Source organism: Bacteroides sp. ET489, assembly GCF_030518095.1.
GTDB classification, from domain to species: Bacteria; Bacteroidota; Bacteroidia; order Bacteroidales; family Bacteroidaceae; genus Bacteroides; species Bacteroides ndongoniae.
Genome location: NZ_JAULLJ010000001.1, coordinates 1 through 57,671, shown reverse-complemented (window position 1 = coordinate 57,671; position 57,671 = coordinate 1). Strand labels below are relative to the sequence as shown.

Annotated in this window: 44 protein-coding genes (1 of these 44 running past the window's edge); 27 read left to right on the top strand and 17 right to left on the bottom strand. The window is 49.6% G+C overall.

The window, feature by feature from the left end:
* The 8 genes from Q3C19_RS00220 to Q3C19_RS00185 all read left to right on the top strand — a co-directional run.
* On the top strand, positions 1-2,239 hold the 3' portion of the coding sequence (locus Q3C19_RS00220) for an SLBB domain-containing protein (RefSeq protein ID WP_302726336.1). It extends 155 nt beyond the left edge of the window; only the last 2,239 of its 2,394 coding nucleotides appear in the window; its start codon lies beyond the left edge, outside the window; the stop codon is at positions 2,237-2,239.
* Positions 2,240-2,415: 176 nt separating this feature from the next.
* Positions 2,416-3,204: a YjbH domain-containing protein gene (locus Q3C19_RS00215; RefSeq protein ID WP_302726334.1), complete on the top strand. Its 789-nt coding sequence runs from the start codon at positions 2,416-2,418 to the stop codon at positions 3,202-3,204.
* A 178-nt stretch (positions 3,205-3,382) separates the two neighbouring features.
* The gene (locus tag Q3C19_RS00210) at positions 3,383-5,710 is read left to right on the top strand and encodes a transglycosylase domain-containing protein (protein ID WP_302726332.1); all 2,328 of its coding nucleotides are present in this window, start codon (positions 3,383-3,385) and stop codon (positions 5,708-5,710) included.
* A gap of 95 nt (positions 5,711-5,805) precedes the next feature.
* Positions 5,806-6,174: a 2-amino-4-hydroxy-6-hydroxymethyldihydropteridine diphosphokinase gene (locus tag Q3C19_RS00205; RefSeq protein ID WP_302726714.1), complete on the top strand. Its 369-nt coding sequence runs from the start codon at positions 5,806-5,808 to the stop codon at positions 6,172-6,174.
* Positions 6,175-6,607: 433 nt separating this feature from the next.
* On the top strand, positions 6,608-7,360 hold the full coding sequence (kdsB, locus tag Q3C19_RS00200) for a 3-deoxy-manno-octulosonate cytidylyltransferase (protein ID WP_302726330.1): 753 nt from the start codon (positions 6,608-6,610) through the stop codon (positions 7,358-7,360).
* Positions 7,354-8,643, top strand: coding sequence for a pitrilysin family protein (locus tag Q3C19_RS00195; protein WP_302726328.1), 1,290 nt, complete (start codon positions 7,354-7,356; stop codon positions 8,641-8,643). The genes kdsB and Q3C19_RS00195 overlap by 7 nt, the downstream gene beginning before the upstream one ends.
* Positions 8,644-8,783: 140 nt before the next feature.
* The gene (locus Q3C19_RS00190) at positions 8,784-9,947 is read left to right on the top strand and encodes a phosphatidylinositol-4-phosphate 5-kinase (protein ID WP_302726326.1); all 1,164 of its coding nucleotides are present in this window, start codon (positions 8,784-8,786) and stop codon (positions 9,945-9,947) included.
* A 134-nt stretch (positions 9,948-10,081) separates the two neighbouring features.
* Positions 10,082-12,613 carry an alpha-L-arabinofuranosidase C-terminal domain-containing protein gene (locus Q3C19_RS00185; protein ID WP_302726324.1) on the top strand — a complete coding sequence of 844 codons (2,532 nt, stop codon included), beginning with the start codon at positions 10,082-10,084 and terminating at the stop codon, positions 12,611-12,613.
* Positions 12,614-12,722: 109 nt separating this feature from the next.
* Here the strand turns inward: Q3C19_RS00185 and Q3C19_RS00180 are convergent, their stop codons facing one another.
* Together Q3C19_RS00180 and Q3C19_RS00175 are read right to left on the bottom strand one after the other, a co-directional pair.
* Positions 12,723-14,639, bottom strand: coding sequence for a heparinase II/III family protein (locus tag Q3C19_RS00180; RefSeq protein WP_302726322.1), 1,917 nt, complete (start codon positions 14,637-14,639; stop codon positions 12,723-12,725).
* Positions 14,640-14,837: 198 nt separating this feature from the next.
* Positions 14,838-15,776 (bottom strand): ribose-phosphate pyrophosphokinase, encoded by a 939-nt coding sequence (locus Q3C19_RS00175; RefSeq protein WP_022161738.1) that lies wholly within the window; start codon positions 15,774-15,776, stop codon positions 14,838-14,840.
* A 251-nt stretch (positions 15,777-16,027) separates the two neighbouring features.
* On the opposite strand from Q3C19_RS00175, the gene Q3C19_RS00170 reads away from it, so the two are divergent.
* The 3 genes from Q3C19_RS00170 (at position 16,028) to Q3C19_RS00160 (ending at position 22,783) form a co-directional block, all read left to right on the top strand.
* Positions 16,028-20,404, top strand: coding sequence for a DUF5113 domain-containing protein (locus Q3C19_RS00170; protein ID WP_302726320.1), 4,377 nt, complete (start codon positions 16,028-16,030; stop codon positions 20,402-20,404).
* A 180-nt stretch (positions 20,405-20,584) separates the two neighbouring features.
* Entirely contained in the window at positions 20,585-21,313 is a 729-nt protein-coding gene (locus Q3C19_RS00165; RefSeq protein WP_302726712.1) for a DUF5932 domain-containing protein, read from the top strand.
* Positions 21,314-21,328: 15 nt separating this feature from the next.
* The gene (locus tag Q3C19_RS00160) at positions 21,329-22,783 is read left to right on the top strand and encodes an AbgT family transporter (protein WP_205410654.1); all 1,455 of its coding nucleotides are present in this window, start codon (positions 21,329-21,331) and stop codon (positions 22,781-22,783) included.
* A gap of 189 nt (positions 22,784-22,972) precedes the next feature.
* Here Q3C19_RS00160 and Q3C19_RS00155 read toward each other — a convergent pair whose 3' ends face one another.
* Positions 22,973-23,569, bottom strand: a complete 597-nt coding sequence (locus Q3C19_RS00155) for a DUF4923 family protein (protein ID WP_022161744.1) — start codon at positions 23,567-23,569, stop codon at positions 22,973-22,975.
* A 23-nt stretch (positions 23,570-23,592) separates the two neighbouring features.
* Positions 23,593-24,195: a ribosome biogenesis GTP-binding protein YihA/YsxC gene (yihA, locus tag Q3C19_RS00150; protein WP_022161745.1), complete on the bottom strand. Its 603-nt coding sequence runs from the start codon at positions 24,193-24,195 to the stop codon at positions 23,593-23,595.
* A gap of 262 nt (positions 24,196-24,457) precedes the next feature.
* Here yihA and recR point away from each other — a divergent pair, with 262 nt between their 5' ends.
* From recR to Q3C19_RS00135, 3 genes are read left to right on the top strand one after another with little or no spacing between them, the layout of a single operon-like run.
* Complete coding sequence (recR, locus tag Q3C19_RS00145; protein WP_022161746.1) at positions 24,458-25,078, top strand: recombination mediator RecR; 621 nt, start codon at positions 24,458-24,460, stop codon at positions 25,076-25,078.
* A gap of 31 nt (positions 25,079-25,109) precedes the next feature.
* Positions 25,110-25,568, top strand: coding sequence for a hypothetical protein (locus Q3C19_RS00140; protein WP_071149697.1), 459 nt, complete (start codon positions 25,110-25,112; stop codon positions 25,566-25,568).
* Positions 25,565-26,119 carry a GNAT family N-acetyltransferase gene (locus tag Q3C19_RS00135; protein ID WP_302726316.1) on the top strand — a complete coding sequence of 185 codons (555 nt, stop codon included), beginning with the start codon at positions 25,565-25,567 and terminating at the stop codon, positions 26,117-26,119. Before Q3C19_RS00140 ends, Q3C19_RS00135 begins: the two co-directional genes overlap by 4 nt.
* A 25-nt stretch (positions 26,120-26,144) precedes the next feature.
* Here Q3C19_RS00135 and Q3C19_RS00130 read toward each other — a convergent pair whose 3' ends face one another.
* Complete coding sequence (locus Q3C19_RS00130) at positions 26,145-26,738, bottom strand: YqgE/AlgH family protein (protein WP_277120144.1); 594 nt, start codon at positions 26,736-26,738, stop codon at positions 26,145-26,147.
* Between the two features lie 175 nt (positions 26,739-26,913).
* Positions 26,914-28,227 (bottom strand): pyridoxal phosphate-dependent aminotransferase, encoded by a 1,314-nt coding sequence (locus Q3C19_RS00125; protein ID WP_302726312.1) that lies wholly within the window; start codon positions 28,225-28,227, stop codon positions 26,914-26,916.
* Between the two features lie 252 nt (positions 28,228-28,479).
* On the opposite strand from Q3C19_RS00125, the gene Q3C19_RS00120 reads away from it, so the two are divergent.
* From Q3C19_RS00120 to Q3C19_RS00070, 11 genes are all read left to right on the top strand, one after another.
* Positions 28,480-30,786, top strand: coding sequence for an ABC transporter permease (locus tag Q3C19_RS00120; RefSeq protein ID WP_302726310.1), 2,307 nt, complete (start codon positions 28,480-28,482; stop codon positions 30,784-30,786).
* A gap of 126 nt (positions 30,787-30,912) precedes the next feature.
* Positions 30,913-31,590 (top strand): ABC transporter ATP-binding protein, encoded by a 678-nt coding sequence (locus Q3C19_RS00115; protein WP_022163804.1) that lies wholly within the window; start codon positions 30,913-30,915, stop codon positions 31,588-31,590.
* Between the two features lie 98 nt (positions 31,591-31,688).
* Positions 31,689-34,010: an FtsX-like permease family protein gene (locus Q3C19_RS00110; protein WP_302726306.1), complete on the top strand. Its 2,322-nt coding sequence runs from the start codon at positions 31,689-31,691 to the stop codon at positions 34,008-34,010.
* Between the two features lie 163 nt (positions 34,011-34,173).
* Positions 34,174-35,301 carry a TlpA disulfide reductase family protein gene (locus tag Q3C19_RS00105; protein ID WP_071149691.1) on the top strand — a complete coding sequence of 376 codons (1,128 nt, stop codon included), beginning with the start codon at positions 34,174-34,176 and terminating at the stop codon, positions 35,299-35,301.
* Positions 35,302-35,361: 60 nt separating this feature from the next.
* Entirely contained in the window at positions 35,362-36,627 is a 1,266-nt protein-coding gene (locus tag Q3C19_RS00100) for an Nramp family divalent metal transporter (protein WP_071149690.1), read from the top strand.
* Between the two features lie 45 nt (positions 36,628-36,672).
* Positions 36,673-37,128, top strand: coding sequence for a C-GCAxxG-C-C family protein (locus Q3C19_RS00095; RefSeq protein ID WP_302726303.1), 456 nt, complete (start codon positions 36,673-36,675; stop codon positions 37,126-37,128).
* 192 nt (positions 37,129-37,320) lie between these two features.
* Entirely contained in the window at positions 37,321-37,521 is a 201-nt protein-coding gene (locus Q3C19_RS00090; RefSeq protein WP_022161699.1) for a winged helix-turn-helix domain-containing protein, read from the top strand.
* 858 nt (positions 37,522-38,379) lie between these two features.
* On the top strand, positions 38,380-40,161 hold the full coding sequence (gene lepA, locus Q3C19_RS00085; RefSeq protein ID WP_022161698.1) for a translation elongation factor 4: 1,782 nt from the start codon (positions 38,380-38,382) through the stop codon (positions 40,159-40,161).
* Between the two features lie 85 nt (positions 40,162-40,246).
* On the top strand, positions 40,247-41,422 hold the full coding sequence (locus tag Q3C19_RS00080; RefSeq protein WP_302726296.1) for a sodium:proton antiporter: 1,176 nt from the start codon (positions 40,247-40,249) through the stop codon (positions 41,420-41,422).
* Between the two features lie 272 nt (positions 41,423-41,694).
* The gene (locus tag Q3C19_RS00075; RefSeq protein ID WP_302726294.1) at positions 41,695-42,060 is read left to right on the top strand and encodes a BlaI/MecI/CopY family transcriptional regulator; all 366 of its coding nucleotides are present in this window, start codon (positions 41,695-41,697) and stop codon (positions 42,058-42,060) included.
* An 8-nt stretch (positions 42,061-42,068) separates the two neighbouring features.
* On the top strand, positions 42,069-43,781 hold the full coding sequence (locus Q3C19_RS00070; protein ID WP_302726292.1) for a M56 family metallopeptidase: 1,713 nt from the start codon (positions 42,069-42,071) through the stop codon (positions 43,779-43,781).
* A gap of 26 nt (positions 43,782-43,807) precedes the next feature.
* Here Q3C19_RS00070 and Q3C19_RS00065 read toward each other — a convergent pair whose 3' ends face one another.
* The 5 genes from Q3C19_RS00065 to map are packed head-to-tail and all read right to left on the bottom strand — an operon-like array spanning position 43,808 to position 49,125.
* Positions 43,808-45,127, bottom strand: coding sequence for a nucleobase:cation symporter-2 family protein (locus tag Q3C19_RS00065; RefSeq protein ID WP_071149685.1), 1,320 nt, complete (start codon positions 45,125-45,127; stop codon positions 43,808-43,810).
* Between the two features lie 27 nt (positions 45,128-45,154).
* On the bottom strand, positions 45,155-45,721 hold the full coding sequence (xpt, locus tag Q3C19_RS00060) for a xanthine phosphoribosyltransferase (protein ID WP_302726287.1): 567 nt from the start codon (positions 45,719-45,721) through the stop codon (positions 45,155-45,157).
* Positions 45,722-45,772: 51 nt separating this feature from the next.
* Complete coding sequence (gene rmuC, locus Q3C19_RS00055; protein WP_302726285.1) at positions 45,773-47,272, bottom strand: DNA recombination protein RmuC; 1,500 nt, start codon at positions 47,270-47,272, stop codon at positions 45,773-45,775.
* Positions 47,273-47,304: 32 nt separating this feature from the next.
* Entirely contained in the window at positions 47,305-48,255 is a 951-nt protein-coding gene (locus Q3C19_RS00050) for a hypothetical protein (protein WP_302726283.1), read from the bottom strand.
* A gap of 15 nt (positions 48,256-48,270) precedes the next feature.
* Complete coding sequence (gene map, locus Q3C19_RS00045) at positions 48,271-49,125, bottom strand: type I methionyl aminopeptidase (RefSeq protein ID WP_071149682.1); 855 nt, start codon at positions 49,123-49,125, stop codon at positions 48,271-48,273.
* 211 nt (positions 49,126-49,336) lie between these two features.
* Between map and araJ the strand changes: the two genes are divergently transcribed.
* Positions 49,337-50,479, top strand: coding sequence for an MFS transporter AraJ (araJ, locus tag Q3C19_RS00040; protein WP_302726278.1), 1,143 nt, complete (start codon positions 49,337-49,339; stop codon positions 50,477-50,479).
* A 60-nt stretch (positions 50,480-50,539) separates the two neighbouring features.
* Here the strand turns inward: araJ and Q3C19_RS00035 are convergent, their stop codons facing one another.
* Positions 50,540-51,439 carry an AraC family transcriptional regulator gene (locus Q3C19_RS00035; protein WP_302726276.1) on the bottom strand — a complete coding sequence of 300 codons (900 nt, stop codon included), beginning with the start codon at positions 51,437-51,439 and terminating at the stop codon, positions 50,540-50,542.
* Positions 51,440-51,611: 172 nt separating this feature from the next.
* On the opposite strand from Q3C19_RS00035, the gene Q3C19_RS00030 reads away from it, so the two are divergent.
* Positions 51,612-52,493, top strand: coding sequence for a radical SAM mobile pair protein B (locus tag Q3C19_RS00030; RefSeq protein WP_302726274.1), 882 nt, complete (start codon positions 51,612-51,614; stop codon positions 52,491-52,493).
* A gap of 398 nt (positions 52,494-52,891) precedes the next feature.
* Here Q3C19_RS00030 and Q3C19_RS00025 read toward each other — a convergent pair whose 3' ends face one another.
* The 5 genes from Q3C19_RS00025 to Q3C19_RS00005 form a co-directional block, all read right to left on the bottom strand.
* Positions 52,892-53,581, bottom strand: coding sequence for an SIMPL domain-containing protein (locus Q3C19_RS00025; protein ID WP_302726272.1), 690 nt, complete (start codon positions 53,579-53,581; stop codon positions 52,892-52,894).
* A 4-nt stretch (positions 53,582-53,585) separates the two neighbouring features.
* The gene (locus tag Q3C19_RS00020; RefSeq protein ID WP_302726270.1) at positions 53,586-54,155 is read right to left on the bottom strand and encodes an immunoglobulin-like domain-containing protein; all 570 of its coding nucleotides are present in this window, start codon (positions 54,153-54,155) and stop codon (positions 53,586-53,588) included.
* Positions 54,152-55,777 carry an energy transducer TonB gene (locus Q3C19_RS00015; protein WP_302726268.1) on the bottom strand — a complete coding sequence of 542 codons (1,626 nt, stop codon included), beginning with the start codon at positions 55,775-55,777 and terminating at the stop codon, positions 54,152-54,154. The genes Q3C19_RS00020 and Q3C19_RS00015 overlap by 4 nt, the downstream gene beginning before the upstream one ends.
* A 97-nt stretch (positions 55,778-55,874) precedes the next feature.
* Positions 55,875-57,245, bottom strand: coding sequence for a MobV family relaxase (mobV, locus tag Q3C19_RS00010; protein ID WP_302726266.1), 1,371 nt, complete (start codon positions 57,243-57,245; stop codon positions 55,875-55,877).
* A 159-nt stretch (positions 57,246-57,404) separates the two neighbouring features.
* Entirely contained in the window at positions 57,405-57,662 is a 258-nt protein-coding gene (locus Q3C19_RS00005) for a hypothetical protein (RefSeq protein WP_302726264.1), read from the bottom strand.
* Between the last annotated feature and the right edge of the window lie 9 nt (positions 57,663-57,671).

Below are 57,671 nucleotides of genomic sequence, written 5' to 3'. Positions count from 1 at the left end.
ACTAGCTCGGAAAGGAGTAACCCGTAAGCAGGCGGAACGGATCAAAAAACAGTATGAACAGCAGATGGGAACGGATGCATCTAACATGCAGGGGACGGAACTGAACGAAGCACGTCTGCGGGAGGAAACTCAGGATGAGACAACCGCCCTGACGGGCAATCAGCCGACCACGAAGGAGCTGGCACAGGAGGATCAGGTATTTGGAAGAAATATTTTCAATACCCGGAACCTGACGTTTGAGCCGAACAGCAACATGGCAACACCGCCCAACTATCAGCTGGGACCGGGCGATGAGGTAATCATCGACATCTGGGGAGCCAGCCAGACCAGCATCCGGCAGACCATTACGCCGGACGGGACAATCAACATGCAGGAACTGGGACCGATCTACCTGAGTGGCATGACGGTGGAAGAAGCGAACCGATTCCTGAAGAACAAGCTGGGAACGGTGTTTTCGAATGAAAATAATCAGATACAGGTGACGCTGGGAAATACACGGACCATTCAGATCAACATCATGGGCGAAGTGGTGCAGCCGGGAACGTATGCGTTGTCGGCATTCTCGACGGTATTTCATGCACTGTATCGGGCTGGTGGTGTGAACGACATCGGTAGTTTGCGTAACGTGCAGCTGGTGAGAAACGGAAAGAAGATTGCAGCGGTGGATGTGTACGACTTCATCATGCAGGGAAAGATAAAGGATGATGTCCGCTTGCAGGAGGGGGACGTAATCATTGTGCCGGCATACGACATGCTGGTGAAGATGAGCGGAAACGTGAAGCGTCCTATGAGATTCGAGATGAAGAAGGACGAGACTTTGGCGGCGCTGATCAAGTATGCCGGAGGATTCAACGCGGACGCTTACAGTAAGAGTGTGCGCATGGTACGCCAGAACGGAATGGAATATGAGGTGAAGACGGTGGACGAAATGGACTACAGCGTGTGTCAGCTGCGCGACGGAGACGTGGTGACGGTAGGTGCCATCCTGAACCGCTTTACGAACAAGGTGGAGATAAAAGGTGCGGTGTATCGCCCGGACATCTATGCACTGGACGGTAAGGTGAACACGGTGCGCGCCCTGATAGAAAAGGCACAGGGCCTGATGGACGATGCCTTTACCAACCGGGCTGTGCTGCAACGCCAGCGGGACGACCTGACGAGCGAGATTGTGTCGGTGGACGTGAGAGCGCTGATGAACGGAACAATACCGGACATACCGCTGCGCAAGAATGACATTCTGTACATACCCAGCATACACGATCTGCAGGATCTGGGCAGTGTGACCATCTACGGAGAGGTAACGAAGCCGGATGAGTATCCGTATGCGGACAACATGACACTGGAAGATCTGATTATCCAGGCAGGCGGACTGAAAGAAGCGGCCTCGACGGTGCGGGTGGACGTGTCGAGACGCATCAAGGACACGAAGAGTGTGAACAGCACGGACAGCATCGGACAGATGTTCAGCTTCGCACTGAAGGACGGATTTGTGATTGACGGACAGCCGGGTTTTGTGCTGCAACCGTATGACCAGGTGTTTGTGCGCCGCAGCCCGGGGTATCAGACCCAGCAGAACGTAAGCATACAGGGAGAGGTGATATTCGGAGGAACGTATACGCTGACTTCGAAGGCGGAACGCCTGAGTGACCTGGTGAAGAAAGCGGGAGGAGTGACCAACTCGGCATACGTACGGGGCGCAAAACTGATTCGGGTAGCGAATGACGAGGAAAAGAAACGGATGCAGGACGTGGTGAAACTGATGGGGCGTGAGCTGGGAGAAAATGCCATTGACTCATTGGGACTGCAAGTAGACAGCCTGTTCTCGGTCGGCATTGACCTGGAGGCGGCTTTGGCCAATCCCGGAGGGGATGCGGACCTGGTGTTGAGAGAAGGGGACGTGCTGAATATTCCGGAATATGTAAACACAGTGAAGATAAACGGGGCTGTGATGATGCCCAATACGGTGTCGTACCGGAAGGGGGAGAAAGTCAGTTATTATTTGAGTCAGGCAGGAGGATACAGCCAGCATGCCAAGAAGAGTAAGAAGTTCATCATCTACATGAACGGACAGGTAGCGAAGGTGAAAGGTAATGGTAGCAAGCAGATAGAACCGGGATGCGAGATCATAGTGCCGAACAAGAAGCAGAGCAAGGCAAATATCGGAAACATTTTGGGCTATGCCACTTCGTTCTCGTCGTTAGCAACCATGGCAGCAACAATTGTTACCTTGTTTAAGTAGGGTTCACCATAAACGGGAAACGTGAAGAAACGCAGATTTTCGCAAAATCTTGTAATCGGCAGGGATCGGTTTATGGAGATTTTCGAAAATCTGCGTTCATTTGTATTTTATAAATAGCTGGAACACTTAAGCGGAAAAAGATGGTTGGAAAGAAAAACTGTATACGGAAAAAGAGAATGGCAGCCGTATGGGTATGTCTGCTGTTCGGGGTATTGACCTGCAAGGCACAACTTACCAACGGAGTGACCGGACTGCTGCACATGCCCAGCGCAGACATGCAACGGGACGGTACTTTAATGATCGGAGGAAATTTCCTGAACAGGCATAATCTGCCTAATAACTTTTGGTGGGGATATGACAGTTACAATTACTTTCTGAATGTGACTTTTTTCAAACGTCTGGAATTGGCATATGTATGTACTTTATTTAAAGGGAAAAAGGAGAACAGTTATTGGCCGGAAATTACTTGGGGAAAGTTTGTGAATCAGGACCGCCATTTTGCAGCCCGGCTTCAGGTGCTAAGGGAAGGAGAATGGTGGAAGCACATGCCAGCTCTAGTATTAGGCGTTAACGATCCGACAACGGGAAGTGGGGGAGACTATACAAACATGGCGGTTGAAGGCAATGGTAACGGCTACTTCAACCGCATGTACCTCGCCATGACCAAGCACTTCGATGTCCGTGTAGGGGAGCTGGGTGTTCATGCTGCCTGGCTGTACAACAGGCGGACGGACTATCCGCTGAACGGGCCTGCCGTGGGGGTGAACTTCAAACCGGCGTTTCATAAGGAACTGAACCTGATAGCCGAATATGACTCGAAAACGGTGAATGTGGGATTCACGTACTCGATGTGGAGCGACCACTTCAACCTGCTGTTCGAACTGCAGGACGGGAAGTACGTATCGGCGGGACTGGTGTACAAGGTGAACCTGATAGGGGGGAACCGGTGGAAACACTGGAGATAGATTTTATTTTCTCCATATTATTGCGTAACTTTGTCCCATTGAGTTGGTGAGTTTGTGAGTTGGTGAGTTTTTGAGTTTTTAAGTTGAAGTAATACAGTGATTTAAAAATCCGCAAACTCACAAACTAAAAAACTAAAGGACTAAATATTGGTGTTTATTGGAAAGATTGTAATCCGTCATGATAAGGAAAATCGTAAAAATTCTCTGGATATTGCTGGCATTGGGCATAATGGCTTGTGCCGCTGTGTTTTTCGCCATTGCCAAGGGCTGGATAGGATATATGCCTCCGGTGGAAGACCTGGAAAATCCGAACTATAAATTTGCCACCGAAGTGCTGTCGGAGGACGGGGTGGTATTGGGTACTTACTCGTACAGCAAGGAGAACCGTGTGTACGTGGGGTATCAGGACTTGTCGCCACACATCATCAACGCGCTGATTGCGACCGAGGACGTGCGCTTTGCCGAACACTCGGGAATTGATGCCAAAGCGCTGTTTCGCGCGATATTGAAGCGTGGTGTGCTGATGCAGAAGAATGCGGGTGGCGGAAGTACGATTACGCAACAGCTGTCGAAACAGCTTTATTCGCCCAGCGCGGACAACGTGATGGAGCGTCTGTTCCAGAAACCGATAGAGTGGGTGATCGCTGTGAAACTGGAACGTTACTACACGAAAGAGGAAATCCTGACGATGTATCTGAACAAGTTTGACTTCCTGAACAATGCGGTGGGTGTGAAAACGGCTGCTTATACGTACTTCGGGTGTGAACCTAAAAACCTGAAAATAGAAGAGGCGGCTACGCTGGTGGGTATGTGCAAGAACCCGTCGCTGTATAACCCGGTGCGGTATAACGAACGGACACGCGGACGCCGGAATGTGGTACTGGACCAGATGCGCAAGGCGGGATACATCACGCAGGAAGAATGTGACTCGCTGCAGGCATTGCCTCTGAAGCTGACGTATCACCGGGTGGACCATAACGAGGGATTGGCTACTTATTTCCGGGAATATCTGCGTGGTGTACTGAATGCCAAGAAGCCGGTGCGTTCGGAATATCGCGGCTGGCAGATGCAGAAGTATTACGAGGATTCGCTGGACTGGGAAAACAATCCGCTTTTCGGCTGGTGTGAGAAGAACCGGAAGAAAGACGGATCGAAATACAACCTCTATACGGACGGTCTGAAGATTTATACCACCATCGACTCGCGTATGCAGAAGTATGCGGAAGAGGCGGTGACGGAACATCTGAAAGAGTTGCAGTATTACTTCTTCAAGGAGAAGAAGGGACAGAAGACGGCTCCTTATACGCGGGAACTGACTCAGGAGCAGGTAAACTCTATTCTGGACAGAGCCATGAAGCAGTCGGACCGCTACCGGAAGATGAAAGAGGGGGGCGCGTCGGAAAAGGAAATCAGAGCGGCTTTTGACAGACCGGAAGAGATGACCGTCTTCAGCTGGGAAGGGGAAAAGGATACGGTGATGACGCCGATGGACTCGATACGCTATTACAAATTCTTCCTGAGAGCCGGATTCATGTCGATGGATCCGAGAAACGGACATGTGAAGGCGTATGTGGGCGGACCGAACCATCACTACTTCAAGTATGACATGGGCATGGTGGGACGCAGACAGATCGGATCGACCATGAAGCCTTATGTGTATGCGCTGGCTATGGAGAACGGATTCTCGCCCTGCGACCAGATGAGACACGTAGAGTTCCACGGGTTTGACGAGAACGGAACACCGTGGTCGCCGAGAAATGCCAACAACAAACGATATGGCGAGATGGTGACCCTGAAATGGGGACTTGCCAACTCGGACAACTGGATTACCGCCAACCTGATGAGCAAGCTGAATCCGTACGAACTGAAGAGACTGGTGCACAGCTTCGGCGTACGCAACAGGGAAATTGTGCCTTCGATTGCACTTTGCCTGGGTCCGTGCGAAATCTCGGTGGGCGAGATGGTGAGTGCTTATACGGCGTTCCCGAACAGAGGTATCCGCGTGGCACCGCTCTTTGTGACCCGCATCGAGGATAATGAAGGCAACGTGCTGGCTACCTTTGCGCCGGAAATGCAGGAGGTGATCAGTGTGTCGAGTGCTTACAAGATGCTGGTGATGCTGCGTGCCGTGATCAATGAAGGTACGGGCGGACGGGTACGCCGCTTGGGCGTGAAAGCCGATATGGGTGGTAAGACGGGTACGACGAACAACAACTCGGACGGATGGTTCATGGGATTCACGCCGTCGCTGGTTTCGGGTTGCTGGGTAGGCGGTGAGGACCGTGACATCCACTTCGACCGCATGTTCTACGGACAGGGTGCTTCGATGGCATTGCCTATCTGGGCCAAATATATGGTGAAGGTGTATGCCGACAAGACGTTGGGATATGACGAAACGGAGACATTCCAACTGCCGGAAGGTTATGATCCCTGCAAGGATTCGGAGGCGACGGACAGCACTGTAACGGACGAACCGATACAGGGACTGGATGACTTGTTTAATTGATGAATCCGGTTTCGGAAGTCTTCGCGTTTTTCCGTGTAGTCCGTGCCTGAATGAAAAGGAATATGTCAGTTGCTTTTAAATGATACGTGGCAGCCTTGGTTTATACGATTTGCATAGGGAGTAATGAGCAGCGAAGGGACAATCTGGCCTTGGCACGCAGGCGGCTGAAAGAACTGTTTCCGGACATCTGCTTTGCGGAAGAGGAGGAGACGAAACCGCTGTGCTGCAAGCGGACGGCGCCTTTTGCCAATCAGGTGGCACGTTTCCGGTCGGACTGTCCGGCAGAGGAGGTGAATGCCTTGCTGAAGGCGATAGAGCGGGAGGCGGGACGGAAACCGGAAGAAAAGGCTCGGGAGATCATCCGGCTGGATATAGACTTGCTGGCATGCGATAAGACAGTCTTCAAACCGGAAGATATGCAAAGGGAATATGTGCGAAGAGGGCTGTCGCAACTGGAGCGTTGAGCGACGATACGAAATAAAATGGGAATGATGATAAATGGTTAATGATTAATGATTAATGATAAATGGTTAATGATTAATGGTAAATGATTAATGGTAAATGGTTAATGGTTAGTGTTATTCTTCATTCTTCATTCTTCATTAAATTCCTTCCCACTTCATAGTTGACGAGTAAACAAGTTGACGAGTTGACAAGGCGTTTGTGGCGAACTGTTCCAAACGGCACTCTGTCAATGAGGGCATTCCGGCCTTGTGGACTTGTTGACTGAAGCCTTGTCAACTGACAAGTTGAGTATTTCGAAACTTGTAGGAATTAAAGGAGTTAAAAGCCAATAGAAAAGCAAACAGCTCACAATGTATCGGCTTAACTCCTTAACTTCTTAATTCCTTAACTACCAGCAAAATGTTAACTGCGAGACTTAAATATTTTTTGTTTATGAAGTTTTTAGGAATTATACCGGCGCGTTATGCGTCGACACGTTTTCCGGCCAAGCCATTGGCAATGCTGGGTGGGAAAACCGTTATACAGCGTGTTTACGAACAGGTAGCAGGTGTATTGGATGACGCCTGGGTGGCTACGGATGACGAACGGATTGAAGCTGTGGTAAAGGCTTTTGGCGGCAAGGTAGTGATGACTTCGGTCAACCATAAGAGTGGCACCGACCGTTGCTTCGAAGCCTATACCAAGATAGGCGGAGACTTTGACGTGGTAGTGAACATTCAGGGTGACGAACCGTTCATCCAGCCTTCGCAACTGGAAACGGTGAAAGCCTGTTTTGACGATCCGAAGACGCAGATTGCTACATTGGTAAAGCCCTTTACGGTGGAAGACGGCTGGGAGGCACTGGAGAATGTCAATTCGCCGAAAGTGGTACTTGGAAAGAATATGAATGCGTTGTACTTCAGCCGTTCGATTATACCTTATCAGCGGAATGCGGAGAAGAAGGACTGGCTGAAGAATCATGTCTACTACAAACATATCGGCCTGTATGCCTACCGGGCAGAAGTGCTGAAAGAGATTACGGCTTTGCCGCAGTCGCTGCTGGAAGTGGCCGAGTCGCTGGAACAGCTTCGGTGGCTGGAAAACGGCTATACCATCAAGGCGGGTATTACGAATGTGGAAACAATAGGTATTGATACGCCACAGGATCTGGAAAGGGCGGAAGAGTTCTTGAAGAAACAATGCTGAACAGAAACGTACAACCTCCGATATGCCGTCCGGAACACTTGAACATTCAGGAACCGGTATGCAGAATAATGCCCAACGGCGTAGAACTGAATGTGCTGGATGCCGGTGACAACGAAGTGATACGCATTGACGTGATGGTGGCAGGAGGACTGTGGCGACAGACACAGCCTTTGCAGGCGCTGTTTACCAACAGGATGCTGCGTGAAGGAACGAAGCGGATGACAACGGCCGAAATAGCAGAAAAGCTGGACTATTACGGCGCGTGGCTGGAGCTGTCGAATGGCATGGAGTATTCTTATGTAACCCTTTATTCGCTGAACAAATATCTGCCGCAGACCCTGGAGGTGATGGAGGCAATCATCAAAGAGCCTGCGTTTCCGGAAAAGGAACTGGGTATTGTGGTGGAAAACAACTTGCGCCAGTTTCTGGTGAATATGTCGAAAGTGGACTTCCTGGCTCACCGCTCGCTGATGAAAGCAGTGCTGGGCACACGCGACGTGCTGGGACAGGTGGTGGAGGAAGAGGACTACCGCCATATTTCGCCGGAGGTGCTGCGTGCTTTCTATAACCGCTATTATCATTCGCGCAACTGTACGATATACTTGTCGGGCAAAGTGACGGATGAGTGCCTGGACAGAATAGAACAGGTTTTCGGCAGCGCACCTTTCGGAGAAGGATTTGTGGTGCCGGAGAAAAAGTTTTTTGCACCGGAAAGCTGTGAAGGGAAACGCTTTTTCACGGAACGGACAGACGCTTTGCAGAGTGCCGTGCGGATGGGAATGCTTACGCTGGAACACAAACATCCGGACTTCTTGAAGACCAGGGTACTGGTGACGCTGTTGGGCGGATATTTCGGAAGCAGACTGATGTCGAATATCCGGGAGGAAAAGGGATATACATACAACATTTCGGCATACACTGTGCCGTATCCGGGATGTGGCATGCTGGTGATCAGTGCCGAAACTGCCAATGAGACGGTAGAACCTCTGATACAGGAAGTATATCACGAGATTGACCGGCTGCAGAACGAGCTGGTGGCGGAAGAAGAACTGACGATGGTGAAGAACTATATGCTGGGAGAAATGTGCCGCAGCTACGAATCGGCATTCTCGCTGGCCGACGCATGGATATATGCCCGGGTGGCAGGTATGGAGAACGATTATTACAGCCGGATGCTGGAGGAGACAAAGGAGGTGACACCGGCAGAAATTCGCGAACTGGCCCGGAAATACTTGTGCAAAGAGAATTTAAAAGAAGTGGTTGTGGGCAAAAAAAAATCATAAAACCGAAAGACACTGCCCTGCTTTGAAAGATAAATTGTATCTTTGTCCGAGATAGAAGCGCGCCTGCAGGTTGCGTAAGCAGGCAAATGACGCACGGCATACTGAGCCGGCCATAATATAAACTAATATAGAATTTGTCAATGAAATATTTGTATACAGCATTGTTCCTGCTATGTCTGTCGCAAGGAACGGTATGGGCACAGGAAAAAGAAAGTTTCTTCGATAAGATAAAAAATACCTTCTCCTCGGAAATCAGAATCGGTACTTATACGTTTAAGGACGGATCGGTATATACGGGCGAAATGAAAGGCCGGAAACCGAACGGAAGAGGAAAGACCGTGTTCAAGAACGGGGATGTCTATGAAGGGGAATACGTAAAAGGGAAACGGGAAGGATATGGTGTCTATGTATTTCCGGACGGAGAAAAGTATGAAGGACAATGGTATCAGGACCAGCAGCACGGAAAGGGAATCTACTATTTTATGAACAATAACCGTTACGACGGTATGTGGTACCAGGATTACCAGCACGGAAAGGGTACGATGTATTACTATACCGGCGATGTGTACGAAGGTGACTGGGTGAACGACAAACGGGAAGGTCAGGGAACATATACCTGGAAGAACGGTTCGAAATACACCGGTTCGTGGAAGAATGACAAGAAAGACGGTGAAGGCACTTTTGTGTGGAACGACGGCAGCAAATACGAAGGACAGTGGAAAAACGATGTCCGTCAGGGAACGGGAACATTCGAATATACCAACGGAGACAAATACGTAGGTGACTGGTCGGAAGACATGCAGGACGGAAAAGGTATTTACTTCTTCCATACCGGTGACAGATACGAAGGTACCTATGTAGAAGGTGAACGTACGGGATCGGGCATTTACTATTACGCCAACGGTAACAAGTACGTGGGCAACTTTAAAAACGGTATGCAGGACGGACAGGGAACATTTACCTGGGCCAACGGAGCCGTGTACGAAGGGGAATGGAAAAACAACGAACGAAACGGACGCGGTACATACAAGTGGAACGTGGGTGACTCGTACGAGGGCGAATGGAAAAACAATAAATTCGACGGACAGGGAACGCTGATTCAGACCGACGGAACGGTGTATAAAGGCGGTTTCGTGAACGGACTGGAGGAAGGAAGCGGAGTACAGACAGACAAGAACGGTGTACGCTTTGAAGGCTTCTTCAAACAGGGAAAAAAGGACGGTCCCTTTGTGGAAACGGACAAGGACGGAAAGATAATCCGGAAAGGTACTTACTCAATGGGAAGACTGGAGGCTCAGAAATAAAGGAGCCTCCTATGAAAAACACGTTGCCGCAAATGCCGATTTGCGGATATGCGACGACATCTACTGAACAGATATATAGCTGAAAACACACATCTATTATTTATATCTATCACAAACAACTTAAATTATTTATCATGAAAAAGCAATTTCTGTATGCTGCGGTTCTGGCCCTTGGCATTTCATCGTGCCAGTCGCCTGATCCGCAAATGGTGCTTGAAGTAGACATGAACACCCGGGGAGCGGATGTGCCGGCTTCCATGTACGGTATCTTTTTTGAAGAGATCAACCATGCCGGAGACGGTGGACTCTATGGCGAAATGCTGATGAACCGCAGTTTTGAAGAACGGGTTATTCCAGAAGGTTACAAGGTAGAAAACAATGAACTGGTGTCACCGACCCTGATCCATCATTCGAACGGACAGACTACGTCCGGACGGTACCGGTGGGGAAGCGATCCTTATCCGGGATGGGAATTGAGTGTGGGCGAAGCCGCCCGTGCCGAAATGGGGCTGACGACAGAGCAGCCGAACTTTGCTGCTGCTCCCAATTCGATGAAGGTGAACGTCTCGGAGAAAGGAAACGGAGTGGCCCTGATAAACAAAGGATACTGGGGACTGGCTTTGCAGAAAGACGCAACTTACCGGTTGCGCATGTTCATGCGCAGCAACAGCGATGCGAAAGAGATGACGGTACGTCTGCTGGGACCGGCCGACAAAGAGCTGGGTAAGACTGTACTGACACTGAAGAACGACAACAAATGGCAGGAATACAAAGCCGAAATACAGGCTATGGATACAACTACTGCCGGCCGGTTGGCCATCGAACTGCCGGAGAATGGCGTGTACTACTTTGACTATGTCTCACTGTTCCCGAAAGACACCTATAAAGGTCGGGAGAACGGCATGCGTAAGGATGTGGCAGAAGTGATAGAAGGGCTGAAGCCTGCCTTTATACGCTGGCCGGGCGGCTGCATCGTAGAAGGCATCACGCTGAACAATCGCGTGCAGTGGAAAAAGACGTTGGGCGATCCGGCAGCACGTCCGGGTGAGTATGATACATGGGGGTATCATAACAGCTATGGTTTCGGTTACAAGGAATTCCTGGATTTCTGTGAGGATGTAGGAGCCAAAGGCATGTATGTGTGCAATGTCGGACTGGCCTGTCAATACCGTTCGGGAGAAGCCTGCTCGGACAAGGAGGCTGAGGGCTATCTACAGGATGCATTGGATGCCATTGAGTATGCGATAGGTGGTACGGACACCGAATGGGGAGCCCTGCGTGCCAAGGAAGGGCATCCGGAACCATATCCGCTGGCTTATGTAGAAATAGGTAACGAGAACTGGGGAAGCCTGTATGACAGCCGTTTCAACATGTTCTACGATGCCATAAAGGCCAAATATCCGGAGCTGACACTGATCTCGAATCACGGACTGGGTGGTCTGGGCCAGGCTCGTAAGACCGATATGATAGACCCGCACTGGTATGTGGCTCCTGACTTTTTCTTCAACAACACGCATATCTTCGACAATCATGAGCGTGGAAAATATAAGGTGTATGTGGGAGAATATGCCTGCAACCAGGGTGTAGGTGGCGGTAACATGCTGGCAGCACTGAGCGAAGCTGCCTTTATCACGGGCATGGAACGGAACAGCGACCTGGTGACCATGGCTTCGTATGCTCCGTTGTTCGAGAACAAGAACGACCGCTGCTGGGCTACCAATCTGATCTGGATAAGCAACAGTCAGGTAGTGGGACGTTCGTCGTACTATGTACAGAAGATGTTTGCCGATAATAAACCTACATATAATCTGCCGACCAAGTCGGAACTGTTGTGGGAAGTGACCGAACCGATGATCCGTGAAAAAGGATATGTAGGTTTTGGTAGCTGGAGCACGCAGGTACAGTTCCGTAATCTTTCTGTGACTGACAGTACCGGTGTGAAAACCGAAGCTGATATGAACGACGCTTCTCAATGGACAGTAGTAAGCGGAGAATGGAAAGCTGAACAGGGTGTATATGCACAGAGCAGCAATGAAACACGCACGGCCCTGTTCTGGAACAAGGCAAAGGCCGGAGCCGGTGATGTGATAGAGTTTGAAGTAAACAAACTGTCGGGCGATGAAGGATTCTTTGCTTACTTCGGCATGAAAGAACCGAATCTGAAAGACGGCTATATGCTGAACGCCGGCGGATGGGGCAATACTTCGACTGCCATCGAAACTGTGAAGAACAATGGTAGCAGTGTACTGTCGGACAAGGTGAACGATAAGGTGGAAAATGATAAGTGGTATCAGGTGAAGATTGTGCTGAAGGAAATGGGGGCCGACTACTATGTAGACGGTAAACTGATGCTGGCACATGTCAACAAGCCGGTGAACCGCAAGTTCCACGTAGCCGGATACGACGAACAGGCCGGTGAGGTGATTGTAAAGGTAGTCAATGCTTCGGAAACTCCTTGCGTAACCCGCATCGATCTGAAAGGCGGTGAGGTAGCTTCGAAAGGACGTGTCATCACATTGAGCAGTACTTCGCTTGAAGAGGAAAACAGCTTTGAAGAACCGTTGAAGATCTCGCCGGTTGAGACAGAGTATAACGGCTTCTCGTCATCGTTCGTATACGAGTTCAAGCCTAATTCATTCACAATACTCCGGATGAAGAAAAAATAAATATGTGCTGTAGGCGCTATACAGAATAATAAAGAGGGTGTGCAATTAAGGAAATGAATTCTTTATTTTGCACACCCTTTTTTATCTGTATCGGAGATGATAGTTGGCTTTACATCTTTTCAAGGTAGACTTGGGCCTTTCCCTGAAGTGCCGGATGGGTAATTGTCAGTCTGATGCGGTATAACTGTTCTACATTCCAGTTGTTGAGGAGTTGTTTGTCCGTCAGAGGAATGGTTTCGATGGATGGTTGCAGAAGGCCGCTGTCGAACTTCATCTTCAGTGTAAAGTCTTTGTTTTTCAGTAACAGATAGCCATCTTTGATTTCCGGTGTACACACCGTCATAAAGTTCAGAATCTGTTCTCCGTTCCGGTTGTTCAGTTTCCACTGGTCGGCAATGGTAAACCGGTGTCCGCGCTTCAGGGTATACGAACGGATCCATTGGGCGACTCCGGTTTCTTCCGGATAAGCGGCTGCAATGTCGGCACTGAATGAAACTGTTTTGCCACGATCCGTAAACCGGACGTTACGGGCATGATATTTCTTCCCGGCATGCTGGTCTGTGCCATTGATAGTCGGAAGGTTGTGATAGCCGGACTGCATGGTCCAGATGGTATAGCGTTCGCTGCTGAAAGTCTTTTTAGTGTATACGCCTACTCCTACATCGATCAGAACAGGTTTTCCGTTATAGTACAGCATGAAGCTGCCGACATCGTTGTGATTGTGAGAAACACCGTTGTTGCTGCCATGGGCTGCAAAACAGAATCCTTCGTCGGAACGGTGCGAATCACGAGCTACGGCAAGCTGTCCGTCTTCGAAATAGAAGGAGGTTTCCTCAATGGAAGCACTGTCTCCTTCCAGTATTTCCCGGGCATCCAGTACGTCGTCGAGCAGACGGGCAAACAAACTGCCGGTATGCAATTTGTCTTTCCATCCGTTGCGGCGGGCAAAGTCGGAAGCAAAGCCCATCAGCTGGCGGTCACCTATCTTTTTACCATACAGATAGACAGCACCCGGACTGACGAAACACTTGGCGGCTGCATCCGAGAAATTCACAAAATACTGGTTGTGGATGTTGGCCCGGCGGATGTAGCGTCCTATGTTCTTGATTTTTTCGTTAGAGAAGATATTGACGTGCCCGTCCGTAGCCCGGTCTAGCAGGTCGAGAAATTTAATCAGATTGGCACCGGCATGTCCGAAATACGAAGGTCCTTCTTCGCAAGTGCCATCCGGATGCTGGACATCGATATAGCGGTCGACAGAACGCATCAGCTGATAAACGTAGGTTGCCTTTTGGGCTGTATCTTTCTCCAGCAGCAGGACTGCCTGCAGCACATTATAATTGATCCAGATGTTCCAGTTGTTTACTTCCTGAGGGGTAAATCCCATCCACCAATAATCTGTACGCGCAAAATAAGGGTCAATCAATCGCTGGTAAACAGTATTCCTGATTCGTTTGGCAATCAGTGGGCTGACTTTATCCAGTTCGTCGTGGAAGAAGTAATAAATCCATGACATCTGTGCACCAATATCCGCCACAACCAGTTCGACGGTCGGCTCGTCCGGATCGGGAAGTCCGGACTGGTCCTTTTGAAAATAAGCATGGGCAGAGTGTACCCAGGAAACTTCGCACAGGAACCAGGTTCCATTGATGATGGCATCCATGAAGCGCCCTTTTCCTTCCACCAGTTCTGCCAGTACCAGTGTATTGAGCGTCGTCTGATTTTTGCGTCCTGTCAGAATCTCGCCACGGCGTTTGTATGCCAGATAGTCGGTTGCCAAATCTGGCTTCCATTCATATGCCAGTGCTTTTTCGCCGGCTTTTATGATATTTTCCCGTATTTCAGCAGGTATTCGGGTGGTCCATGCCGAACGGTCGGTGTAGGCAGGATAGGTGACCCACTTTTCTGTAGGCTGTAACACTTCCTGAAGTTGTTGGGGAGTAATGCTATTCTCCAGCAACCGATCTTGTGCGGTGATGGAGCAAAGAAAGCATAAACATCCGATGAATAAGATGATTCGTTTCATAATATCAGTCAGTTTAAAACGTTATTTGAAATTACAGTTCTGTATGGTCTTGTCTGAAGTTGTAGGCTGGTACGAGGCAGAAAACAGAAAGCCGGAGAATCCGTCCTAAGCATCGGCTAGGAGATTCCTCGACTTTCGATAGATCTATTTCAAACGGAGGCAAAGGTTCTGACTCCGCTTACGTTTGTTGTTTTATCCTTAAATAAGGTATTGCGAACTGATAGATTCGTTGTTTACCACGCGTTTGATGGTTTCGGCAAACATATCGGCAATGCTCAGCTGCTTAACCTTGGCGCATTTCTTGGAATAAGGAATACTGTCGGTAAATACCATTTCGGTCAGACCGGACTCCTGAATGCGGAAAGAAGCAGGATCGGACATGACACAGTGACTGGCGATGGCACGTACAGACTTGGCACCTGCATCCAGCATGATGTTGGCAGCCTTGGTGATAGTTCCGGCTGTGTCTACGATATCGTCGATCAGAACCACATTCTTATCCTTTACGTCACCAATAATCTGCATAGATGCTACTACGTTGGCTTTTTCGCGTGTCTTGTTGCACAGTACCAGAGGCACACCCAGGTATTTGGAGAAAGTGCTGGCACGTTTGGAACCGCCCACGTCGGGAGTAGCAATAACCAGATTTTCCAATTTCAGCGACTCGATGTAGGGGAGGAACACAGCCGAAGCATAAAGGTGATCCACCGGAATGTCGAAGAAACCTTGTATCTGGTCGGCATGGAGGTCCATTGTGATCAGACGGTCGATACCTGCAACCGAAAGCAGATCGGCTACTAACTTGGCGCCGATAGATACACGGGGCTTATCCTTTCTGTCCTGACGTGCCCAGCCGAAGTAAGGGATAACGGCTACAATGCTTTTGGCCGACGCACGTTTGGCTGCGTCAATCATCAGCAGGAGTTCCATCAGGTTGTCGGAATTGGGGAAGGTTGACTGAACCAGAAATACGTGTGAACCACGGATCGATTCTTCATAGGAAACGGCAAACTCGCCATCGGCAAAATGGGTGATGTTCATGTTTCCAAGAGGACAACCAAGGCTTGCGCAGATTTTCTCTGCCAGGTATCTGGAGTTTGTTCCAGAGAATACCATAAAGGGTGCTTTTTCGCTCATTTCTATAATAATAGATTTACCTATTTGTTAATTTACCTGCAAAGGTATGAAATTCTCCCTACATAACCCAAGAGTTATTGTATAAAATCTGCTCAAAGTATAAAGAAAACTCCGGGCTGTATCGGCAACTGTTGTTTTTCCAGTTTTCAAGAAGCTGTAAATTAGTTACTGTGGGCATCAGATAAGGAAAATATTTCATAAATTCTTCATTCATCATTCTTCATTCTTCATTTAATTTGTAGATTTGCTTTATGAAACCTATTTCTGCCATAAGGCTTGTTGCGTTGCTTTGCGCCAGTGTAGCAGTGGGGGCGTGTGTCGGTACTGCGCCCAGCAAGGAACTTAGACTGATTGATTCGCTCAACCAGCAGGCTTATGCTTTCCGCTATAAAAACATCGATTCTTCGTGTCATGCAGCCATGCAGGCTTATAAGTCGGTCAATCTGTATCGTGCCGGTGAAGCCGAAGCCTGCAATAATCTGGGCTTTTGTGCCTTTATGAGGATGGATTTTGAAGAAGCCGAAAGATACTTCCGGAAAGTCTACAGCCTGACCAAAAACGAACTGGAGCTGCTGATTGCCGACATCGGATTTATGAAGATTTACCAACGTACGGCTCTTAACAAGGAGTTTTACGATTATCGCAACAGTGCGTTGCGGCGTATGAGGCGCATTGGCGAAGACAACAATCTGTTTGTCGACCGCCACGAACGGGCCAGACTGGAATATGCCCGTTCCGAATTTTATATTGTGTCGGCCGTCTATTACTACTACTTGCAACAGCGTTCCGAAGCGCTGGACAATATAGGACAGTTGAAGGAGGCAGAATTGGCTTCCGATACCAGCCAACTGCTCTATTACTATTATATAAAAGGTGCAGCTTCGCTGTGCGAAGCCGATACCCTCGATTCACAGCGATTGCTGGAATTTGATGCTCTGTATAAAACGTGGCGGATCGCCTCGCGGAAAGGTTATGTTTATTTTGAAGGCAACGGCATACAGGGACTGGTCAACCTGATGGCTTCTCCCACCGATTACGAGCTTTTCAAGTTACGTCGGGGGCATGCCTTGAAGCAGTTTGGATATCCGGTAGACAGCTTGCTGCCTTTACGGCTCGGACAGTTGGCCTTGCAGAAGTTCCGCCAGTATAACGACTTGTATCAGATTGCAGGTGCTTATGTATCCATCGGGAAATACCTGAATGCGCATGGCCGTTATACCGAGGCGTTGGATACTTTGAAAATGGCGTTGGAGTGTGTCAACCGGCATCATCGGTTGTTCTACAACTGTCACGACAGTCTGGACTGGATGAAAGCGGCCGATTATCGCGACAATACCTATGCCGAACATGCCTGGATGGAACAAAAGTTACGGACTGTGCCCGAATGGATTTCGCGAATACGGGAACAGCTGAGTGTATCGTATTCAGGACTGGGCATGAAAGAGTATTCCGACTACAACCGGAACATTTATCTGGATATTCTGGAAAATACCCGTCAGGACAAAGAATTGGAAAGCCGTTATCAGGCGTTGGCAACGGAATCGCGTCAGCTCAATCTGATACTGGTAAGTGTCATTCTGGGCTTGGTCGGAGTAGTGATATTCTTCTGGTTCTTCAACAGTAATTCGAAAAGGAGGAACAAACAGCACCTGTATCGGCTGCGACAGATGCTGGACATCTGCCAGAAAATAACGGCAGCCATTCCGGCCGATGCGCAAACCGAACAGGATATTATCGATGCCATCCTGAATGCCGTACGTCCGCAAATGGAAAGTTTATTCGGTGTGACGGAAATCGGCATTGAGAACGGACAGTTTGTGTTGTCCGGCCGGGTGGGGAAAGACGAACAAGCCATGCTCCGGGTCATCAACCCGTATGTGCAATGGGCGTTGGATAACGGTATGACGACTATCTCGTTGGGCGACGAATGCCGCAGGCTGGAGAAGCAGCGCTACATTTACGAGCAACACATTGCAGGCAACAAGCGGCAGAATCTGGTGAAGAAAGCCTGCCTTGCCATTGTCAACGGTATTCATCCTTATATCGACCGCATCATCAACGAAGTGCACAAGATTGTCCGCAACGGATCGGAGATGGACCGCCGTGTCAGAAGAGAAAAATACGAATACCTGGACGAACTGGTTACCGCCATCAACGAGTACAATGATATTCTGGCTCTGTGGATCAAGATGCGTCAGGGAACGTTGAGCCTGAACATCGAGAACTTTGCACTGGACGACTTGTTTCAACTGATACGCAAAGGAACCCGCGCTTTCGAAATGAAACAGCTGACGCTGGAAGTAGAGCCTACTACCACCTGGGTAAAGGCCGACAAGGCACTGACCCTCTTCATGATCAATACGCTGGCCGAGAATGCCCGCAAATATACACCTGCAGGAGGCTTCGTCAGGGTGTATGCCCGTCAGGAAGCGGACTATGTGGAAATCTCGGTAGAAGACAACGGGTGCGGATTATCGTCAGAAGACGTGGCTCACATCGTCGGAGAGAAAGTATACGATTCGAAGAACATCGGCATGGACCTGGCCACCGATCGCGAAGCATTGCAGAAAAACAAAGGAAGCGGTTTCGGCTTGATGAACTGCCGGGGCATTATTGAAAAATATAAAAAGACAAACGAACTTTTCCGTGTCTGCCTGTTTTCGGTAGACAGTACGCCGGGAAAGGGCAGCCGCTTCTACTTCCGCCTGCCGGTAGGCGTACGCAAGGTGCTGGTAATGCTGGCAGTGCTGTTGGGAGGTACCTTCGGACTTTCGTCCTGCGGAAAGGGAGCAGAGATGCAAACGTCAGAATCTCCTGTCTCGGATTCGCTGGAACAGGTGGCTCTGTACGACTACGAGTTGTTGCTCGACTCCGCTTCCAACTATGCCGATGCGGCTTATTACTGCAACGTAGACGGCCAATACGAATGGGCTTTGCAGTACATTGACTCGGCAATGCTGTGTCTGAACAAGCATTACCGGATGTATGCGCCCGATGCAAGACGTACCATGACGCTGGAGGGCAGTGGAGAACCAGCCGAACTGGACTGGTGGAACGAGTTGTTCAATTCGGACTATCATGTGATTCTTGATATCCGCAATGAAGCGGCCGTGGCGTTTCTGGCTCTGAAACAATGGGATGCTTACCGTTATAACAACGACGCCTATACCATCCTGTACAAGCTGTTGGGCGAGGACCAGTCGCTGGAAGACTATTGCCGGCAGCTGGAACGTTCGACCAACAATAAAATGGTAGGAATCTGGCTGGCCGTCATGCTGGTTATCGCTTTGCTGGCCGGATATTATGTGCTATATTTCCGCAAACGTCTGGTCAACCGTTGGGATCTGGAGCAGGTTCTCGAAATCAATCAGGCTGTTTTTGCCGCTTCCAACAGCGATGCGGTACGTAAGAATCCCGACAGGCTGGACGAAGTCCCCCGTCAGATAGTGAACGAAGCCTTTGATGCCATCAACGAGTTGCTGTGTATCGACCGTCTCAGCATGGCTGTCTACGACGAGTCTTCACATCAGTTGGAGTATGTCTCCTGTCCGGGCGATGTGTATATGGCAGATGCAACCGAAAGTCAGGACAAAGACGCCGTGATGGCGGCCCAGCAGCGCAGAACCGCTTTGATGCGTAGCTGTTACGAAGAGAAAAGTTACCAGTCGCAATCCGGCATTCAGGTTTTCCCCTTGACCATCGAGACTGCTGGGAGCAACCGTTGTATTGGTGCCCTGTGCATTGAGCGGAGCGAAGGTAGCGAACAAAGTGCCGACCGTTTGCTGCTGGAGCTCATAACCCGCTACGTAGCCATCGTCGTTTTCAATGCTGTTGTGAAACTGGCTGTAAAATACCGGGACATCGAACTGGCACAGGATGAAGCGCGGCGTGCCTCGTGGGAAGACAGTATGCTGCATGTACAGAATATGGTGTTGGACAATTGTCTTTCTACCATCAAGCACGAAACAATTTATTACCCCAGCAAAATCAAGCAGCTGATAGGTAAACTCCGCACCGGAGAGCTGTCGGCAAAGGAAGAAGAAGAGACCGTGACAGCCATTGCCGAACTGATAGATTATTACAAGGGTATCTTCAGCATCCTCAGCCAGTGTGCGTCGCGTCAGCTGGAAGAGGTTACTTTCCGGCGTTCGGCCGTAAAGGTTGCCGACCTGATGACTGCTGCGGAGAAATACTTCCGCAAAGCACGCAAGAACCGGAATCCGGATATCACTTTCCACATCCAGCCTTTCGACGGCTGTGTGTTGGGCGATGTTAATCAGCTACAGTTCTTGCTCGAAAACCTGATAGACGAAGCACTGTCCAATCCTCAGTCGGGCGAGATACGATTGGAAGCGGCCGAAGACGATCGTTTCATACGTTTCTTCTTTGTAGATACCCGACGCGACAGAACTCAGGAAGAACTGAACAGACTGTTCTATCCCAGTCTGGAGCGTATGTCGGCTGTGGAGCAGGGCAGACTGAAAGGAACAGAATATCTGATATGCAAGCAGATTATCCGCGATCACGACGAGTTTGCCGGGCTGCGTGGATGTCGCATCAATGCGCAGGTGAATACCGAAGAAAGAGGCTTCACGGTATACTTCACCATTCCGAGGACAGGACAATAAGTGAGGCTAAAAATTCTCTTAAGAACTCTGCTGTACTCGAAATGAAAAAGTCCTTAAGCCTTTCTTCAGATTGGATTAAATCAATATCTTTGTGTTGTTCGATTCAGAATGTGAAAAGGAATTTTTACAACCAAGAATGCATTTTATTGAAGTAACAAACTGATTATAACATAGAATATCATACCAAACATGAAATTTAAAGTTATCATTGTAGAAGATGTCAAGCTGGAACTGAAGGGGACGGAAGAGATTTTTCGTCACGAGATTCCCGATGCGGAAGTCATCGGTACGGCTATGACCGAACAGGAATTCTGGGCACTGATGCAGGTGCAAGTCCCCGATCTGGTTTTGCTGGATCTGGGACTGGGCGGCTCTACAACCATCGGGGTGGAGATATGCTGCAACATATTCAAGCGTTACCCCGGCGTGCATGTGCTTATATTTACAGGCGAGATACTGAACGAGAAACTGTGGGTCGATGTGCTCGATGCCGGTGCCGACGGCATCATTCTGAAGACAGGCGAACTGCTGACCCGAACCGATGTTCAGGCAGTGATGGATGGTAAGAAACTGGTGTTCAACTATCCCATTCTGGAAAAGATTGTGGAACGTTTCAAACGTTCGGTCATCAACGACACCAAACGTCAGGAAGCCATCATTAACTACGACATCGACGAGTACGACGAACGTTTCCTCCGCCATCTTGCCCTAGGTTATACGAAGGAAATGATAGCCAATCTGAAAGGAATGCCCTTCGGCGTGAAGTCGCTGGAGAAACGGCAGAACGATCTGGTAGGGCGTCTGTTCCCCTCCGGCGAACGGGTAGGGGTGAACGCTACCCGGCTTGTGGTACGTGCTTTGGAACTGCGTATTCTTGATATAGACAATCTGGAACCGGACGACGAATAGGAAAGCATGCCGATGATGAGAGCCAAATGGAGAATGCCGCATCCGGCCACCATGTTTCTGATACTGACGATGGCGGTTGTGTTTCTGTCGTGGATATTCAATGTCTACGACCTGAGTGTGATCCATCCCGAAACCGGGAAAGAAATATACGTGCAGAGCCTGTTGAGTCCGGAAGGAATCCGCTGGTGGCTGCGACATGTTGTAACCAACTTCACCGGTTTTGCACCTTTGGGCATGGTGATGATAGCCATGTTCGGAATAGGCGTGGCACAACATTCCGGTTTCATTGATGCCTGTATCCGTCTTGTGGCACGCAGAGGAACGCATTCGGGACTTATCATAACCAGTGTCATCGTATTGGGAATTCTTTCCAATGTAGTAGGGGATGCCGGCTATATCATTCTGCTGCCCATTGCCGCTGCCCTGTTTCATTCGGCCGGTCTGCATCCGGTAGGCGGCATCATTACGGCTTATGTCTCTGTGGCATGTGGCTACAGTGCCAATGTGGTGATGAGTACCCTCGACCCGTTGTTGGCGGCCACTACACAAGAAGCTGCCGACCAGGCTTTTGTCTCGTCGGGGCAGATGGGTCCTTTATGTAATTATTACTTTTTTGCCGCATCGGTCTTCCTGCTCGTCCCTGTCATTTATGCCATTACACGACACCACCTGCTTCCACTGCTGGGTACGTATGCGGGCGAGATCCGATTTGGCGGTTATAAGCAACTGTCGCGCAAGGAACGGCGTGCCATGCAGATTGCTCTGCTAGCATGCCTGTCGTATGTATTGCTCATATTGGGTGCCACTTTCTCATCCTGGGGTATTCTGCGTGGAGTAAACGGCAGTCTGATGCGTTCTCCCTTTATCATGGGCATTCTGTTTTTGCTGTCGTTCGGCATCGGTCTTACGGGTATGGTGTTTGGCTTTGTCTCCGGTCGTTATCGTTCCGACGGTGATGTGATCGAGGGGCTGACGTATCCGATGAAGCTTTTGGGCGTTTATTTTGTCATCGCTTTTTTTGCCTCGCAGATGTTCGCCTGCCTCGAATATTCCCAACTGGACAAATGTGTTGCCATTATGGGTGCCGATATGCTTGCTTCCCTACGTATGGACAGCATGTGGATTCTGATTCTGTTCATTCTGTTTGTTGCGGTAGTCAATCTGTTCATGGTGTCTGCCACAGCCAAATGGGCTTTTATGGCATTTATTTTTGTTCCGGTATTGTCACGGATGGGTATTTCACCCGAAACGGCGCAGTGTGCCTTCCGCATTGGCGATAGCGCTACCAATGCCATTACCCCCTTCATGTTCTACATGCCGTTGGTGCTGACGTACATGCAACAGTATGACCGGAAATCCACTTACGGTTCTCTGCTGAAGTATACCTGGCGTTATTCCGTATGTATCCTGTTTGCTTGGATCCTGTTGTTCATTCTTTGGCATTTGGTCGGTTTGCCGTTAGGACTCTGACAGGCTTTTTCTGTCGGTTGATGAAAATACCTTTTGGGGAAAGCTAAAGAGGCACTTTAGCAAACTAACTATGGACATTAGCTTCCTAAAGTGCCTCTTGGAAAATCAAAACATAAGATCGTTGTTTGACCACAGATTACACGGAAAATCGTGGAGAAAACAAAACGTCCGTACCTAAAATCTAAATCCTTATTCTTTTTTCAGTGCAAATCCCAACATCATGCCGTCGTAGCTTTCGGCCAGCGAGCTGATGGTTTGCAGGGTGGTGTTGCTGCTTTTACTGGAAAGGAAAGTAATCAGGTCCAGCAACTTGTCCGAGTTGAAAAGCAAATCCATATTGCTGGAAGTGCAGTTGACCTTGGCATTTATTCCGACAAGTTTGGCAAACTTCAGGTTGACTTTACCGGTAGACTTGTCGTACGAATAAGTTCCGCCCATGTTTCTGGTGCCCAACCGGGCATTGAACGTACTGTCGGCATTGAACGTAAAGGCCAGTTTCCCTTCGGTAATGCCGAATTTGTTCAGTTGCTCATTCAGCTTGCTTTCAGCAGCGGTTGCGGCTACTGTACCTCCGGCTGCCTGTAGCAGATTGTCCGACTCGAATTCGATGGCCGAACCGGAAAAACTCCACGTACCCACCATGCTTGCCGTATTCTTTCCGGTGATGGTGTTGACAATATTTTCCACATTATCCTTATTAAACAGGTCCTTCAACGACTGGGCCTGACTGTTGCTGCCCAAGAGCAGCATGGCAACAAATAGCTGCCAGAAAACTGATTTTTTCATTTGCTTCGTTGTTTTTGGTATGGTTATTTTTGCAGTTCCTTGTTGATGCCCTCAATGTAGTTCAGCACTTCTTCTCTTCCGGTCTTGTCCTCGGACGAAGTGATGAAATAGGGAGGAAGTTCTTCCCACTGTTCCTTCAGACGTTTCAGGTACAGTTTGATGTTGGCTCCCAGCTTTCCGCCTTTCAGTTTGTCTGCTTTGGTAAAAATGAGGGAAAACGGTATTCCGTTCTCGCCCAACCACTCGATAAATTCAAGATCGATGGACTGCGGTTCGTGACGGCTGTCAATCAGAACAAAAAGATTGGTCATTTGTTCACGCTGCAGAATATAACTGCTGATAATCTTCTGAATCTGTTCCTGTCCTTTCTGTCCGCGTTTGGCATAGCCGTAACCGGGCAGATCGACGATATACCAGTTCTTGTTAATCAGAAAATGGTTGATCAGCATCGTCTTTCCGGGGGTGGCGGAAGTCATGGCAAGGCCTTTTCGCCCAGTCAGCATATTGATCAGGCTAGACTTTCCCACATTGGAACGCCCGATAAACGCATATTCGGGAAAGTTTCCTGCCGGACATTTCTTCACATCGGTATTGCTGATGACAAATTCTGCACTTGTAATATTCATAATCATACAGTTGGTTAATATTTCATTTTCGGCGGAAAGAGGAGGGGAGACCGACCTGTCGGCATTTTGCCTCGCTTCCTGTGCAAAGGTACTACTTATTTCAAAAAAATCTCGTCTACAATTTAGAATTCTGTTTATCTTTGTTTCACGAAGATAGGATGCGTCTCAGCAAAAAAATCAAGCAAGTTTGTTTTTCTACATTCGACTTTCGCTATCTTTGCAAGCTCAAAAGCGAGGGAAAAGATAATTTTTTAAAGAAAATATGAATGGACAATACCCTTCCACATTGTTGGAGAAAGCTGTAAACGAATTTGCCAAACTGCCCGGCATAGGCCGAAAGACTGCCATGCGCCTGGTGCTGCACTTGTTGCGGCAAGACACTGCCACAGTCGAGGCATTTGGCAACGCCATCATTACGCTGAAACATGAGGTGAAGTACTGCAAGGTGTGCCACAACATCTCCGACACGGATGTGTGCCGCATCTGCTCCAACCCGCAGCGCGATGCGTCGACCGTGTGTGTGGTAGAAAACATCCGCGACGTGATGGCAGTGGAAGCAACACAGCAGTTCCACGGCCTGTATCATGTGCTTGGAGGGGTTATTTCGCCGATGGACGGTGTAGGACCGGGCGATCTGCAAATCGACAGCCTTGTACAACGGGTGGCCGAAGGAGGCGTAAAGGAAGTAATCCTGGCCCTCAGCACGACGATGGAAGGCGATACCACCAACTTCTACATATACCGGAAACTGGAGAAAATGAATGTGAAGCTGTCCATCATAGCCCGAGGCATATCGGTTGGCGACGAATTGGAGTACACCGACGAAGTGACGTTAGGGCGAAGCATTGTGAACCGTACCTTGTTTACGGGCGGAATGATGTAATAAGATTATATAGCAAGTAAGTTTACACAAAATGGAAGAACGTATCAAGCAAATATCACGGTGCCTGAAAGCTGTTTTCACCTGCTACTGGCTGTTGGCCATCCTAATGGTTGTATGCGGCGAAACGTTGGATAGCTGGACCGGACTTTATGCCGGCGATGTCCGGAGTACTTATCAGGCCGAGACGGCAACGATTCTGCTGGCAGTAGTTTGCGTGCCTGTTTCGCTGAAACTTTTTTCGTGGGTGCTCGATCATAAGATAGATGCAGTCAGCCTGCCCGAAGCCTTGCGCCTGTATGCGTGGTGGAGTGTGGTTCGCCTGTTTCTGCTGTTTCTGCCCGTTGTTGTGGGTTTCCTTACCTATTATCTGATGTTAAGCACCAAGGGAGTGCTTTGTGCACTGATTGCCCTGACCGCTTCCCTATTTTGTATTCCCGGTGAAAACCGCTTGCGTAAAGAATTGCGTATTGATAAAGAAAAAGAAGCATGAGTACATCCTATTTCATAAACGACCGCATCTATCTTCGGGCCATCGAACCCGAAGATCTGGACATTATGTATGCTATGGAGAACGATCCACAAACGTGGGATATTACTAATTTCACGGTGCCTTATTCGCGCTATGCACTGCGACAATACATCGAAAATTCCCAATGCGACATGTTTGCCGACTGCCAGTTGCGGCTGATGATTGTGCGTCGTGACGATCGGACGGTGATAGGTACCATCGACATCACCGAATTCATGCCTATTCATGCGCGTGGCGAGGTGGGTATCGTGATACGCAAGGAATATCAGGGACAGGGATATGCAACCGACGCACTGCACCTGCTATGCAATTATGCATTCGTTTTTCTGCACATGAAGCAGCTCACTGCCCACGTGACAGTAGACAATGAAGCAAGCATGCGTTTGTTCACTTCGTGTGGCTTCGTAAAGTGTGGCTTGCTGAAAGAGTGGTGGTGTGTAGGCGGAACATTCAAGGACGTTGTTCTGTTACAGCTTCTTCGCGACCAAGCTACAGGCAACCGTAAAGTGTAAACCACAGCAGTCGTAGGGCCTGCCGTCAGTTCAGTATCGGAAGCTGCGGGAATCGGGCCCATAGTTCGTACTTGCCACCAAGTTTAGACAGTGCACTTTTCCAGAATTTCATGTCGCTTCCATCGTCCATGATGGCCTCCGTTTTCTCTTTGCTCACAATCCAGGTGTTTTCCTCGATTTCTTCATGGAGCTGGTTGTGGCTCCAGCCCGAGTAACCTAAGAAGAAGCGAATGTTTCCTTTAATCGGATTTCCAGACAGCATATATCGTTTGATAGCTTCGAAGTTACCGTTCAGGTAAAGTCCCTGAGATACAGGTAAGGAATCTGCAATACCTTTGATGGTATGCAGATAGAACAATGTATCGTTGCAGAGCGGTCCTCCTCTGTATAGCGGTATGTCTTCCAGTGATTCAAATTCTTTCAGCAGATGCTGAAGCAACAGAGGCATTTTCTTATTCAACACCAATCCCATACTACCTTCCTGAGTATGGTCAATAAGCAAAACCACCGAACGTCCAAACAGATTATCGGAAAGGAACGGTTCGGAAATCAATACTTTACCACGTGATGGAACAGCGTGGTTACTCTCTATCTTAAATATGCTTGCATCTGTATACATGCCTCTAATATACAGTATATTTTGTGAAAAACAAAGAATGTGTCTGTTTTTTTGCAAAAACATAAAAGTTTGACTTCGCCGACTTTCAATTCATAGTTACAAACTGAAAGCTGACGAAGTCAAACGCGTATGAGATTAAAGGGATGAGGATCGCCCATTAATGGTGGGCTTAACATTATACCGGATGATTCTCTGCAAATATCCTCATACGTTCATCCAACAAGGCATATTGATGGTCTTGAATGAACGAAGTGCAGGCACGCAGACCCTGTTGGTGACTGCCGGTAGTTACCAGTGAAATGGCACTCACACCGTAGTACATCAGCTCTTTGGCCAGTTCGCCGCTACTCATACCCGGATAGCCGATGGTAAAATAGAATCCGTCGGCTACAGGTTCGCCCAAGTCGTTGTCGTAAACCAGATGGAAACCGTGGCGCAAGAAGATTTCTTTCAGTCGGCGAGCACGTTCTCCATATACTTTTACTTCGTCCAAGAAGTTGTATTGACCGTCGCTGGCAGCTTTCAGCATAGCTGCCAAGGCATATTGAGCCGAATGGCTGGTACCCGAAGACAGGGCATAGAGCACTCGGTGGATGAAGACTGTACCGAACGTTCCGCCACCATAGCGTTTGGTCAGTCCGGGGTAGGCACGATGATACAGTTTGTCCGAAATGCAGCTTACCCCGATACGCTGTCCGGCGTAGCTGAAGGCTTTGGAACCGGAGATAAGCAGAATATAATGATCGGTGTAATGTGCTACGGTAGGTTGGTAGGGTGGTTGGAAGGGAGTACCTAAGTCCTGACGGAAATCCATTGCAAAATAAGCAAGGTCTTCCAACACAATTACGTCGTATTGTGTAGCCAGTTCGCCAATGATTTTCAGTTCTTCTTCTTTCAGGCAAATCCAACTGGGATTGTTGGGGTTGGAGTAGATGATAGCCGAGATGTTACCTTTCTGCAAATAGCTTTCCAGTTTGCTTCTCAGTCTTTCGCCACGGTACTCATAGACGTCGAAAGTTTCGTATTTCTGTCCCATCACCACCAACTGCTGCTTCTGTACGGGGAATCCCGGATCGATAAACAGGATGGTATCACGTTTCTCGTCGCACTGGCTGCACGTAAGGAACGATGCAAAAGTGCCCTGCATGGAACCGGTAACGGGTACGCATCCTTCGGGCGAAATATCCACATTGATAAATGCCTTGATGAAACGTGCCGCTTCCTGTTTCAGAGCTGGCAGTCCGTTGATGTCGGGGTAAAGACTGGCAATGCCGTTTTCCAGAGCTTCTATTTCGGCCTTCACTCCTACAGCCGACGGAGGAAGTCCCGGCACCCCCATTTCCATTTTAATAAATTCGACACCCGATTCTTCTTCGGCTTTTGCGGCAATGGCTTTCACCTCGCGGATGGTGGCTTTCGAAAAGTCGGTAATATGAAATTCGTCGATGGTATCATCGATCAGCTTGCGTTCGATAGGAGTATTTTTCATGATCTTGTTGTTTTATGTTGTTGATACGGACAAAGGTAATGAAAAACTTGGGATTACAAAATGAAAAACATACGGTTCACTTCGGATGAACAGAATTGTTCGGTGTCTAATAATTAGACACCACTGTCCAATAATTGGACACTGCGTCCGAAATCAGAAAATGCTTATCTGCTGGTTATCAGCAAGATTTCTACTTTGGCACGATTTCTGCATAGAGATAGGCAGAAAACAATCAAAAAAACTCGTTATACAATGAAACAAATCTATTACGTCATCCAGACTCTGCTCAGAGGGAAGGGGAGTGTCCTCTTCAAGATCGTTTCCCTGGGTCTGGGACTTGCCATGAGCATCCTGCTCTTTGCCCGCGTGGCCTACGAGCAGAGTTACGACACGTGTTTCCGCGACTACAACCGCATCTATCAGGTGTGGAGCCAGTTCGTCATGAACGGTGAGGCGCAGGAGTCGCAAACCATGAACATGGGGCCGCTGGCAGGTGCCATTCTGGAAAACTTTCCGAAAGAAATAGAATCTGCCACTTGCACCAATCGCTATCTGGCTTCGAGGCCTTTGTATTACGGTAATACCCGTTTCAACGAATCCAAGCTGTGCGCCGATTCGCTCTTCTTCCAGACGATGGGTATCGAAGTGTTGAGCGGCAATCCCGTGCAAGACCTTCAGCAGCCCAATGTCATTTATCTGAGTAAGAGTTTGGCCCAAAGAATGTTCGGCGGTGAAGACCCCATCGGAAAGGTCATCAGCTACAATCACGAACGCGATCTGACTGTACGCGGTACGTATGCCGACCTGCCAGATAATACTACCGTCAACGCCGAAGCTGTCATCTCCCTGCCTCCTGCTTGGGCAGCCCAGCAGATGTACTACTCGTGGGATGGAGGCGACTCTTACTTTCAGTACGTTCGTCTGCGTCCGGATGTAGATGTAGAAGCCCTCAATGCCCGTATGGAGAAGATGGCTGAAAAATATCTGCCAGCCCGCGATAGCTGGAGCTACACCGCTTACATCCAGCCCCTGCGTGATACTTTCCGCCAGCAGGATGATGTCCGTCGGATGTTTACCATCATGCTGACACTGGGACTGTCTATTCTCTTCATTACGGCTCTGAACTATGCTCTTATCTCTATTTCTTCGTTGAGTCGCCGAGCCAAGATGGTGGGTGTTCACAAGTGTAGCGGAGCCAGCGGAGGCGGTATCTTTGGTATGTTTATGCTGGAGACGCTAATGGTAGTGGTTTTGGCGCTGGTGGTGATGTTCCTCCTGCTGTGGGGATTCCGCGACTTTGTAGAAGATACAGCCGCCACCAAGCTGACCAACCTTTTCGCCGGAAGTCGTTTGTGGGTACCGACTGCCACGATTGCCCTGCTGCTGTTGGTGGGCGGCGTACTGCCGGGGCGGTTGTTTGCCCGCATTCCTGTGACTCAGGTGTTCCGCCGCTACACCGAAGGCAAGAAGGGGTGGAAACGTCCGTTGCTGTTCGTGCAGTTTGCTGGTGTGGCTTTCATCTGCGGACTGATGTGCATGGTGATGATGCAATACCACTTCGTCATGAGCAAGGACATGGGCTTCAGCACCGAGCGCATTGTAGGCACCTATCTGCCCTTTAAAACGGCCAAGGAGTGCGACAACGCCTACAACTTCTTCCGCAGTCTGCCTTATGTCGAGAACCTCTCCTCCGCCTACGGCAATCCGCTGGAAGGCTATAGCGGCTGTTTCATCACCGGAGAAAACGGCGAAAGCCTGTTCTCCGCCCGCTTCGACGCCTGCATGAGCAACTACTACGACCTGATGGGCATGAAACTGAAAGAAGGCCGACTGCCGCGCGATAACAGCGAGGTGGTGGTGAACGAGACTTTCGTCAATCTGATGAAGTGGGGCAATGATGCCGTCGGCCGCACCGTACATACGAAGGGAGAGACCTTCACTGTGACCGGTGTGCTGAAAGACTTCCAAATCAACGGTTTCTATGCCGGACCGATGCCCTACATAAGCTTCCCGACCAAACAGTTCAACAACGACTTGCATTTTCTGCTGAAAGAGCCTTTCGCCGAGAACCTGCAACGCCTGACGAAGGATGCTGCCGAAGCCTTCCCCGACAAGACCATCGACTTCACTTCGATGGAAGAGGGCATGAATAGGATGTACAACCCCGTCCGTGTGTTCCGCAACGCTACAGTAGTGGCTGGCGTCGTGATGTTCTTCATCATGCTTATGGGATTGCTGGGCTACACAGCCGACGAAGTGCAGCGCCGAAGCAAGGAGATAGCCATCCGCAAGGTGAACGGTGCGGAAGCATCTTCCATCCTCAGCCTGCTGGGGCGCGATGTGCTTTGGGTGGCCGGCCCTGCGGTATTGGTAGGTGTAGCAGCATCGTGGTATGTCAACTCCCTGTGGATGGAGATGTTCAGCGCACAGGCATCGATGTCGGCTGTCGCCTATGTGTTGATAGGACTGATTGTGCTGGCAGTTATCATGGCTTGCGTATTGTGGAAGTCATGGCGCATAGCGAATGAGAATCCGGTGCTGAGCATTAAGAGCGAATAAACTATAATTTAATGAAGAATGAAGAACGAAGAATGAAGAATTTGCCCTGCGGCACGAATTCTGCTTTCCGAAATCTTCATTTCCAATTCTTCATTCTTCATTCTTAATTCTTCATTTTATACTATTATGATCGAAATCAACAACCTTAGCAAAGTTTTCCGTACGACGGAAGTAGAAACCGTAGCATTGAACCAAGTAAACCTTCATGTGGACGAGGGCGAGTTTGTAGCCATCATGGGACCGTCGGGCTGTGGCAAGTCGACCCTGCTGAATATCCTCGGTCTGCTGGATAACCCTACTTCGGGCAGTTATAAACTGTTGGGGCAGGAGGTAGCCGATCTGCGCGAAAAAGACCGTACACGCGTCCGTAAGGGCAAGATAGGCTTCGTCTTCCAGAGCTTCAACCTGATAGACGAACTGAACGTATTCGAGAACGTGGAGCTGCCATTGACCTATCTCGGTATCAAGGCTGCCGAACGTAAACAGCGTGTACACGACATTCTGAAGCGTATGGCCATCAGCCATCGGGCGCAGCACTTCCCCCAGCAGCTGTCGGGCGGACAGCAGCAGCGTGTGGCCATTGCCCGTGCTGTAGTGACCAATCCTAAACTGATACTGGCCGACGAGCCTACCGGTAACCTCGACTCGAAGAACGGTGCCGAGGTCATCAAACTGCTGAGCGAACTGAACAGCGAAGGCACTACCATCATCATGGTGACCCACTCGCAACACGATGCTTCCTTTGCCCACCGCACGGTGCATCTGTTTGACGGTAGTGTGGTGGCGAGCAATAAAAACCTATAAATAAATGAAGAATGAAGAACGAAAAATGAAGAATTTGCCCTGCGGTGCGACTTCTTCGATCGAAATTCTTCATTCTTCATTCTTAATTCTTCATTAACATGAGACACCTATACTACACCCTACAGACCCTGCTCCGCGGACATGGCGGCACCGTGGAGAAACTGGTTTCACTTACGTTGGGACTGGTAATGGGCGTACTGCTCTTCGCACAGATAGCTTACGAATTGGGCTTCGACCGCTTTTATCCGAACCCCGATACGCTCGTCATGCTGCGCATGAGGAACGCGACCAAGGGAGTGCCCGAACCCGAATACAACTACAGTACCTACCGCCCCGCCGCGGCCGACCTCAGCGAGGCCTTCCCCGAACTGGTGGAGAGCGCTTGCCTGACCGCCGCTTTCTGGAAGCCCACCTTCTATAAGGACGACAAGAAACTGGAAGACATCCAGACCCTCTTTGCCGACACGGCCTACTTCGCCACCACCGGCCTGACACTGCTTCAGGGCAACCCGAACGACCTGAACCTGATGGGCAACGCCTTCATCTCCGAAAGCAAAGCCCGTGAGCTTTATGGTGATGAAAGCCCCATCGGCAAGGAACTTTCCGTGGAGAAGCTGTTCAACGTCACCATCCGCGGCGTTTATGCCGACGTGCCCGGCAACACCATCATGCCCCACGACCTGCTGCTGTCCATGGCTGCCATGGACTGGGGCTACGGGGCAGGAACATGGGGAACGAACAACTTTTACGGTATCTTGTTCCGACTGAAGCAGCCCGCCGATGTGGACGCCATGAACAGCCGCATTCAGAAGGCTGTGGAGCAATATACCGACACCCACCTGGGCGACGACGTGGTGACAGAGTACAGCGTCCTGCCCTTGTATAAGGTTTACCGTTCCTTTCCCGACAGCACGCGGCGGCTGGTCATCCTCGGCGTGCTGGGCTTCTCCATCTTCTTTGTTTCTATCCTGAACTATGTGCTGCGTGCGGTGGCCGCCATGAGCCGGCGAGCCAAGCTGGTGGGCGTACATAAGTGCAGTGGTGCCGACGGCTGGCATATACTCTCGATGTTCCTCTGGGAGACGGGGCTGCTGGTAGCGGCTTCCATCGTGTGTGGCGGACTGTTGCTTTGGGTGCTGCACGAGCCGGTGGAAGAGCTGTTGGGCAGCCGCCTGACCGACCTCTTCACGTGGCAGACGCTCTACGTTCCGCTGGGCACGGTGCTGTTGCTCTTCCTCGTGGCGGGAGTGGTGCCCGGTCGAATCTATGCCCGCATCCCCGTGACGCAGGTGTTCCGCCGTTATACCGACGGCAAGCGTTCGTGGAAGCGGGGGCTGCTGACGGTGCAGTTCATCGGCGTGGCGTTTATCGGCGGGTTGCTGCTGACTACCGTGTGGCAGTATCACGACCTGATGACCCGCAGCGTGGGCTTCCGTGCCGAAGGACTGGCCATCGGAATCGTTACGGGCGACATCCAGCGGGCGCAAGGTGTGGCCGACGCCATCCGTCGTGAGCCTTATGTAGAGGCCGTGGCGGGCAGTGGAAACAATCTGCTGGCTCATTACAGCACCAACCGACTGACCGACAATCAGGGTAACTTTATCTGCCCCCTGCACTTCATGATGATAGAAAAGGAGATGCCCCAGGTGGTAGGCATGACGCTGCTCGAAGGCCATTGGCCGCAGCATCGGGGCGAAGCCATCGTAGGGCGCACTACGGTAGAGACGCTAAAGTGGGGCGATACCGCCATCGGCCGTCAGTTGCCCATCGACCTCTCCTGGTCGGGACTGGAAGAACCGGCCATCGTAACAGGCGTGGTGGAGGATGTACGCAACATGGGCTTCTTTCAGGAGCAGACCTGCACCGCCTTCATTCTGAACGACCGCGTCCGCACCTTCAACGTCCGCCTGAAGGCTCCGCTGGACGAGAACCTGAAGCGCCTGAACGCCTTCATCAAGTCTGCCTATCCCGACCTGTCGCTGGAGTTCACCACCTATCAGGACGTCCGCCGCGAGCAGAATGCCAGTGTTTCGGCCTTCCGCAACACGGTGTGGGTCACTACCGCCTGCATCATCCTCATCGTGCTGATGGGGCTCATCGGCTACGTCAGCGACGAGACGCAGCGCCGCAGCAAGGAGATTGCCGTCCGCAAGGTGAACGGTGCCGAAGCCTCCGACATCCTGCGTCTGCTCTCGGTGGACATTCTGAAGATAGCCGTCGTAGCCGTAGCAATAGGCATGGCGGCGGCGTGGTACGTCTCCGGCCAGTGGATGCAGCAGTTTGCCGACAGTCGTCTGCTTTCGCCCGTGTGGTATGTTCTGCTCGCCCTCCTGCTACTGGTGCTCGTCGTGGCAGTGGTGGTGCTGAAGGCGTGGCGGATAGCGAACGAGAATCCGGTGCTGAGCATTAAGAGTGAATAGGGGGGAGTTTTACTTTTTTTCGGGCACGGATTACATGGAAAGACACGGATTGTTTTATTCAACGCAAATTCCTGGCAAGAATCATCGGCCATACAATAAATCTCTGTAACTTTGACCCCCGATAACATCGTGGTTATTGATTTAAGTTAATAAGAACAGAGATATGAAAAATGTGTATATGATGCTGCTTGGTGCAGGCTTGCTGACTGCCTGCCAACCAGCGGCGAAGATGGATGTCAGCGGCATGCTGAATGGGATTGAAAGTGATACGTTGCTGGTCAACCACAGGCCGGTAGGCGAGGGGGAGGCGCAGCTCGATACGGTGCCTATGCAGAACGGGCAGTTTGCCTTCAATGTGGGCGACAGCGTGCTGAAGCAAGTCTACATCTACGCCAAACCTTCGGGCAACGGCGCTATCAGTATGCAGGCTTTAGGACTGATACTACTGCCCGGTCGCCCCGTCACGGTGAGCGGCACGCTGGAGGATTACCGTTTGGGCGGCGACGCCTTCTACGAGGCTTGCAACGAGCTGAACGACCAGCTGCGCCCCTGCATCCTGAAGCTCGATTCGCTTCGTGAGGTATGTATGCAGATGGAGAAGGACGGGATTCCGTCCGACAGCATCCGCAAGGCTTATACGCCTTCACGAGAGTTCCTGGACCGTATGCAAGACCTGCGTTGCGACTTTATCCGGAGCCATGCAGATCAGGAGGTGGCCGTCTATGCGCTGTCGCGCGACTTGTCGATGCAGAGGGTAGGCGAGATGCTCGACGTAGTGGCCGAGCCTGTACGTACGGGGGTAATGGCGCCCTTGTATCGTCAGGTGAAGGAGGGTTACGACAAAGAGATGGAGCGTCGTGCGGCAGCCGAGCGAGTGAAGGAAGGCAATCCGGCTCCCGACTTCACACTGAAAGATCTCAAGGGCAATGACTTTACGCTTTCTTCGCTTCGTGGCAAGTATGTAGTGCTCGACTTCTGGGGCAGTTGGTGCGGCTGGTGCATAAAAGGTGTGCCCGACATGAAGAAGGCTTACGCCAAGCATAAGGCCAAAGTGGAGTTTGTAGGCATTGACTGTCGCGACACGGAAGAAAAATGGCGTAAGGCCGTAGCAGAGCACGACATGCCCTGGCTGCACGTTCGCAACGAGGGAAAGCCCGATGTATCGGTGCTTTATGCCGTCCGTGGCTATCCGACAAAGATTGTTCTTAGCCCCGAAGGCACGATTCTGAAGATTGTGGTAGGCGAGGACCCCGAGTTTTACAGCTATTTGGATGAATTGCTGAATTCTTAAAAACAATTAGCCCCTGCCGTTGTTACACTATGATTAACGTTATGCTAATCTGTAGTTGATATGAAGAATATATGGAATGACTTGAAGCGGAAAGACCATAAACGTTATCTGGGTGGTCTGGATGTCTTCAGATACATCGGTCCCGGACTGCTGGTGACGGTAGGATTCATCGATCCGGGCAATTGGGCTTCGAACTTTGCGGCGGGCTCCGAGTTTGGCTATTCGCTGTTGTGGGTGGTTACGCTGTCCACGGTGATGCTCATCATCTTGCAGCACAATGTGGCGCATCTGGGCATCGTGACGGGGCTTTGCCTCTCCGAAGCGGCTACCCGATACACACCGTCGTGGGTGTCGCGCCCCATTCTGGGCACGGCGGTGCTGGCTTCCATCTCGACCTCGCTGGCCGAGATTCTGGGCGGAGCCATCGCCTTGCAGATGCTGTTCGGCATCCCCATCGTATGGGGGGCGGTGCTGACTACGGCCTTTGTGCTGGTCATGCTGTTCACCAATTCGTACAAGAAGATAGAGCGGTCCATCATCGCATTTGTGTCCGTGATAGGGCTTTCGTTCATTTACGAGCTGTTTCTGGTCAAGATAGACTGGCCGCAGGCCGTGCAGGGGTGGGTGACACCTTCGTTCCCCGACGGAAGCATGATTATCGTGATGAGCGTGCTGGGCGCCGTGGTGATGCCCCACAACTTGTTTCTGCATTCCGAGGTCATTCAGAGCCACGAATACAACAAGCAGGACGACGCTTCTATCCGCAAGGTGCTGAAGTACGAACTGTTCGACACGCTATTCTCCATGATTGTGGGCTGGGCCATCAACAGTGCGATGATACTGCTGGCGGCATCCACCTTCTATCAGGCAGGTGTGCAGGTCGAGGAACTGCAACAGGCCAAGTCGCTGCTCGAACCGCTGCTGGGCAACAATGCGGCAGTCGTCTTTGCCCTGGCGTTGCTCATGGCCGGCATCTCGTCCACCATCACCAGCGGCATGGCGGCAGGCTCCATATTTGCCGGCATCTTCGGCGAGTCCTACCACATCAAGGACAGCCACTCGCAGATAGGAGTGGTGCTCTCGCTGGGCATTGCCTTGCTGATGATATTCTTCATAGGCGACCCGTTCAAGGGGCTGCTTATTTCGCAAATGGTGCTGAGCATTCAGCTGCCTTTCACGGTGTTCTTGCAGGTCGGCCTGACCTCGTCGCGCAAGGTGATGGGGCAGTATGTCAACAGCCGCTGGAACGCGCTGGTGCTGTATGCCATCGCAGCCGCGGTGACTGTGCTGAACCTGATGCTGCTGTGGGAGGTGATAGCCGGATAAGAAATGTGTAAAAAAACGAAAGTATAGAGTTATAAGGAAAAAACAATGGAATTGGAAGAACGTATCGGAAAGGCGGTCGAGCTTTTCAAAAGTGGTTTTAACTGCTCGCAGTCGGTAGTGGTAGCTTTTGCTGACATGTATGGCTTCACCGAAGAACAGGCATTGCACATGTCGGCATCGTTTGGCGGCGGCATCGGGCGCATGCGTATGACGTGTGGCGCGGCGTGTGGGCTGTTTATGCTGGCCGGACTGGAGAAGTGTGCCCTCGAAGGCAAGGACCGCACCAGCAAGGCCGAAAACTACGCATTGGTGCAGCGGCTGGCCGAAGAGTTCAAGAAGCGGAACGGAACGCTTGTCTGCGCCGAACTGCTGGGGCAGAAGAAGCCCGAAATCAGTAGCATCCCCGAAGAGCGTACGGCCCAATACTACGCCAAACGCCCCTGTCCGCGCATGGTGGAAACTGCCGCCCGCATCTGGGTGGAACACCTGCAAGGGAAGTAGAAAAAGGCCGATATCGTGTTTTTTTTACCTTCATTTTCCGCTTTTTCTTACATTTTCAAGAAAAAAAAGAATGAAAATATGCTATATAACATAAAAATAGCTATATTTGCAGCAGAAATAAAATCTGAATCTGCCGTATAAAGGGAATTCAGACTTTATAAAGCATGTCTAACTAAACTAAAATTGAAGAAAATGTTAAAAGAAAAAGCAGGCGAAATTGCTGGAAAGATTTGGAATGCACTGAATGGAACCGAAGGACTGACTGCCAAGCAACTGAAGAAAGCTACAAAGTTGATTGACAAAGATATGTTCCTGGGACTCGGTTGGCTGTTGAGAGAAGACAAAATCTCTGCCGAAGAAGTAGAAGGTGAACTGTTCTTCAAGCTGATCTAAGCAGACGAGATTCATAAGAGTATTAAGAAAATGTGTTGATGCAACGTCTATTTTGTTGTCAACGCATTTTTTTTGCGCCCTTTTTTCCGAAAAAACTTACTGTAATACTGTAACTGTAACGCGGTTGCCGTTGTTTTCTTGATTTTTGCACCCCCTTTTTGCCCCTTTTTTATTGCCTGAATTTTTTTGTATGATGCGTGCTGATATGTAGAAACGTACATATTTCGTTACATTTTTACCCGTTTGGCGTTACAGTATTACAGTTACAGTTAGATTTTTTTCGAGTATTCATCTTGATTCAAGTTGTTCCGACTTCTTCTGATTTGTATTGATTTTTCATTCAGACCCTAAACTAGAAGAAGTGTTAAAGAATTTAATATTATATATTATATATATTTATATATATAATATATAATATTACTCTTAACTTCAGTATGGTGGAAATCGAAATTTACCTAACTGTAACTGTAATACTGTAACGCCGGCAGTCGTCTTACGCCAAACGCCGCCTTCCGGTTGCCCATCACAGCCGATGGCAAATAAAAATAAACAATCACGGGCGAAAACGTATAAAACGCCTCCTACGCCCTGCCTTTCAACGAGTTAGCTTTATTAACACAAGAATCGCGTTTTATTAACAGATTTTCACAGTATATCGATACCCCTTTTATGGTTCTCCGCTTGGTTGTATTTATCTTTGTTCCGGCAAGAGGGAAACAAGGGGGGATGTTGACGATTCGTTTGGATAGGACAGGATGCAGCTCGGAAGAAAAAATATTCAAAACAGGTTTCAATAGTTTGTACGCCTCTTAGCTTTTCACTATCTTTGCGAACCCAAAAAGAGAACTAGTTTAGAAGATGAAGAATATACGTAACTTTTGTATCATAGCCCACATTGACCATGGGAAATCGACTTTGGCAGACCGCCTGCTGGAATTTACCAACACCATCCAAGTAACCGAAGGACAGATGCTGGACGACATGGATCTGGAAAAGGAAAGAGGTATCACCATCAAAAGCCATGCCATTCAGATGGAATATGTGTACAAGGGCGAAAAATACATCCTCAACCTGATTGACACCCCGGGACATGTGGACTTTTCGTACGAAGTGTCGCGTTCGATTGCCGCCTGCGAAGGCGCGCTGCTCATCGTCGACGCATCGCAGGGAGTACAGGCACAGACCATCTCGAACCTCTACATGGCCATCGAGCACGACTTGGAGATCATCCCCGTCATCAACAAGTGCGACATGGCAAGCGCCATGCCCGAGGAAGTGGAAGACGAAATCGTAGAACTGTTGGGCTGTAAGCGCGAGGAGATTATCCGCGCATCGGGCAAGACCGGCATGGGAGTCGAAGAGATTCTGGCCGCCGTCATCGAACGCATCCCCCATCCCGAAGGCGACGAGAACGCCCCGCTACAGGCCTTGATTTTCGACTCCGTATTCAACTCCTTCCGCGGCATCATCGCCTATTTCAAGATTGAGAACGGCGTCATCCGTAAAGGCGACAAAGTGAAATTCTTCAACACGGGCAAGGAATACGACGCCGACGAGGTAGGCGTGCTGAAAATGGATATGGTGCCACGCGACGAGCTGCGCACAGGCGACGTAGGCTATATCATTTCGGGCATCAAGACCTCGCGCGAAGTAAAGGTGGGCGACACCATCACACACATTGCCCGCCCGTGCGACAAAGCCATCGCCGGCTTCGAAGAAGTAAAACCGATGGTCTTTGCCGGTGTCTATCCCATCGAGGCCGAAGACTTTGAAGACCTGCGTTCGTCGCTGGAGAAGCTGCAGCTGAACGATGCTTCGCTGACCTTCCAGCCCGAGTCGTCGCTGGCGCTGGGATTCGGTTTCCGCTGCGGATTCCTGGGCTTGCTCCACATGGAGATTGTGCAGGAACGACTCGACCGCGAGTTCGACATGAACGTCATCACCACCGTGCCCAACGTATCCTATAACGTGTACGACAAGCAAGGACACGTCATGGAGGTGCACAACCCCGGCAGCATGCCCGACATCACCATGATCGACCACATCGAAGAGCCCTACATCCGTGCGTCGGTCATCACGACCACCGACTACATCGGCCCCATCATGACCCTCTGCCTAGGCAAGCGTGGCGAACTGGTGAAGCAGGAATACATCTCGGGCAACCGCGTAGAAATCTACTACGACATGCCGCTGGGCGAAATCGTCATCGACTTCTACGACAAGCTGAAGAGTATCTCCAAGGGATATGCCTCGTTCGACTATCACCCCAACGGCTTCCGTCCGTCCAAGCTGGTGAAGCTCGACATCCTGCTGAACGGCGAACCCGTGGACGCCCTCTCCACACTGACCCACTTCGACAACGCCTACGACCTGGGTCGCCGCATGTGCGAGAAGCTGAAAGAACTGATTCCGCGCCAGCAGTTCGAAATAGCCATTCAGGCAGCCATCGGCGCCAAAATCATAGCCCGCGAAACCATCAAGGCCGTCCGCAAGGATGTGACCGCGAAGTGCTACGGTGGCGACGTGAGCCGTAAGCGCAAACTGCTCGAAAAGCAGAAGCGGGGTAAGAAACGCATGAAGCAGATCGGAAACGTGGAAGTGCCGCAGAAGGCGTTCCTGGCGGTGCTGAAGCTGGATTAATCCCCCTTCACCCTGATAACCCCGAGGAGGATGCTCTCTTTCCATAGGACTGTCTTGGTGTCCTCCTCTTTTAATTATATTATAAATGAGAAAAGTTCTATCGTTTTCGGCCTTTCTGATGGCCGGGCTGCTAGTCAGCCAGTACCTCCCCCTGTGGGCGGGAGGAAGTTATGATGCGGTAAAGACCGCGTCGAATGTGTTGCTTTACGTCTGCCTTGGTTTTATCATGATCAATGTGGGGCGCGAGTTCGAAGTCGACAAGTCGCGTTGGCGGACGTATGCTCAGGATTACTTCATTGCCATGGCCACTGCCGCCATGCCTTGGTTTCTGATAGCACTCTATTACATCTTTGTCCTGCTTCCGTCCGACTGCTGGGGCAGTTGGGATGCGTGGAAGGAAAACCTGCTTTTAAGCCGTTTTGCCGCCCCCACTTCGGCAGGCATCCTGTTTACCATGCTGGCGGCCATCGGGCTGAAACAAAGCTGGATGTACAAGAAAATACAGGTACTTGCCATCTTCGACGACCTGGACACCATCCTGCTGATGATTCCGCTGCAGATTATGATGATAGGTCTGAAGTGGCAGCTGCTGACCATTGTCGTGATTGTGATGCTGTTGCTCTCCTTCGGGTGGAAGCAGATGGGCCGCTACGACTGGCGGCAAGACTGGAAAGCCATTCTCTGCTATTCGGTACTGGTGTTTGCCGGCACGCTGGGCATCTATGCACTGAGCAAGCACTTCTATGGTGAAGAAGGCAGCATCCACGTCGAAGTGCTGCTTCCGGCTTTCGTACTGGGCATGGTGATGAAACACCGCGAACACGATTCGCCAGCCGAACGCCGTGCGGCTACAGGCATTTCGTTTCTGTTCATGTTTCTGGTAGGAGTGGGGATGCCGCGCTTCCTCGGAGTCGACTTTGCCGAAGCATCGGCAGGCAGCCATTCGATAACCGGATCGCAGGAGATGATGTCGTGGGGAATGATTGCGCTGCATGTAGTGGCCGTATCGCTGCTGTCCAACATCGGCAAGCTGTTCCCCGTTTTCTTCTACCGCGACCGCAAGTTCAGCGAACGTCTGGCCTTATCCATCGGTATGTTTACACGAGGCGAAGTAGGGGCAGGAGTCATCTTCATCGCGCTGAGCTATAATCTGGACGGACCGGCGCTGCTCATCTCCGTGCTCACCATTGTGCTCAATCTGGTGCTGACAGGCTTCTTCGTACTGTGGGTAAAGAAACTGGCTTTACGCAGCTACCGCTAACCCTATTCTGACCAACATACACCGCACAGACTTACACACTCTCCCTCGACAGCCCTCTTCGGAATGACCAACGGAAGGCTTAACACAGTGGGAGAGGTGTGTAGGTCTGTATTTCATTTTATAATACCTCTTTCTTCTTCAGTTTATACGCTACTACTGCTAACTTTAGTTAAACTACTACATTTATTAGTTGATTAACTAATACTATTAGTTGTTTGTTCGAAAATAATCTATATATTTGCAGCGTACACCAACGTTAAAGCAATAAGATTATGAAACGACTGACCACTAAAGAAGAAGAAATCATGCGGATGTTTTGGGAGCACGGCCCGATGTTTGTACGCGAACTGCTGGCCTTCTACGAAGAGCCAAAACCGCACTACAATACCGTCTCGACACTGGTACGCGGCCTCGAAGAAAAAGGCTTTGTAGGCTATAAGGCCTACGGAAACACCTACCAGTACTATCCCTTGATATCGGCCAACGACTACAAACGTTCGGCACTGAACGACGTCATAGCCCACTACTACGACAACTCGTTCGCCAACGTCGTGTCATCATTTGTAGAAGAAGAAGGCATGCCGCTCGACGAGCTGAAGGCGCTGATCGCACAGATTGAAAGCAAACGTAAAGCATAACCAGGACTATGGGAGCTTTTCTGTTCTATCTGTTCAAGTCGACGCTTTGCCTGACCACGCTATATTTCGTGTTCAGGCTATGTTTCCGCAGCGACACCCTGTTCCGCACCAACCGTCTGCTGCTGTTGGGCGGCACGTTGTGTTGCCTGCTGTTGCCATTCGTGCAACTCAGCATTCCGCAAGCCAGCCTGTGGCAAAAGCCCATGACAACGGTCGAAACACTGTTGACAGCCCCTTCCTCGGCATCGCCATCCATACGCCTGCATGCAGAGGGCACAGAAGCGGAACAGCCGCTTCCGCCGACAGCAACCGTCTCCGCACCGGCAACGACCGCTCCTGCTGCATTCAGCGCCCTGCGCCTGATTACATGGGCATATACGGGTGGGGGTCTGCTGACATTGGCTTTCTTTCTGCTGTCGATGCTACGGATGCGCCAGTTGTTCTGCTGCTATCCGTCCGAAAGGCAGCAGGGCTTCCGCCTGATTGTCTGTCCGCTGAAAAAAGGTTCTTTCAGCTGGGGCCGTACAATCGTTCTTTCGCAAGAAGACTACCGGAACAACCGCGAGGCGATATTGCTGCACGAACAGATGCACCTGCACTATCATCACACGGCCGATCTGCTGTGGATGCAGGCCATCATCGTCCTCCACTGGTTCAATCCTGCCGCCTGGCTGCTGATGCGTGAGCTTCGCGAAGTGCACGAGTTCGAAGCAGACAACGGCGTGCTGCTACATGGCATCGATGCTACTCAATATCAACTGTTGCTCGTGAAAAAATCCGTCGGCACAAGGCTCTACTCTATGGCCAGCGGCTTTGGACACAGCAAGCTAAAACAACGTATCAATATGATGTTAAAGAAAAGAACCAATCGACTGGCACGACTGAAGCTGTTGCTCTTCGTGCCCGTGGTGTCGGGGACGCTCTATGCGTTTGCCCGGCCCGAAGTGAAGAATGCAGTAGAACAGATGGTGAAACCGCCCGTCGGCACACAGTCGCAGGACACTGTCCGACTGGACGAGCGCGAGCTGCTGGAGCAGTATTTTGCACGGAAGTTCAAGGAAGGGGGCGGTACTGTTGCTCCTGAATCTGGAAAAGCAGCACACCGGCTGTTAGTCAACTTGCGCAATCAGGTTATGATAGACCAGGAAGGAACGCCGACTGATTGTGCAGACTTCATCCGCAAGCATCTGTCCGACGTATTACGAAAAGACTATCAGCAGGCTAAACAGTCGGGACAACCGTTCCGGTCCAGTTTGGAGATAATCTACGACCGCGGCTCTTCGGCCGAAGCCATGCGCCTGTATCTGTACACAGTCAAGGACGTTTACCAGCAACTACGTCAGGAAGCAGCCGCCGAACTGGGCACTACAGACGAAGCGGTGCTGGACAAGGCATTTCCCATCCTGGTTACTTTTGCACAACCGAAAAAGTTCAGAAAAACAGATGCTGCCGAAAAGCTTCCGATGAAGATAACCCTGATAGCTCCCGACGGTCTGAGCAAGACGTTGAGCAACTTCACATTGGACGAACTGCGCAACGAAGTGGAAGACTTCCGAAGCAAACATGGGGAGACAACCGTGTCGTTGAAAGTAGAACGGGACGTACCGATGGGTATGGTGATGGATGTGAAAGGAATCCTCCGGCAAGCGTATGTCACCCGGCTGAACTATTCATCGGACAAGGCCTCTTCCACTGTTGAAGAAACGGTGAAGAAACCTTGACCGACAGACAAATATGGATGATAGGATTACTCCTTAATCCGTATCAAGGCATTCGCCACGATGGCGGTCAGTCCGCCCGTGGTGATGCCCGAAGCAAAGATATTACGCAATGTATCGGGCAGCTGGCAAAGAATCTCCGGAACCAGCTCCACACTCAATCCCAACGAGAAACTGACCGCAATGACCAGCGTAGTCTTGCGGTTCATCTCCTGCGAAGCAATGATGCGGATGCCGGCAGCCGCCACCGTGCCGAACATCAGCAGCGTAGCACCGCCCAATACCGGTTCGGGCATCAGCGAGAACACCAGCCCTACTGCCGGAAACAACCCAAGCAGAATAAGAAGTCCGGCAATGTAATAGCCCACATAGCGGCTGGCTACTCCCGTCAGCTGAATCATGCCGTTGTTTTGCGCGAATACCGAATTGGGGAAAGCACAAAGCATACCCGAGATCATCGAATTGAAGCCGTCGGCAAAGATACCACCCGAAGCACGACGGATAAACACTTCACCTTCAACCGGCTCGCCGGATATCATTGAATTGGCCGTAATATCGCCATAGGCTTCGATGGCTGTAATCACAAAAATCAGCGCCAACGCCAACACAGCCGACAGACTGATATCAAGTCCGAAACGGAAAGGGTGAGGAATGGTAACCCCTCCGAAACTCTGCACCGAGCTGAAGTCGATCATCCCCATCAGCCAAGCTACTACATAACCTGTGGCCAGTCCGATGACGATAGAACTCATACGCAGGTACCGGTTGCTGCTGCGGTTGAAGAACAGAATCAGCACCAACACCAAAGCTGCCAGCCCCACGTAGCGCAAACTACCGAAGCTGCCGTCGGCCTGAGCCGCCGCACCGCCACCACAAGCCGTAATACCTACCTTGATAAGACTCATACCAATCAGTGTAACGACGATGCCCGATACGAGCGGAGTGATGATTTTACGTGTATACTTCAGCAGCCGGCTGATAATCATTTCGACCGAAGCAGCAGCCATACACGAGCCGAACACCAACGCCAAGCCACCGGTAGTACCAGCAGCTATAATGGGGCCAATGAACGAAAAACTGGTACCCTGTATGCAGAGCAATCCCGTACCGATAAAACCGAAACGCCGGCACTGTACAAAAGTAGCGATGCCCGAAGCAATGAGCGCCATCGAAACTAGATAACCGGTCGTTTCCGTATCCAGCTTCAGCGCACCCGAAATAATGAGCGGCGGAGTAATGATAGCCACAAAAATAGCCAGCAGATGCTGCAACGCAGCAAAAAAGGCTTCACGCAAAGGTGGACGGTCGTTCAGGCCATAGATAAGCCCGTTCTTGTTTTTCTCTTCCATTACCAATGACAAAGAACGATGACAGGTTTATCTGATTTTAATCTCACAGTTGTCCAGACTCTCGATAATAGCCAGACTCTCTACATGAATGCCTGCCGCACGCAGCTCGTCGCCTCCATGCTGGAAAGCCTTTTCGATGATGAATCCCATACCTGTCAGTTCGGCTCCCGCCTGCTGAACCAGGTCGAGAATACCTTTGGCTGCATTACCGTTGGCCAGAAAATCGTCGATAAACAGCACCTTATCGCCTGGGCAAAGAAAATCGCGGCTTACGCAAACATCGTACGAACGTTGCTTGGTGAAAGAGAAGACCGAAGTACTTAGCATATTTTCCATCGTGCTGGGAACTTTCTTCTTGGCAAATACAACAGGCAGTTCGAGCAGATAACCTACCATGATTGCCGGAGCAATGCCACTGGCTTCTACAGTAATGACTTTGTTGATCGGGGTAGATGCAAAACGGCGTACAAATTCTACACCGATACTTTTCATCAGGATAGGGTCCATCTGATGGTTGATGAAATTGTCTACTTTCAATATTCCTCCGGGGAAACAGCGTCCGTCGCGAAGAATGCGGTCTTTCAAGGCTTTCATTGTTCTTGTCTATTGTTTTTTAGTTGATTATACGATTTTGTAAAACAGATGCTATAAGCGGTCTATTGTTTCCGTTGTATCAGTTCCGGCATCATTTGCCGGGTCTTCTTCACGGGGCAGGAGACGGGGTGAAATGCGTTTCTTGGGTGTCAGACTCATACCACGCAATTGTTCGGCCTGCCGCACCACGCTGCCAGCACCGTCGGAAAGCTGGTTCAGCGCCTTGTCGTAGTCCTTCTGCAAGCTACCCAAACGGTCGCCGATGCTCAGGAAAGTATCGGTAAAGCCTGCTATCTTTTCGTAGAGCGACGTGCCGCGCTTGATGATGGCCTGCACATTCTTCACCTGATTCTCACGTTTCCACAGGTCGAGCGAAAGGCGCAGGGCACTGATCAGGTTGGTAGGACTCATCAGCACCACTTTCTTGTTGTAAGCATACTCCCACAGATTGGCGTCGCTCTGGACAGCCAGCAGGTAAGCTCCTTCCGTCGGAACAAACATCATGACGAAGTCGGGAGCTTTAATGTCGTAGTGCGAATAATCCTTCCGGCTCAGTTCGTCGATGTGCGCACGGACCGACTGGAGGTGTGCTTTCAGGCAACGGGCCTGTTCTTCCTTATCTTCGGCTGCCGTATAGGCAGCATAGGCTGAAAGGGAAACTTTGGAGTCGATAATCATCTCACGGTCGTCGGGATAGCGGACGATGATATCGGGTTGCATACGCTGGCCGCTTTCGTCGTTGGTCAGAACCTCACCGCGTTCATCACGCAGAAACTCCTGACGCACATAATGCTCGCCTTCGATAAGGCCGGATGCCTGCAACAAACGTTCCAGAATAACCTCTCCCCAGTTACCTTGCATCTTCGAGTCACCTTTCAGGGCACGGGTCAGGTTATTGGCCTCTTCACTCAGGCGGTTATTCAGTTCTACCAAATCCTTGATGCGTTCGCCCAGCGAGAAGCGCTCTTTGGCTTCCGTATTGTAAACCTGCTCTACCTTTTCGCGGAAATCCTTCAGATTCTCGCCCAGAGGACGAAGCAGATTTCCGATGTGTTCGGCGTTCAACCGCTTAAAGTCGTCGGCCTTGCTTTGGAAGATACGGTTGGACAAAGCTTCGAATTCGGCATTCATCCGGCGATGCAAAGCCTCGGCTTCCTCCTTTTGTTCGGCCAGCCGTTTCTCCAACTGCTGACGCTGTTCGGTCAGGCGTTCGGCAAACTGCTGTTCGCGGTTGTTGTTCTGTTCGTTGAACAAGCGTTCCTGCTCGGCCAGACGGTTGGCAAAAAGGCGTTCCTGTTCAGTCAGACGTTCGCCAAACTGTTTTTCCTGTGCAGCCAGCCGTTCGGCGTTCTGCTGGCCGATGGCTTTCAGACGTTCTTCGGCAATCGCCTTCTCGCGTTCGATGCGTTCGTCGGTCGTTCGGTTCAGCAAGTCTTCACGCTGCTGTGCGGCCTCAAGCTGTACTTTCAAGGCAGAGGCTTTACGCCCTGCAATCAGCATTCCGACACCTGTTCCGACGCCCAGTCCTATAATCAGTAATACGATTTCCATAATATGCGACAGTATATCGTTTAAAAAGCCAATCAATGACGGTCAGCCTGTGGTTGCAAGGCTTGCCGCATCTTCTCAATCAGTTCGGGAGTCTCGCTAACAGGCTTACGAGTCAACAGAAATGCAAAGTTTTCGGCCAGTATCTCTTCAGGATTGATGATGTAGTCGGTATTCCTTCCTACCTGTTCAAAGAAGTTCTCCGCATCCTTTATCCCGTATACCACCGTTTTTCCGTCTTTCTGCTCCGCCTTATCGTTCTTCAGAGGCATCAGGCCAATCGTCAGATAATTGAAGAAACTGCCTCCTTCGTATGGCTTGTTGGCATAAATCAGCATCGCACAGGGACGTTCTTCTCCCTTGATGCGAAAACGGGCATAACTGTCAAAACGGTTGACATCGGGATTGCTGATCAGCACGTCGCGCAAATCGGCGGGAACTTCGAATTCTTCAGGCGCAATGCTGAAGCCAATCAGCCTATACATCTTCTCACGAAAATCCGGATGGTTGCGTGTCAGCACATGAAACAATTCGTGCGCCAACAGGTAACTGACTTGTTGGGGCTTCATGTGGGCTATCTGCTCTTCCACCACGATGTAGTCCATACGGGTATATCCGCCTGCACCGCCTTCTTCGGCCATGGTTGTTTTCAGTATCCTGATTTCCTGCGGAAGAGACAGTGACAGGTTCAATGCCTTGATATGACTGTTCAGCGTGTCGGCCGCTTCCTGCATCCGTCGTTTGTCTTCCTCGCTCCAGTCGCGTGCCTGATCGGCAATGAATCGTATCAGTTCCTGCCGGGTACCGCCTTTTCTGCCCAATCGGGCTTCGTAATCGAAACGGCTCCACTGACGGGTGGTAGCGTCTTCCTGCGAAAGCAACGTACGAGCCTGTTCGGCATCGATGTAGTGCAATTTGATCTGTGCGCACATATCCGTTGCACAAAGACTGAGAGATAGAAGTGCTGTCGTTAGAAATCTTTTCATGCGAAGTGCTCCTCTTTATTCAGTCAACACTTCGTTTCCATCCTCCGTAATCAGAATCATACTTTCCCACTGGGCCGAAGGCAGACCGTCGTCGGTACATACCGTCCATCCGTCGGCTTCGTCGATAAAGACCTCGTAACTGCCCATGTTGATCATCGGTTCAATGGTAAACGTCATGCCTGGTACAATGAGCATACCGGTTCCGCGACGTCCGAAGTGCTCTACATCCGGTTCTTCGTGAAACTTGATGCCTACACCGTGTCCGCACAGGTCGCGTACCACACTGTATCCGTTTTTCTCGGCATGCTCCTGTATGGCTGCTCCTACATCACCCAGACGAGCCCAGGGTTGCGCCGTCTGTACACCTATGTCGCGACACTCCTTAGTCACCTGAACCAAGCGTTTCATTTCCGGGCTGACTTCACCAATCAGATACATGCGCGAAGCGTCCGAGTAATATCCCTTATAAATAGTAGAGACATCCACATTGACAATATCGCCGCTTTTCAAGAACTCCTTCGTGCTGGGTATGCCGTGACACACCACATCGTTGATGCTGACGCATACGCTTTTGGGAAAGCCTTCGTACATGAAGGGTGCAGGGATGGCATCATGATCGGTCGTAAAGCAATAGACCATGTGATCGATTTCGGCTGTGGACATGCCTTCACGAATATTCTCGGAAATGTAGTCGAGTAGGGCGGTATTGATTTTGGCACTTTCGCGAATACCCGCCAATTGTTCTTCGGTACGCAGCATGTGACGTTGGGGCAATCTGTAGCCTTCCCGTTTATAATGTTGGATCTTAGCTTCTACTTCGTCGGAATAATTTTTAGGAGTAAACCGGGCTCCTTTGATCAGTTTTTTCATTGTGCGTAGTTTTTTATGATGCAAAGGTACATAATTTTGCAAATAGTTATTGCGCACTCTGCCTGCAAATCGCTCCTTTCATTTTATAAATTCAGAATGGCGTGTGTACTCGGCAAATTATTTTTTTGACATAAAGCATTCGCTGTTAGCAAACAAAACTGTACTTTTGCGCCCCGAAAAAAGATTGCAGGTAAATAACAGGATTTAGAAAATGAAGAAAAGTCTGATAGCTTTGGCTTTTGGCACGTTGGGATTGGGCATCGCAGAGTTTACCATGATGGGAATTCTGCCTTATGTAGCCCAGGATTTAGGTATCAGTATTCCGATGGCAGGACATTTTATTTCGGCATATGCCTTGGGGGTGTGCTGTGGTGCTCCGATGTTGCTTCTGGCACGTAAAAGGCCACTGAAACAAACGTTGATGGTCTTGGTTTCGCTGATGATTATTGGTAACCTTTGCGCATCAGCGGCTCCCAACTATTGGGTACTGATGGCCGGTCGATTTATCTCGGGCCTGCCGCATGGAGCTTATTTCGGAGTGGCCTCTATCGTAGCCGGGAAACTGGCCGATGAAGGAAAAGGTTCGGAAGCCGTGTCCATTATGATTGCAGGCATGACTGTTGCCAATCTGTTTGGTGTGCCACTGGGCACCTCGCTGAGCCACACCATTTCGTGGCGCGTCACTTTCCTGTTGGTTGCATGTTGGGGACTGATTACCTTATATTATATATACCGCTGGGTTCCCCGTGTTGAAGGGTTGAAAGATACCGGCTTCAAGGGACAGTTCCGCTTCCTGAAAACGCCTGCTCCCTGGCTGATACTTGGAGCCACTGCACTGGGCAATGGCGGTGTATTCTGCTGGTACAGTTATGTCAATCCGATGCTGACTGAAGTAGCCGGTTTCCGGACGGAAAGCATGACTGCCCTGATGGTACTGGCCGGCTTTGGCATGGTGGTGGGTAACCTAGTGAGCGGACGCATGTCCGACCGCTATACACCCGGTAAGGTAGGTACCGTGGTTCAGGCCATGATCTGCGTGGTTCTGCTGCTGATATTCTTCCTCTCGCCCAATCCGTGGTGTGCAGCCATACTCATGACGCTGTGTACGGCCGGTCTGTTCGCCGTCTCCAGTCCCGAACAGGTGCTGATTATCCGTGTAGCTCCCGGAGGCGAGATGTTGGGAGGTGCCTGCGTGCAAATTGCGTTCAACCTGGGCAATGCCATCGGTGCTTATGTAGGTGGGCTGGCCGTTAGTGGCGGGTACCGTTATCCGGCTCTGTGCGGAGTTCCTTTTGCCTTCATCGGATTCTTGTTTTTCCTTACATTTTATAAGAAATATCAGCAGAAATACTGAAGCCGAACGCACGCGTTTCAAGCCCTATGACGGTTGAAGAAGAGATTGCTGAATGCTCTGTCATTCATATATTCCGTTTCTGTAATCCACCAGATATTGCTTGAACGTCTTGCCGGTTTGCTGTTTGAAGAAACGCATCAAATGGCTGGCATCCGAGAAATTGAAACGATCAGCCAGCTCGTTAACACTGCAGTCATGAAATAGCAATTCATTCTTCAGCTCTTCCAAAAGCCGCTGTTTCAACAAGTGTGTAGCCGATACGCCGAATTGTGTCATCACTGCCGTATTCAGTGTCACGCGACTGATATGGAGCATATCGGCATATTCTTGCACCCGTTGCAAGGTGCATATGTTCCGTTCAAGCAGGTCTTTGAATTGGAAAGCATAGTTATTCTTCGAAACTTCTACCGGAAGGTGATAAGCAGAGGCATAGGCACGATTGATGATCACTAAAAGATAATATAATACAGATACGATAAGATGATACGTGTCTGCTACAGGATGTTGAAGTTCTTGCTTTATCTTATCAAGCAGGTGGGTGTATTCTGCAAATTCTTCAGGTGATGCATATAAATAAGGTGGTGTATCGGTCTGATAATAATATAGCAGCCGATAAACAAAGTATTTGTCGGCAATGAATGTACGCATAAAATCTTCACGAAAAATGAGAAAATCATAATCTAACGTCTTTTCGTCAACGTGCCATTCCTGTTGCTGGTGTGGCGATAAAAGTAATATCATCCCGTCCTGCAACTTTATCTTTCGAAAATTCAGCAAGAGATATCCGTTGGCCTTCCGAAAGAAGAAAAACTCGAAGAAATCTGTTTTAAAGACTTTGTTCTCCGTCAACACTCCATTAATTTCCGTATTTCTGCCAGTGTTCAGATAAAAATCCACACCACATTCGGTTTTGCTGAAAGCAATATTTACCAGTTTTTCGGAAACAATCTCCTTTTTCATATTATATGGTTTCACATTGGTTATTGCATGACAAAGGTACTATTTCTGTTTATCAAAATGGCATTTCTTCGTCTTATTTTGGCATACTTCCAATTGGTTTTTATAGCGAATTTTGCGACTGATAAACAACTAAAAAGGGAAAATATAAAACTTGAACAAAGATACCAATGCAATGGATACAGAAATAATCAGAGAAATTGATGTGCAAAGCGTCATGACCAAATCTTCATTACCTGTCGGCGGTTATTCTGTTAACCCGTACGTAGGATGTCCGCACGCCTGCAAATACTGCTATGCCTCGTTTATGAAACGTTTTACAGGACATACCGAACCTTGGGGAACATTTTTGGATGTGAAACACTGGAAACCAATTGCCGATCCTCATAAATATGATGGCCAGCGTATTGTCATAGGATCTGTCACTGATGGATATAACCCGTATGAAGAAACCTTCTGCCGCACACGAACCTTGTTGAAAGAACTGCGTGGAACCAATGCAGAGATTATGATTTGTACAAAATCGGATCTCGTCCTGCGTGACCTTGATTTACTGAAGGCTTTTCCAAAAGTGACCATTTCATGGTCGATCAATACGCTGGACGAACAGTTTCGCTCCGACATGGATAACGCGGTAAGCATCGAACGACGGCTACGTGCCATGAAGCAGGTGTACGATTCGGGCATCCGAACAGTCTGTTTTGTTTCGCCTATTTTTCCAGAAATAACCGATGTAAAAGCGATTATTGAAGAAGTGAAAGATTATACCGATTTAATCTGGCTTGAAAATCTGAACCTGCGTGGAGAGTTTAAAGTGAGAATAATGAACTATATTTGCAAAAACTACCCGGAACTTTTCCCGCTATACGAAGAGATATACAACAAAAAGCAGAATGACTATTGGCAAACTTTGGAAGCAAACATGGCCCTCTACGCTCAGGCCAACCATTTGCCTTACCGGATAAACGATTTGCCCTTCGGTCGTTCTGTAAAAGGAAGACCGGTTGTAGTCAACTATTTCTATCATAAAAAAATTAAGCTAAACAATGGCAAGTAATGCCTATTACATTCCCTATGAAATGACATTAGTACAAGCAAATTCCTTTAAGGAGTGTTTCACCGGTACCATCCGCGTCTGAAAAATTCAGTTTTCTTTTATCTTTCAATTACTGATTTTTGTATTTAACTGATTAATAATTAGCTTCTGTTTCGCTAATCTACATTTTCTACGAGGATATTCCAGAGATTTTCCGTAAATCTGTATAAGGAATATACCTCTTTGAAATCAAGAAAGTTAGAAGAATTACCCCGTTTTCGGGTAATGAGTTGGCAACCGTTCTAATTGCCGTGGTCTGCATCGCTTTGCTTGTTCGGGCAACTCTTACGAATGCAAATGTACACAAATAAAGCGGACGAAAAGAAGAATATAGCATTTTTCTTTCGTCCGCCTTGCATTTAATCAATGATTTCAAAACGTACCAGCATGGAATAGTTCTTCTTAATGGTACGGAAGCTGTCAAATGAGACTGCATCAGAAGACAGGACATTGCTTTGCGCGAACGGGAAAGAATTGCTGCTCCCTTCTTCTACAATACGTATCACGTTACCCAGTCTCTTACCCAACGCCTCCACCAAATAGGTTGCTTTCCGTTGAGCGGCTTTCAGTGCTTCAATCTTCCCCTTTTGGTGATAGGCAAGTATATCCTTGTTCTCCAATTCACCGATGCGCATGGTGTGGATACCTTTCGTATCAATGTGCTTGACGATTTCATTTATCTGATTGAAGTCGGTCAGTGTAATATCAAACTTCTTGGAAACCAAGAAGTCCTGCCCTTGCTGCCGCCAATAATCGCCGATTTCTTCTGTCCGGATAGCATTTTGTGGGATGCCTGCTTGGGCAATGGCTTCTCTCAATCCTTGTTCTATCTCTGCCAAAGGCACTTTGGTGCGGTATTCTTCGGGCTTCGATTTCCCGTCGAATTCTTCCTCGAAGTATTCACGGATTTCAATCAGATAATGGATTCTGTCGGGTACAATTTCTATTTCCGATGTACCTGTCACTTCAATGTACCGTTCATTGGTTTGCGCTTGCAAGGAAAAGGTTGCCAATAGACTGATAATGAATACTGATAATCTTGTTTTCATAAAGCTATTTGATTTCAAATTCTGCACTTAATTCTATATACTCTCTTTTCGCGGAGAACGATTTACATATCCGGTATTTCCCTTTGGGAAGATAATAGTACCTGCCGACGGGGAAACGAAAGCAATACAATAAAGGTGCTTTTTGCTTGTTAAACCCATCATCAAACCAACTTCTGTCACCTTTTGTTTTAGCTATACCCCATTCTTTCCCGTTCCATTGTTCTAATTTCCAACCTCTTCCATACATCAGCGAAACAGGTGTCGGGTTTGCAACGAACACATTAACGATTTGTACATTCTCCCCATAAACAGAACATTCCGTCCACATGGAAACTGGTTTGTCTTTGTACTTGTCCGACAAATCTTCGACATACCAAAGGTAACACTCTGGCGTATCATAGATGACGGTGTCTTTATCCGCTGATACAACTTGGATGCTTGTAACCGTATCGTTTCCTCCAATGATAGCCAATTCTTTGTCCGGTGTTACTTCCGGCTGGAACTGTTGCCGCTTGTTGGTGCAACTCAGGCAAACGGCACTTGATAACATTGCTACTAAAATTATAGTTCTCATTGTATAATCTCTCCTTTCTTGTTAATATATTGCCATTTATCACTTACCCATTCGCGATGCTCTCCGTCAAATATCGCTTTCTCTTCTCCTGTAAATGTAACTTTTGCTTTGCCGTTCTTGAATGGGAAAGCAAATTTGAATTGAGGTTCAATGACTACATTGCCCAAAGAATCGGCAAAACCTATCAATTTGTTCTCATCCGTGATACGGAAAAGTCCTTCACGGATATAATCGGGTCCGTTATCGCATTTGAACACAGAGAACAATTCTTGGCCTTGATTGTCTATGCAAACAATCCGTGCGTCCTGCTTGTTCTCATACACAAAACCGATGTCCCGTATAGTGTCTGTTTCGCAGAATTTGTATTTGCCGTATGGCACAATGGTATCGCCTTGTTCATTCAAATAGCATATAGGGACATCGACCTCAAGACGTTCTTCAGTTGTGTGGGCAATCAAACACCTGTCCTTCTTAAAAATTATAGGTATAGTCCATACAGATTCCCTATATTCTCCTTTCCCGTAGTAATTGATGGTAGGCATCCAGCGGGGCATCTTTCTGATGATGTTCAATACTTGATTATCCCAATCTTCAATGCCACAGCTTCGCAGGGTTTTGGCTTCATATACTTCCCCATACGAGTTAATCCGCACCGTATAGATGCCTCTCACCTGTTTCTTGTCCCCCAACAGCGCTGGGTCATATACCAGCCGTTGGGTGATATACTCTTGTGCAGACCACGGCTTCGCTTCTTGGAAATAAGCGACTGTTTCCCATTCAACGAAGCACTGTTTCAATTCTTCTTCCGCAATGCTGTCCGCCTTTATCCTATCCCTATAGTGTTGGGGCAAGAAAGGCACATATACCGTATAGAAACATTCCATCCGCTTGCCGTCCTTGTTCCTGTACGGCAGGCAATGCGGCAATTCTTTTGTCAGCCTGACAACTTCTTTGTCGAAGTCCTTATGTTTAGATGTCAATATATTAATGCCGCGCGGTAATCCTAATGTGTCAATGGAGAACATTACTACGGAATATCCGGCTTGGTTCTTCTCTAACAAGCGTTCGGGATAAATCATTTGGGAGGTAAAATACTTTTCCAAGTCATAATTCCATATCGCCCATCGGGGAGGCTCTATGGTTGATAAGTCTTTTATTGGCTTTCCCGACATATCCAAAACACCCAAGTTCCAACTAATTTCCGCACGCCAAATGCTGTCCAAACGGTTTTCATTTTCCCGTTGTCCTTGTAGGCTGTTGTCAGTCACGCATCTGACCGGACCAACACCAATGGTCAGCGAGTCGGGCAGATACTGAAAAACCAATGTGCTGTCGGTCAGCTCTTGGATAATGTAATTTTTCCTCGATTCAAAGACTTTGATTGTATCTCCGCATAATGAATAAGAATAAAAAGTTTCTTTCCTTTTGCCATCATACAAAAAGACGCTTCTCCACCCTGCATCACGAAATTCCATTTCCATAGCATATTGCTTGTCTCGGGGTAATTGCACTTTCCATACTTTGTTTTCCAGCAATGCGGACATATCTACACATTTATTGTTTTGGGCAGAGAGTCCGCCTATGACAACCCATGAAAGCAATATGTACAGAAACTTTTTCATAACCTATCATCTTAATAGCACTCAAAGATAACGAAAAGGAATAACCTAATCAATTATTAGACTATTCCTTTCCCGTTAGGTTTAAGCATATTAACTCTTATTGTCGAAGTCCTTTTCTGTTTTGAGGCGATATGACGCTTTTCCGTATGGACGAAAACAGTCTATCAAACTGCTCCTTGAACCACTCGCCTATCAGTTGCCCGTTGATGGCAAGTGCAAGTTTTGATTTGTCCGCCGGGTCTTTCACCACTTGGAAACCTGCTCTTTCGGTCGTGAACTTCCGCCTGTGTTCCTCCGAATAGAGCTCGCCCTCGTAGAACAGCGGCTTGCCGCTGATGAGCGTGGCGGTCTGCCTTTCGCTGAAACCGACTTTGAGGCAGAACTTTTCCATGTACACCAACTCTTGGAACAGCGGAAACCATTTCTTGGCTTTTCGGATGATGGATTTCAGGAATGACACTTCTTCTTGGTGTGCCGCTTCTTTATCTGCCATTTCCCTGCGGTGCTTGGCTTGCAGTTCCATCAGTTGGCGGCTGTGCTCCTCCTGTTGCCGCTCTATCTGTTGTTGCAACAAATCGATGCTCTCGTCACGGGCGGCGACCTCGTCTTGCAGGGTGCGATTGTCGGCTTCAAGCTCTTTCAATTTGCCGCTTCCCAAAAGAGAACCGACCTTTGCCACGAGTGCTGCCTTGGCTTCGGTCTTGGCGGCTTCCAGCTTCTCCGATTTGATTTCCTTCCGTACTTCGTCAAGCTGCCGTTCCGCCTGCTGTTGTTTGACTTGTAGCTGCTGTACGTTGGCTTCCAGTTCTCCCGTCTGCCGTTTCAGTTCACGGTAGTATTGGGCGGTGGTAGTGTGCCGCGCTTCCGAACCACGGATGCCGCGCTGCAATCCGTATTTCGCCATCGCTGCGGCGTAACTGTCGTGGTAGGCGACAAGCCTTTCACGGGTCAGGAGGTCATCGGCGCACAAGCGCACGGCGTTGGCTTTCTTTCGGTAGGTGCGTTTGCCCTCCGTCTGCTTCCGCTTGGCTTTCCTGCGCTCGCCCGCCACTATCGGCACGACCGTGGCGTGGATGTGCGGCGTGTGTTCGTCCATGTGCAGCACAGCCGAAACGGTGTTCTCCCTGCCGAATGTGCGGTACAGCCATTGCAGGTTGTCATCGCACCATTCGCCAAGCCTTTCCTCGTCCTGCACCCTAGCCATGTCCTCGTGCGTACCCGAAAGCACGATGCGGATTGCCCTCACTTGGTCGGGCGTTATCTTCCGCCTGATGCCTGCCGTGCGGATACGGTGGCTTATCGCTCCGGTGCGGTCTGCCACGCCATCGGGAAATTGCACCAGCTCACGGTTGAGGTGGGTGCGTGTGGGGTCTGCATTCTTGGGCGTGGTCTTGCGTTCTATGTGGTCGGATGCGCCCGTGTCAGCCGACCCTTTCGCCTTGTTGATTTGTATGCTGATATATCCCATGTTCGTTTCTTGTTTTTGAGGTTATACAAACTTGTTTGTCGGTGTCCGCCTGCCTGCGGTTATAGCCGCATGGGGCAAACGGGGGTGTCCAAAGGGGTGCAACCCCGCTGGCTCATTGGGGCATTTTTAGCTGTGCTTGCACTGCGTAAAGAAAATGCCCTAATGAGCTATGGCTTTTCTGTTTCCAAAAGCCTGTGAGAGTACCAGCGGTATAGGCAGACCTTTTCTTGTCGTCGATATGATACGCCTTCCCTTGTCGGCCGGTCGGACAGCAGGCAGGTCGGATGTCCGACCGACCTGTCTGCGGATAGTGGCATTTCCTTCCGTCCGTTTGTCCTGCAGACTTGTTGGTGAATAAAAATCCGATGAATTGATGAGTTGATAGGATAATAGGCTGATAACCATAATGATATACATTCATCATTG

What these genes read in the sequence shown, in the direction of transcription:
- Q3C19_RS00215 (WP_302726334.1), top strand. Translation starts at nt 2,416, where the DNA reads ATGGCAGCCGTATGGGTATGTCTGCTGTTCGGGGTATTGACCTGCAAG.
- Q3C19_RS00210 (WP_302726332.1), top strand. Translation starts at nt 3,383, where the DNA reads ATGATAAGGAAAATCGTAAAAATTCTCTGGATATTGCTGGCATTGGGC.
- kdsB (WP_302726330.1), top strand. Translation starts at nt 6,608, where the DNA reads ATGAAGTTTTTAGGAATTATACCGGCGCGTTATGCGTCGACACGTTTT.
- Q3C19_RS00195 (WP_302726328.1), top strand. Translation starts at nt 7,354, where the DNA reads ATGCTGAACAGAAACGTACAACCTCCGATATGCCGTCCGGAACACTTG.
- Q3C19_RS00190 (WP_302726326.1), top strand. Translation starts at nt 8,784, where the DNA reads ATGAAATATTTGTATACAGCATTGTTCCTGCTATGTCTGTCGCAAGGA.
- Q3C19_RS00185 (WP_302726324.1), top strand. Translation starts at nt 10,082, where the DNA reads ATGAAAAAGCAATTTCTGTATGCTGCGGTTCTGGCCCTTGGCATTTCA.
- Q3C19_RS00180 (WP_302726322.1), bottom strand. Translation starts at nt 14,639, where the DNA reads ATGAAACGAATCATCTTATTCATCGGATGTTTATGCTTTCTTTGCTCC.
- Q3C19_RS00175 (WP_022161738.1), bottom strand. Translation starts at nt 15,776, where the DNA reads ATGAGCGAAAAAGCACCCTTTATGGTATTCTCTGGAACAAACTCCAGA.
- Q3C19_RS00170 (WP_302726320.1), top strand. Translation starts at nt 16,028, where the DNA reads ATGAAACCTATTTCTGCCATAAGGCTTGTTGCGTTGCTTTGCGCCAGT.
- Q3C19_RS00160 (WP_205410654.1), top strand. Translation starts at nt 21,329, where the DNA reads ATGAGAGCCAAATGGAGAATGCCGCATCCGGCCACCATGTTTCTGATA.
- Q3C19_RS00155 (WP_022161744.1), bottom strand. Translation starts at nt 23,569, where the DNA reads ATGAAAAAATCAGTTTTCTGGCAGCTATTTGTTGCCATGCTGCTCTTG.
- yihA (WP_022161745.1), bottom strand. Translation starts at nt 24,195, where the DNA reads ATGAATATTACAAGTGCAGAATTTGTCATCAGCAATACCGATGTGAAG.
- recR (WP_022161746.1), top strand. Translation starts at nt 24,458, where the DNA reads ATGAATGGACAATACCCTTCCACATTGTTGGAGAAAGCTGTAAACGAA.
- Q3C19_RS00140 (WP_071149697.1), top strand. Translation starts at nt 25,110, where the DNA reads ATGGAAGAACGTATCAAGCAAATATCACGGTGCCTGAAAGCTGTTTTC.
- Q3C19_RS00135 (WP_302726316.1), top strand. Translation starts at nt 25,565, where the DNA reads ATGAGTACATCCTATTTCATAAACGACCGCATCTATCTTCGGGCCATC.
- Q3C19_RS00130 (WP_277120144.1), bottom strand. Translation starts at nt 26,738, where the DNA reads ATGTATACAGATGCAAGCATATTTAAGATAGAGAGTAACCACGCTGTT.
- Q3C19_RS00125 (WP_302726312.1), bottom strand. Translation starts at nt 28,227, where the DNA reads ATGAAAAATACTCCTATCGAACGCAAGCTGATCGATGATACCATCGAC.
- Q3C19_RS00120 (WP_302726310.1), top strand. Translation starts at nt 28,480, where the DNA reads ATGAAACAAATCTATTACGTCATCCAGACTCTGCTCAGAGGGAAGGGG.
- Q3C19_RS00115 (WP_022163804.1), top strand. Translation starts at nt 30,913, where the DNA reads ATGATCGAAATCAACAACCTTAGCAAAGTTTTCCGTACGACGGAAGTA.
- Q3C19_RS00110 (WP_302726306.1), top strand. Translation starts at nt 31,689, where the DNA reads ATGAGACACCTATACTACACCCTACAGACCCTGCTCCGCGGACATGGC.
- Q3C19_RS00105 (WP_071149691.1), top strand. Translation starts at nt 34,174, where the DNA reads ATGAAAAATGTGTATATGATGCTGCTTGGTGCAGGCTTGCTGACTGCC.
- Q3C19_RS00100 (WP_071149690.1), top strand. Translation starts at nt 35,362, where the DNA reads ATGAAGAATATATGGAATGACTTGAAGCGGAAAGACCATAAACGTTAT.
- Q3C19_RS00095 (WP_302726303.1), top strand. Translation starts at nt 36,673, where the DNA reads ATGGAATTGGAAGAACGTATCGGAAAGGCGGTCGAGCTTTTCAAAAGT.
- Q3C19_RS00090 (WP_022161699.1), top strand. Translation starts at nt 37,321, where the DNA reads ATGTTAAAAGAAAAAGCAGGCGAAATTGCTGGAAAGATTTGGAATGCA.
- lepA (WP_022161698.1), top strand. Translation starts at nt 38,380, where the DNA reads ATGAAGAATATACGTAACTTTTGTATCATAGCCCACATTGACCATGGG.
- Q3C19_RS00080 (WP_302726296.1), top strand. Translation starts at nt 40,247, where the DNA reads ATGAGAAAAGTTCTATCGTTTTCGGCCTTTCTGATGGCCGGGCTGCTA.
- Q3C19_RS00075 (WP_302726294.1), top strand. Translation starts at nt 41,695, where the DNA reads ATGAAACGACTGACCACTAAAGAAGAAGAAATCATGCGGATGTTTTGG.
- Q3C19_RS00070 (WP_302726292.1), top strand. Translation starts at nt 42,069, where the DNA reads ATGGGAGCTTTTCTGTTCTATCTGTTCAAGTCGACGCTTTGCCTGACC.
- Q3C19_RS00065 (WP_071149685.1), bottom strand. Translation starts at nt 45,127, where the DNA reads ATGGAAGAGAAAAACAAGAACGGGCTTATCTATGGCCTGAACGACCGT.
- xpt (WP_302726287.1), bottom strand. Translation starts at nt 45,721, where the DNA reads ATGAAAGCCTTGAAAGACCGCATTCTTCGCGACGGACGCTGTTTCCCC.
- rmuC (WP_302726285.1), bottom strand. Translation starts at nt 47,272, where the DNA reads ATGGAAATCGTATTACTGATTATAGGACTGGGCGTCGGAACAGGTGTC.
- Q3C19_RS00050 (WP_302726283.1), bottom strand. Translation starts at nt 48,255, where the DNA reads ATGAAAAGATTTCTAACGACAGCACTTCTATCTCTCAGTCTTTGTGCA.
- map (WP_071149682.1), bottom strand. Translation starts at nt 49,125, where the DNA reads ATGAAAAAACTGATCAAAGGAGCCCGGTTTACTCCTAAAAATTATTCC.
- araJ (WP_302726278.1), top strand. Translation starts at nt 49,337, where the DNA reads ATGAAGAAAAGTCTGATAGCTTTGGCTTTTGGCACGTTGGGATTGGGC.
- Q3C19_RS00035 (WP_302726276.1), bottom strand. Translation starts at nt 51,439, where the DNA reads ATGAAAAAGGAGATTGTTTCCGAAAAACTGGTAAATATTGCTTTCAGC.
- Q3C19_RS00030 (WP_302726274.1), top strand. Translation starts at nt 51,612, where the DNA reads ATGGATACAGAAATAATCAGAGAAATTGATGTGCAAAGCGTCATGACC.
- Q3C19_RS00025 (WP_302726272.1), bottom strand. Translation starts at nt 53,581, where the DNA reads ATGAAAACAAGATTATCAGTATTCATTATCAGTCTATTGGCAACCTTT.
- Q3C19_RS00020 (WP_302726270.1), bottom strand. Translation starts at nt 54,155, where the DNA reads ATGAGAACTATAATTTTAGTAGCAATGTTATCAAGTGCCGTTTGCCTG.
- Q3C19_RS00015 (WP_302726268.1), bottom strand. Translation starts at nt 55,777, where the DNA reads ATGAAAAAGTTTCTGTACATATTGCTTTCATGGGTTGTCATAGGCGGA.
- mobV (WP_302726266.1), bottom strand. Translation starts at nt 57,245, where the DNA reads ATGGGATATATCAGCATACAAATCAACAAGGCGAAAGGGTCGGCTGAC.
- Q3C19_RS00005 (WP_302726264.1), bottom strand. Translation starts at nt 57,662, where the DNA reads ATGTATATCATTATGGTTATCAGCCTATTATCCTATCAACTCATCAAT.